The following is a 56422-nucleotide window of genomic DNA, read 5'->3' as shown; positions in this document are numbered from 1 at the left end:
ACCGTTGGTGCTCACGTGATGGTTGGCGGTTGTTCAGGCGTCGCGCAGGATGTGCCGCCTTATGTCATTGCGCAGGGCAACCACGCAACGCCATACGGTATCAACATCGAAGGTCTGAAGCGTCGCGGCTTTAGCAAAGAAGCGCTGCATGCCATTCGCAACGCGTACAAACTGCTGTACCGCAGCGGCAAAACGCTGGATGAAGTGAAACCAGAGATTGAAGAGCTGGCGAAACAACACAGCGAAGTGCAGCCTTTCTATGACTTCTTTGCCCGTTCAACGCGTGGATTGATTCGTTAATCCATGTCAGCGCGTCCCCTCACGATTGCCCTGGTCGCCGGAGAAACCTCCGGCGATATTCTTGGTGCAGGTCTCATCCGTGCGTTAAAAGCGCGCCATCCTGATGCGCGCTTTGTTGGCGTGGCCGGTCCGCTGATGCAGGCCGAAGGCTGCGAAGCCTGGTATGAGATGGAAGAGCTGGCGGTGATGGGCATCGTCGAAGTGCTGGGACGCCTGCGGCGTCTGCTGAAAATTCGTCGTGACCTGACGCAGCGCTTCACCGAACTCAAGCCGGATGTGTTCGTGGGCATTGATGCGCCGGATTTCAACATCACGCTGGAAGGTCGCCTCAAGCGCGCGGACATTCGCACCATTCATTACGTCAGCCCTTCGGTTTGGGCATGGCGTCAAAAGCGCGTTTTCAAAATCGGCCGCAACACCAATCTGGTGCTGGCATTCCTGCCGTTTGAAAAAGCGTTTTACGATCGCTTTAACGTGCCGTGCCGCTTTATCGGCCACACCATGGCTGATGCGATGCCGCTGCAGCCCGATAAGCTGGCGGCGCGCCGCGAGTTAGGCATTGCTGACGAGGCGATTTGCCTTGGCTTGTTGCCGGGCAGTCGCGGTGCCGAAGTGGAAATGCTCAGCGCCGATTTCCTGCGCGCCGCGCAGCTGCTGCGTCAGCGCTATCCCACGCTGGAAATCGTGGTGCCGCTGGTGAACGCCAAACGCCGCGCGCAGTTTGAGCAGATCAAAGCGCAAGTTGCGCCAGAACTGCCGATGCATTTGCTGGATGGCAAAGGCCGTCAGGCGATGCTGGCCAGCGATGCCGCTATTCTTGCGTCTGGCACCGCTGCGCTGGAGTGCATGCTGGCGAAATGCCCGATGGTGGTGGGATATCGCATGAAGCCGTCGACCTTCTGGCTGGCAAAACGTCTGGTAAAAACGCCGTACGTTTCTCTGCCAAATCTGCTGGCCGGTCGCGAGCTGGTGAAAGAGTTGCTGCAGGACGAATGCCAGCCCGACGCGTTAGCTGCGGCGCTGGAGCCGTTGCTGCACGCGGGCCCGGAGCGCGAAGCGCTACTGAAAACCTTCACCGAACTGCATCAACAGATTCGCTGGAATGCCGATGAGCAGGCGGCGGATGCGGTACTGGAGATTATCAATGGCTGAATTTATCTATCCCAACGCGCAGCGGATTGCTGGCGTTGATGAAGTAGGGCGCGGCCCGCTGGTTGGCGCCGTGGTCACGGCGGCGGTGATCCTCGATCCCGCCAACCCGATTGCCGGACTGGCCGACTCGAAAAAACTCTCCGAGAAGCGTCGTCTGGCGCTGTATGACGAGATCACAGAGAAGGCGCTGGCCTGGAGCCTTGGTCGTGCCGAGCCAGAGGAGATCGATCAGCTCAATATTCTGCACGCCACCATGCTGGCGATGCAGCGCGCGGTCGCGGGTTTGCACATTGCACCGGACTTCGTACTGATCGATGGTAACCGTTGCCCGGCGCTGCCGATGCCCTCGCAGGCGGTGGTGAAGGGCGATAGCCTGGTGCAAGCGATCAGTGCCGCCTCGATCATCGCCAAAGTCACGCGCGATCGTGAAATGGCCGAACTGGATCTGCTGTTCCCGCAATATGGCTTTGCGCAACACAAAGGCTATCCAACCGCGCTGCACATGGAAAAGCTGACGCAGCACGGCGCCACACCTCATCATCGTCGCAGCTTTGCGCCGGTGCGTAACGCCTTGATTGATGCCGATGTGCTGGCAGCCCGCCAGCCAACTACGCTTTAATAGCCTGACGCTGTTTTAACCGGAAACTGATATGGCTGAACCTCGTTTTATACATCTGCGCGTCCACAGTGATTACTCCATGGTTGATGGTCTGGCGAAAACCGGACCCTTAGTCAAGAAGGCGGCTGCGCTGGGCATGCCGGCGATTGCTATTACCGATTACATCAACCTGTGCGGGCTGGTGCGTTTTTACGGTAGCGCACACGGCGCGGGGATCAAGCCGATTATTGGTGCTGACTTCCAGGTTGCCAGCGAATTGATGGGCGATGAGCTGACACAGTTAACGCTGCTGGCGGCCAATAACACCGGTTATCAAAACCTGACCTTGCTGATTTCACGTGCATATCAGCGCGGTTACGGCATTGCGGGCCCAATCATCGATCGCGACTGGCTGCTGGAGCTGGGCGAAGGCCTGATTCTGCTGTCTGGCGGACGTCGCGGCGACGTGGGCCGCAGTCTGCTGCGCGGCAATAGCGCGATGGTAGCGCAGTGTTTGAGCTTTTATCAGGAACACTTCCCGAATCGTTATTACCTGGAATTGATGCGCACCGGTCGCGCCGATGAAGAAGCGTATCTGCATGCCGCCGTCGAGCTGGCGGTGGCCGAAGGCATTCCCGTCGTTGCCACCAACGAAGTGTGCTTCCTGAATGAAGAAGATTTTGATGCGCATGAAATCCGCGTCGCAATTCATGACGGCTATACGCTGGACGATCCCAAGCGTCCACGCAACTACAGTCCTCAGCAATATATGCGTAGTGAAGAGGAGATGTGCGAGCTGTTCTCGGACATTCCGGAAGCGCTGGAAAATAGCGTAGAGATTGCTAAGCGCTGTAACGTGACGGTGCGCCTCGGCGAATATTTCCTGCCGCAGTTCCCCACCGGTGACATGAGCACTGAAGACTTCCTCGTGGCGAAGTCACGTGAAGGCCTGGAAGAGCGTATGGAATTCCTCTTCCCGGATCCGGCGGTGCGCGCAGAAAAACGCGTGGAATATGATGAACGTCTGGAGATTGAACTCACTGTTATCAACCAGATGGGCTTCCCGGGCTACTTCCTGATCGTGATGGAGTTTATTCAGTGGTCGAAGGACAACGGCATTCCCGTCGGCCCAGGCCGCGGTTCGGGTGCCGGTTCATTGGTGGCGTATGCGCTGAAAATCACCGATATCGATCCGCTGGAGTTTGACCTGCTGTTCGAACGTTTCCTGAACCCGGAACGTGTGTCGATGCCTGACTTTGACGTTGACTTCTGCATGGAGAAGCGCGATCAGGTGATCGATCACGTGGCCGATATGTATGGACGCGATGCGGTATCGCAGATCATCACCTTCGGTACCATGGCGGCGAAAGCGGTCATCCGCGATGTGGGACGCGTACTCGGTCATCCGTACGGTTTTGTTGATCGTATCTCGAAACTGATCCCGCCGGATCCGGGCATGACGCTGGAGAAAGCCTTCCTGGCTGAACCGCAGCTACCGGAGATCTACGAGGCTGATGAAGAGGTGAAAGCGCTGATCGACATGGCGCGCAAACTGGAAGGTGTCACGCGTAACGCCGGTAAACACGCCGGTGGTGTGGTGATTTCGCCGACCAAAATCACCGATTTTGCGCCGCTGTACTGCGATGAAAACGGGCAATTCCCGGTTACCCAGTTTGATAAGAATGACGTGGAATATGCCGGGCTGGTGAAGTTTGACTTCCTTGGCCTGCGTACGCTTACCATCATCGACTGGGCGCTGAAGATGATTAACCCGCGCCGTGAAAAGCAGGGTTTGCCACCGATTGATATCGCCGCCATTCCGCTGGATGACAAGAAAAGCTTTGATATGCTGCAGCGCTCGGAAACCACGGCGGTGTTCCAGCTTGAATCGCGCGGCATGAAAGATCTGATCAAACGTCTGAAGCCTGACTGCTTCGAAGATATGATCGCACTGGTGGCGCTGTTCCGTCCGGGACCGCTGCAATCGGGCATGGTAGATAACTTCATTGACCGTAAGCACGGTCGCGAAGAGATCTCTTATCCGGATATTCAGTGGCAGCACGAAACCCTGAAGCCGGTGCTGGAGCCGACCTACGGCATCATTCTGTATCAGGAACAGGTGATGCAGATTGCGCAGGTGCTGTCTGGCTATACGCTGGGCGGCGCGGACATGCTGCGTCGTGCGATGGGTAAAAAGAAACCCGAAGAGATGGCGAAGCAGCGTTCGGTGTTCCGGGACGGTGCGGAGAAGATGGGCGTCGACGGTGAGCTGTCGATGAAAATCTTCGATCTGGTAGAAAAATTTGCCGGTTATGGCTTTAACAAGTCGCACTCCGCCGCTTACGCGCTGGTTTCTTATCAAACGCTGTGGCTGAAAGCGCACTATCCGGCAGAATTTATGGCGGCCGTAATGACCGCTGATATGGATAACACCGAGAAAGTGGTTGGCCTGGTCGACGAATGCTGGCGCATGGGCCTCAAAGTGCTGCCGCCAGACATCAACTCCGGTTTGTATCCGTTCCACGTCAATGACGAAGGCGAGATCGTTTACGGCATCGGCGCGATCAAAGGCGTGGGTGAGGGCCCGATCGAAGCGATCATTGATGCGCGTAATGAAGGCGGCTACTTCAAAGAGTTGTTTGATCTCTGTGCGCGCACCGACACCAAAAAGATCAACCGTCGCGTAATGGAAAAACTGATCATGTCGGGCGCATTCGATCGTCTCGGCCCGCATCGCGCGGCTTTGATGAGTGCACTCGGCGATGCATTAAAAGCGGCCGATCAGCATGCTAAAGCCGAAGCCATCGGCCAGGCCGATATGTTTGGCGTGCTGGCCGAAGAGCCAGAGCAGGTAGAGAAATCCTACGCCAGCATCACGCCGTGGCCGGAACAAATTCAACTGGATGGCGAACGAGAGACTTTGGGTCTCTATCTTACCGGACATCCGATTAACCAGTATTTGAAAGAAATTGAGCGTTACGTCGGCGGCATGCGGCTGAAAGACATGCATCCGACAGATCGTGGTAAAGTAACCGTCGCGGCGGGGCTGGTGATTGCCGCCCGTGTGATGGTCACTAAACGCGGCAACCGAATTGGTATTTGTACCATTGACGATCGTTCTGGTCGTCTTGAAGTGATGTTATTTACCGATGCGTTAGATAAATACCAGCAGTTGCTGGAGAAGGACCGTATCCTGATCGTCAGTGGACAGGTCAGCTTTGATGACTTTAGCGGTGGCCTTAAAATGACCGCTCGAGAAGTGATGGACATCGACGAAGCGCGGGAAAAATACGCGCGCGGACTTGCTATCTCGCTGACGGACAGGCAAATTGATGACCAGCTTTTAAACCGTCTCCGCCAGTCTCTGGAGCCTCATCGTTCCGGGACCATTCCGGTGCATCTCTACTATCAGAGAGCCGATGCGCGAGCGAAGCTACGCTTTGGTGCAGCGTGGCGTATTTCGCCCAGCGATCGTTTACTCAACGATTTGCGGTCGTTAGTAGGATCGGAGCAGGTGGAACTGGAGTTTGACTAAAACAGGAACATTATGAGTCTTAATTACCTGGATTTTGAACAGCCAATCGCAGAGCTTGAAGCGAAAATCGACTCGTTAAAATCGATTGGCCGTTCGGATGAGAAACACGATATTAATTTGGATGAGGAAGTGCAACGTTTACGCGAAAAAAGCGTTGAGCTGACCCGTAAAATCTTCTCCGATTTAGGCGCATGGCAAGTGGCGCAACTCGCGCGTCATCCGCTGCGTCCTTATACACTGGACTATATCCGCAACGCGTTTGATGATTTCGACGAACTGGCTGGCGATCGTGCTTATGCCGATGATAAAGCGATTGTCGGCGGTATTGCCCGTCTTGACGATCGTCCAGTGATGATCATTGGTCATCAGAAAGGTCGCGAGACCAAAGAGAAAATTCGTCGTAACTTCGGTATGCCGGCACCAGAAGGCTATCGCAAAGCGCTGCGTCTGATGGAAATGGCTGAACGCTTTAAGATGCCGCTGATCACCTTCATCGATACGCCGGGAGCTTATCCGGGCGTGGGTGCAGAAGAGCGCGGTCAGTCAGAAGCGATCGCACGCAACCTGCGTGAAATGTCTGGCCTGAAAATTCCGGTGATTTGTACCGTAATCGGCGAAGGCGGTTCCGGTGGTGCGCTGGCAATCGGCGTGGGCGACAAAGTCAATATGCTGCAATACAGCACCTATTCGGTGATTTCACCGGAAGGTTGTGCGTCGATCCTGTGGAAAAGCGCCGATAAAGCTCCGCTGGCTGCGGAAGCGATGGGTATCACAGCTGAGCGTCTGAAAGAGCTGAAGCTGATCGATTCCATCATTCCTGAGCCGCTGGGCGGCGCGCATCGTCAACCGGTAGATATGGCGGCTTCGCTTAAGCAGCAACTGCTGGCCGATCTGGCCGATCTCGATGTTCTGAGCACCGAAGAGTTGCTCAACCGTCGCTATCAGCGCCTGATGAACTACGGCTACGCTTGATACATCAGAGCTAAGCAAGAAGCGGACCCCGGTCCGCTTTTTTTATGTCGAACGAATACCATTCTGATCAGCCATCCGTAGGGTAGCCATCCATGGCTACCTGGTTCGACGATTTCGCTGTGACTTCGGTGCAAGGTCCAGAAAAGACCAGCCCGATCGCAAAGAATCACTGCATCCATGCAGATCGGCCTCGCCATCCATGGCTCGGATGCTTTGCTCTTCGGGCTGATCTTTCCTGTCCCCTTTGGCTTGATCGTGGCTTTTCTGGTGCATTAGCATTCGGTTGCAATCACTCAACAGCAGAGCATTCCAGGTTTATCCGCGCGCGGTTTTCGCTATCCTTATTCAGTGCCACAACACCACAGGAGGTGAGCATTGAATATTATTGCGATCATGGGACCGCACGGCGCTTTCTACAAAGATGAGCCTATTCGCGAACTGGATGCTGCCCTCAAGCTGCAAGGCTTCCAAACCGTTTACCCCAATAATGCCAGCGACCTGCTGAAGTTGATTGAACACAATCCGCGTATCTGCGGTGTGATTTTTGACTGGGACGATTACAGTCTGGCGCTGTGTAGCGACATCAATCAGCTTAATGAATATCTGCCGCTCTATGCCTTCATCAACACCCATTCGCAGATGGATGTCAGCATCAACGAGATGCGCATGGCGCTGCACTTCTTCGAGTATGCCCTGAGCGCTGCCGATGACATCGCGCTGCATATTCGTCAGTACACCGATGAGTACATCGATAACATCACGCCGCCGCTAACTAAAGCGTTGTTCACCTACGTCAAAGAGGGCAAATACACCTTCTGCACGCCGGGTCACATGGGCGGCAGCGCCTTCCAGAAAAGCCCGGTGGGCAGCCTGTTTTATGACTTCTTTGGCTCGAACACCTTAAAAGCGGATGTCTCGATCTCGGTCACGGAATTGGGTTCATTGCTCGATCACACCGGCCCGCATCTGGAAGCGGAGGAGTACGTTGCGCGCACCTTTGGCGCTGAGCAAAGCTACATGGTGACCAACGGCACCTCGACCTCGAATAAAATCGTCGGCATGTATGCGGCGCCTGTGGGTAGCACGGTGCTGATTGACCGCAACTGCCATAAATCGCTGACCCATTTGCTGATGATGAGCGACATCATCCCAATCTGGCTCAAACCGACGCGCAACGCGCTGGGCATTCTGGGCGGCATTCCGCAGCGCGAGTTTACGCGTGACAACATCCAGCAAAAGGTCAACGCCACGCCGCGCGCTAGCTGGCCGGTGCATGCGGTGATCACCAACTCAACCTACGATGGCCTGCTGTACAACACGCAGTTCATCAAACAGACGCTGGATGTGCCATCGATCCACTTTGATTCTGCGTGGGTGCCGTACACCAATTTCCATCCGATCTATGCCGGTAAAAGCGGCATGAGCGGCGATCGTATTCCCGGCAAAGTGATTTATGAAACGCAATCGACGCACAAACTGTTAGCGGCGTTCTCGCAGGCTTCGCTGATTCACATCAAAGGCGATTACGACGAGCACACCTTCAACGAAGCCTACATGATGCACACCACCACCTCGCCGAGCTACGCGATTGTCTCGTCGATTGAAACCGCGGCGGCGATGCTGCGCGGCAATCCGGGTAAGCGACTGATCAACCGCTCGGTTGAACGTGCGCTGCATTTCCGTCGTGAGATTCAACGCTTGCGCGAAGAGTCTGACGGCTGGTTCTTTGATATCTGGCAGCCGGAGCAGGTCGATCAAGCCGAATGCTGGCCGATCCAGCCGGGCGAGGAGGATTGGCACGGTTTCACCCATGCCGATCGCGATCATATGTATCTCGATCCGATCAAAGTCACCATTCTGACGCCGGGCATGAGCGAGCTGGGTAACATGGCGGAAGAGGGCATTCCAGCCGCGCTGGTGGCGAAGTTCCTCGATCAGCGCGGCATCGTGGTGGAGAAAACCGGGCCGTACAATCTGCTGTTCCTGTTCAGCATCGGCATCGATAAAACCAAAGCGATGAGCGTGCTGCGTGGGCTGACGGAGTTTAAGCGTGCATACGATCTCAACCTGCGCGTGAAAAACATGCTGCCGGATCTCTACGCTGAAGATCCCGACTTCTACCGCAACATGCGCATTCAAACGCTGGCGCAGGGCATTCATCAATTGATCCTGCAACATGATCTGCCGCGCCTGATGTTGAAAGCGTTCGACGTGCTGCCGGAGATGAAAATGACGCCGCATCAGGCGTTTCAGCGCCAGGTAAAAGGTCAGGTGGAAACGGTGGATATTCGCGAGCTGGTGGGGGGCATTTCCGCCAACATGATTCTGCCGTATCCGCCTGGCGTGCCGGTGGTGATGCCGGGCGAGATGATCACCGAAGAGAGCCGTTCCGTACTCGATTTTCTGCTGATGCTATGCACCATCGGCCGACACTATCCCGGTTTCGAGACCGATATTCACGGTGCGACGTTGACGGACGATGGGCGTTATCTGGTGCGCGTATTGCGTGAAGATGATGAAGGCTAACTTAGGACAATCACCTCTTTTCATCGTCGCATTTGCCACGTAGGGTAAGCGGCTTATGTGAAAACCGGAGTCGCTATGCTGCAGATTAAACAGATCCATCACATCGCCATTATTGCCACCGATTATCAGTGCAGTAAGGCGTTTTATTGTGATGTGCTGGGCTTTGAATTGTTGGGTGAATATTACCGCGCCGATCGTGACTCGTGGAAAGGCGATCTTGGCCTGAACGGGGTTTATACCATCGAACTGTTCTCTTTCCCCTCGCCGCCGCCACGCGTTAGTGGACCGGAAGCCTGCGGCCTGCGTCATCTGGCGTTTTGCGTTGAGGATGTTGAACAGTCCATAGCGGCGCTGGCGGAGAAGGGCGTGACGTGCGAGCCGATTCGTATCGATGCGTTAACCGGTAAAGCCTGCACCTTCTTCCCCGATCCGGATGGTTTGCCGCTGGAGCTGTATCAGGCGTAAACTAGCGTCCGCCGCGAGCCGCAATTCGGTGGCTCGCCCGGACGGAACGCGCTCATGTCTTTATCTCATCTTGCTTCGCTGCTGACACCCGACGCTGGCTATGTGCTGGCGTTCAGCGGCGGACTTGATTCCACCGTGCTGCTGCATCAATTGGTCTGCTGGCAACGTCAGCAGCCAGCGCTACACGTGCGCGCGTTACACGTCCATCATGGTCTCAGCCCGAATGCCGATAGCTGGGCGCTGCATTGCCAGCAAGTTTGCCAGCAGTGGCAGATTCCCTGTGAAGTGCTGCATGTGCAGGTTGATGGCCGCGCCAACGGCATTGAAGCGGCTGCCCGCGAAGCACGCTATCAGGCGCTGTTTCAGCATCTGCAACCCGGTGAACACTTACTTACCGCTCAGCACCTTGACGATCAGGCGGAAACGCTGCTGCTGGCGTTAAAACGCGGCAGCGGACCGGCGGGTTTGGCCGCGATGCCGCTGCAGCGCAGCGTGGGTGAACATCGGCATCTGCGTCCGTTGCTCGACGTTAGCCGTCAGCAGCTGGAAAACTATGCTACCGAGCATCAACTGCGCTGGATTGAAGATGAAAGCAACGCCGATAGCCGCTATGACCGCAACTTCCTGCGTCAGCAGATTCTGCCGCAGCTGCAGGCGCGCTGGCCGCACTTCAGTGCCGCCAGTGCACGCAGCGCCGCGCTCTGTGGCGAGCAGGAGCAACTGCTCGACGAGTTGATGGCGGAACAGCTGGCGCAGCTTAGCGATGCGCAGGGCGCGCTGCACTTCCCGCCGTTAATGAACATGAGCGAAGCGCGGCGTCATGCGCTGTTACGCCGCTGGATTGCTCAACAGGGCGGCGCGATGCCTTCGCGCGAGGCATTGAAACGCATCACCGATGAAGTCATCAACAGCCGTGAAGATGCCAAACCTTGTTTGCGTTTCGGCGCTTTTGAGCTGCGCCGCTATCGCCAGCAACTCTATTGGTTACCGCCGCAGCCTTCACTTAGTCAGCACTTGCTAACCTGGCAAGACCGCACGCAGCCGCTTAATTTACCCGCTGGTTTAGGTTCGCTGCACGCGAATGCGTGGATTGCCGAGCTGCGCCAGCCTGCAGCGGATGAAGCGATCACGATCCGCTTCCAGGCGCAGGGTTATTATCATATACAGGGGCGCGCAGGTGGCCGCGAGATGAAGAAGCTGTGGCAAGAGCTGGGCGTTGCGCCCTGGCAGCGCGAACGTATTCCGTTGATTTATTTTAACCAGACGTTAATTAGCGCGCCGGGGCTGTTTATTACCCGCGAAGGCGCAGCCAGCAACGAGCAAGGCTGGCAGGCGATCTGGTCACCACAACAATAAAATGGAGAGCAATGATGAAACTTTGGATGGCCGCGGCGTTATTCGCTGCGGCGCTGCCGGCGTTGGCCGACGGCGATGTGAATGCGGGCGCGCAAAAAGCGGCAAGCTGTGTGGCGTGTCACGGTGCGGAGGGCAAAAGCGCCGTGCCGCTTTATCCCAATCTGGCCGGGCAACATGCGCCTTATCTGCTGCATTCACTGCAAGCCTATAAAAAAGGCGAGCGGAGCGGCGGCCAGGCGGAAGTGATGAAAGCGTTTGTCACGGGATTGAGCGATCAGGATATGGCAGATTTATCGGCGTATTACAGTTCGTTAAAACCTTAAGCGAGGTGGGCGGGATGTGATTCCCGCCCGAGAGAGGTTTTACTCGTCTTCGCTGACGACGACGGTGCCCAGCTCAGGATGTGTGAAGCTGGCGATGTGGTCGAGCCGCACTTCGCGGGTCTCGCCTGAGAGATCGACGGCAAGGTACTCGACGTTTTTACGTGAGACCATGTCCACGGCTTTGGCCTTGAGCTGATCGCCGTTTTTTAACTCTAACGACAGCGTCCAGTGTTTTTGGCAGGCGAGTTCAAGGTTGTCGTAATCATCGCAGTTGATGGGTTTGTAGGCTTCATTCGTCAACATAGTCGCTCACCAATAAGTTTGCAGCGGCATACGCTGCTTGTTCCCTGAGAGAAGAGTTTAGCGCAGAATCAGCGGCAATATCGTTGAGAGCCTTCAACGCACAACCTATGGCGTCTGGCACATACCCAAGGTCGCCGCTACCAATTTCGGCATACTTCTGGCGAACTAACTCACAATACTTTTGCACATACACCTCCTCAGCAGAGTTGATACTCTGGATGATAGGCGACTATATCACAGGAATTTCATCGAAATCAGCCCGGTCGTCACGGGAATGATGCAAGCAAATGGGCAAAAGTGACATTTCGCGCTGGTCTTATGCATTCAGCGTGCGCACAAAAGGTTAAGTTGATGAACAGGTTATTACGCGACGCAACGTCGAGCCAAACGGTAGGTGACAGATGATTGTGCTGTCTCGATCGCTTTCACTTGCAGATAATGAAGTGGAACTCAGTGCCATCCGTGCGCAAGGTGCCGGTGGCCAGCATGTGAATAAAACGTCGACGGCGATTCACCTGCGATTTGATATTCATGCCTCATCGCTGCCGCCGTTTTACAAAGAGCGACTGCTGGCGGCGAGCCATCATTTGATTACCGCGGAAGGCGTGGTGATCATCAAAGCACAGGAACATCGCAGCCAGGAAATGAATCGGGAAGCGGCCGTGCAGCGGCTGATAAATCTGATTCGGGAGTTAACCACGGTGGAAAAAGTGCGGCGTGCGACCAAACCGACGCACGGCTCTAAAGTGAGGCGGCTGGAAGGTAAAACGCGGCGCAGTAACGTGAAGGCGATGCGCGGAAAGGTGCAATAAAAAACGCCTCCGGCTGGAGGCGTTTAAGCGTTACTTGTTGAGTGCTTTCACCAGGAAGTCGACGATGTCATGTTGCTTAATCATCTGCTTCTCGCTGGCGGTACGCGCCTTGTACTCAATCTCTTCGTTATCGAGATTACGATCGCCAATTACGATGGTGTGCGGCACGCCAATCAGCTCCATATCCGCGAACATCACGCCTGGACGCTCTTTACGGTCATCCAGAATCACGTCAATGCCTTTGGCACGCAGCGTGTTGTACAGCTCTTCAGCCAACTGCTGCACACGGAAAGATTTGTGCATATTCATTGGCAGAATGGCCACTTCAAACGGTGCCAATGCCGCAGGCCAGATGATGCCACGTTCGTCGTTGTTCTGCTCAATTGCCGCCGCCACAACGCGCGTAATACCGATGCCGTAACAGCCCATGGTCATCACCTGGTTACGACCATCTTCGCCCTGAACCGCTGCTTTCATCGCTTCGGAGTACTTGGTACCCAGCTGGAAGATGTGGCCCACTTCGATACCGCGTTTAATCAGCAGCGTACCTTTGCCGTCTGGGCTTGGATCGCCTTCCACCACGTTACGGATATCTTCCACGCGCGGTTCTGGCAGATCGCGGCCCCAGTTGATGCCGCTCAGGTGTTTGCCATCAATGTTGGCACCCGCGCAGAAGTCAGCTGTTTTTGCCACGGTACGATCGGCGATCACTGGCATGGTCAAACCGACCGGGCCGAGCGAGCCTGGACCGGCACCCAGCAGCGCGCGAATCTGTTCTTCGCTCGCCATCTCCAGCGGTTCAGCGACGATATCCAGCTTCTCCGCTTTAATTTCGTTCAGCTGATGATCGCCGCGCAGCAGCAGGGCAACCAGCGTGTGGCCGCTCTCTTCGGTGGCTTTGACGAACAGCGTCTTAACGGTTTTCTCAATCGGCAACTGATGTTGCTCAACCAGCTCGGCGATAGTCTTGGCGTTTGGCGTATCGAACTGCGTCATGGCTTCTGTGGCGTGCGGACGCTCGCCAGCCGGCGCTAAGGCTTCGGCTTTCTCAATGTTGGCCGCGTAATCGGATTCGCTGGAGAAGATCACGTCATCTTCACCGCTCAGTGCCAGCACCTGGAATTCATGTGATGCGCTGCCGCCGATAGAACCGGTGTCAGCTTGTACGGCGCGGAAATCAAGGCCCATACGGCTGAAGCTCTGGCTGTAGGCGCGGTACATCGCGTCGTAGGTTTCCTGCAGCGATTCCTGCGTGGTGTGGAACGAGTAAGCATCTTTCATGATGAACTCGCGTGAACGCATCACACCAAAACGCGGGCGCACTTCATCGCGGAATTTGGTCTGGATCTGATACAGATTGAGCGGCAGCTGCTTATAAGAGCTCAGCTCGTTGCGGATCAAATCGGTGACCACTTCTTCGTGGGTTGGACCCAGCACGAAGGGACGTTCGTGACGATCTTTAATGCGCAGCAGTTCCGGGCCGTATTGCTCCCAACGGCCGCTCTCTTCCCACAGATCGGCAGGCTGAACCACCGGCATGGAGATCTCAATCGCACCGGCGTTGTTCATCTCTTCACGCACGATGTTTTCAACTTTTCGCAGCACGCGAATCCCGGTCGGCAACCAGGTGTAGAGACCGGAAGCCAGTTTGCGGATCATGCCGGCGCGCAGCATCAGCTGGTGGCTGATCACTTCTGCATCGGAAGGTGTCTCCTTCAGAGTGGAGAGCAGATATTGAGTAGTACGCATTGATTACGATTCCAGTTATACGGAAGGAAACTGACAAAATTTTTCTGGCGGCTAGTGTACCAGCGAGATCAATCACTCAAAAGCGGGTTTTAACGGGGATCGAGGGCGATCACCTCGGTTCCTGCCTCATCAATGCGCCAGCGCACGTTAAAGTCGAGTAGCCAGGCGGCATATTCACGATCTTCCGTCTCACCTTTACGGTAAGCCGGGCGCGGATCCTGTGCCAGCACTTCGCTAATGAAACGCGCTAGCTGCGGATGGGTTTTCTGCTGCAGCTGAAGCTGGCTCTGCGCCAGCGGCGAAAAGCGCACCGGCATGGTGGCATCAGGCGCCGCCTGCGCAAACCCGGCGCGCGCATCAGGCAGCGCTTCGGCAAACGGCAGATAAGGTTTGATATCCACCACAGGCGTGCCATCGACTAAATCGAGGCTGCCGAGCTGCAAGATCACCTGCTGCTTCTCGCAGCGAATGCCTTTTAACTCAACCAGCGACATGCCGATAGGATTGGGGCGGAAGGTTGAACGGGTGGCGAACACGCCCATACGCGCATTGCCACCGAGGCGCGGGGGACGCACGGTCGGACGCCAGCCTCCTTCAATGGTTTGATGGAATACAAACAGCACCCACAAATGACTAAACGCTTCCAGCCCGCGCACGGCTTCCGGCTGATTGTAAGGTGGTAGCAGATGCAGCTCGCCGCAGCCATCCTGCACCAGACCGGGCTGGCGCGGGACGGCAAACTTCTCTTTCCACGGCGAACGAATCACGCCGATTTGCGCAAAGGCAAACTCACTCATTGATTTGATACTTTCAGTGCGGAGCCCTGGCAAATGGCCTGGCGATAGCATCCCGGCGTGCTGGTGACAATTTCGCACTTATGCAGCAGGACGGCGTTGGCTTTCATGCCGGCTGCGCGAATCTGCAGGCGCTTGCGCGCGGTGTTGATGTTAGGAGGCGAATCCTGGCTGCTGCTCTGGCAATCTTCAGCAGAGACTTCGCCCAAATCGCGGAACGGGTTGCTGACCAGATCGGTCGCATCGGTGTAGATCTTCACCGGCGCGGGACGTGGAGTCGGTTTACGTTGTGGTTCGCTGGATGCTTGTTGCGGACGAGAAGGAGCACTGCTTATCGGGTGATATTCACGCACACACCCGGTCAGCATCAATGCTAACAAGCAGAGCGGTAAAAAACGCATGGCAACATCCTCAAGTAATAAAAAAGTGGCGTTATTGAAACAAGGACGACAATAAATAACAAGTCAGGTGCAATTTATGGCAAAAGAAAGGGCGGCCGAAGCCGCCCTGCAAGGCATGAAAGGTGAACATTACCAGCCTTTCACTGCGCCACCGTTAAAGATCTTGTTGGCCGCTTCAGACACTTCGTCTGATTGGTAAGCCTGCACAAACTTCTTCACGTTCTCCGCGTCTTTATTATCTTCACGGCTAACAATCAGGTTCACGTAAGGTGAATCTTTGTCTTCCACGAAGATGCCATCTTTCGCTGGCGTCAGACCAATCTGGCTGGCGTACGTGGTGTTGATCACCGCCAGTGCGATCTGCTGATCGTCAAGTGAACGTGGCAGCTGCGGCGCTTCCAGCTCAACAATCTTCAGCTTTTTCGGGTTCTCAGTGATATCCAGTGAGGTTGGCAGCAGGCCAACGCCATCTTTCAGTTTGATCAGGCCGACTTTCTGCAGCAGCAGCAGTGAACGTCCCAGGTTGGTTGGATCGTTCGGGATAGCAACCTGTGAACCGTCCTGCAGTTCATCCAGTGATTTGATTTTCTTCGAGTATCCGGCGATTGGGTAAACGAAGGTGTTCGCTACGAAGGCCAGCTTGTAACCGCGATCTTTGATCTGCTGATCCAGGTACGGCTTGTGCTGGAAGGCGTTAACGTCAATATCACCTTTGCTCAGTGCTTCGTTTGGCAGCACGTAATCGTTAAAGGTCACTAGCTCAACATCGAGGCCATATTTCTCTTTCGCCACTTTAACTGCAGTTTCAGCAACCTGCTGTTCAGCGCCGACAATCACACCCACTTTAATGTGGTTTGGATCTTTTGCTTTCTGATCGCATCCTGCCAGCGCAATTGCGCCAATCAGAGCACCCACAGCGGCAATCTTTTTAAATGTAAAAGACATATCCTTTCCTTAATAGAGGACTATTGATGTTGCTTGCTTACTTATGGGACACAGCACGTACAATGCGGTCGCCACAGAATTGGATTAAATAGACCAGCACAACCAGCAAAACCAGCACGGTGTTCATTACGGTGGCGTTATAGCCAATGTAACCGTATTGATAGCCAATCTGGCCCAAACCGCCTGCGCCAACCGCTCCGCCCATTGCGGAGTAGCCAACCAGCGTAATCAGGGTAATTGTAGCGGCATTCACCAGACCTGGCAGCGCTTCTGGCAGCAGGACTTTACGCACGATCTGCAGCGGGGTGGCGCCCATGGCGCGAGACGCTTCGATCAATCCGGTTGGCAGTTCCAGCAGGGCGTTTTCCACCATACGTGCAATAAACGGCGCGGCGCCGACGGTTAGTGGCACAATCGCGGCTTGCAGGCCAATCGAGGTGCCGACTATGGCGCGGGTGAACGGAATCATCCATACCAGCAGGATAATGAACGGAATAGAACGGAAGATATTCACCAGCGCGGACAGCACGCGATAAAGCGCGTTGTTGGCCAGAATCTGGCCGGGACGCGTCACATACAGCAGCACGCCAATCGGAAGACCGAGGACAAAACCAAAGAAACCAGAGACGAAGGTCATCATCAGCGTTTCCCAGACGCCACGCGTCAGTAACCACATCATCGCTTCAGACATAACCCAACACCTCTACTTTCACATGATTTTCTTTCAGCCAGGCAATCGCGGCTTGTGTATCTGTTTCACTGCCATCCATCTCAGCCAGCATGATGCCGAACTTCACGCCGCCGGCGTAATCCATCTGCGCACTGATGATGTTGTTATTAACGTTAAAGCGGCGAGCCGATTCTGACAGTAGCGGAGCATCCACCGATTTGCCGGTGAACTCGAGACGCAGCAGCGGCACGCTATCAGCTGTTGGCTGTGGCGCCATGCGTTGCTGGTAGTCGTCGGGGATATCCAGATGCAGCGTCGATTGAATGAATTGTTGCGCCAGCGGCGTTTTCGGATGCGAAAACACTTCGCTCACGCTGTCTTTTTCAATTAACTCACCATTGCTGATCACCGCAACCTGATCGCAGATGCGTTTCACCACATCCATTTCATGGGTGATCAATAGAATGGTAATGCCTAGACGACGGTTAATGTCCTTAAGCAGCTCCAGAATCGAACGCGTGGTTGCAGGATCCAGTGCGCTGGTGGCTTCATCACACAGCAGCACCTTAGGATTGCTCGCCAGTGCGCGGGCAATCGCAACACGCTGCTTTTGTCCGCCAGAGAGATTCGCTGGCCAGCTATCATGCTTGTCTGATAATCCCACCAGATCGAGTAATTCGCTAACGCGCTTCTTTATCTGTTCGCGCGAAAGATTGCCTAACTCTAATGGCAGCGCCACGTTACCGGAGACGGTGCGGGAGTTCATCAGATTGAAGTGCTGGAAAATCATGCCAATCTGGCGGCGCGCCAGCGTCAATTGACCAGAAGAAAGGGTGGTTAATTCCTGGCCATCAACCAGCACGCGTCCGGAGGTTGGGCGCTCCAGCAGATTGACGCAGCGAATCAGGGTACTTTTACCGGCACCAGAGGAACCGATGACGCCATAGATCTGTCCAGCAGGCACGTGCAGGCTGACGTTGGACAGCGCCTGAATGGTGCGTGAGCCTTGCTGGAACACTTTGGTGATATTTTCGAGTTTAATCATTAGTTTATTTATTATCGTGTTGCATAGTCCGTGGTGTATCGGGCTTCACTCAGCAGGGCTGTGCGAAATTTGGATGGATGTTAAGGCATCCAGACGGCTAAATCAATGGAAGTCATTCAAACTGCCATTCTCTCGCTATACGCAATCATGCGATACTTAGCGACACATTTTCAGCAGGAGTTTCTACGTGGCGAACAAAGTCCCGGCTATTTTTCTTGATCGTGATGGCACATTGAATGTTGATCACGGCTATGTTCATGAAATCGATAATTTCGAATTCATTGATGGCACCATCGAAGCGCTACAGGCGTTAAAGAAGATGGGCTATGCGCTGGTACTGGTGACTAACCAGTCGGGCATTGCGCGTGGCATGTTTACCGAAGACCAGTTTATGCAACTCACAGAATGGATGGATTGGTCGCTGGCCGATCGTGATGTTGATTTGGATGGCATCTATTTCTGTCCGCATTTGCCAGATGCAACGGTAGAAGCGTATCGCCAGCAGTGTGATTGCCGTAAGCCGCAGCCGGGCATGTTGCTCTCCGCGCAGCAGCATCTGGATATCGATATGGCTTCTTCTTATATGGTAGGCGACAAAATAGAAGATATGCAGGCGGCGTTAGCAGCGGGTGTGGGTACCAAAGTGCTGGTGCGTAGTGGCAAGCCGGTAACGGCAGAAGGGGAAGCAGTGGCGGATTGGGTGATTAATAGTCTGGCAGAGCTGCCAGCACGTATCAAAAAGGCTTGAAAACGGGCCTTTTGCGCAAATTTCAAGCGAACAGCAAAAAACTTGAAATTTGCACTTGTCAGCTCCGAATAACTCCCTATAATGCGCCACCACTGAGACGGCAAAGCGGCAACGCAGACGGCTCGGCAGGGAGTGAAGAAATTCATCCCGCCGGATGAAGACGCTGAAAAAAGTGTTTGACTCCGAAGGAGAGTAGCGTAGTATACGCCACCTCGCGACAGGCGGTTCAGCCGCTGTTCGCAACGCTCTTTAACAATTTATCAGACAATCTGTGTGGGCACTCGCAGGATTGATATCCGCGTCTCCGGACGCAAAAAAATATCAAAGCCTCACGAGTGAACACATAATGAAATTCATTATGACGTTTTACAGATGAGCACCGCTGAACTGGTTTCAGCAAATCAAACTTAAATTGAAGAGTTTGATCATGGCTCAGATTGAACGCTGGCGGCAGGCCTAACACATGCAAGTCGAACGGTAGCACAGAGAGCTTGCTCTCGGGTGACGAGTGGCGGACGGGTGAGTAATGTCTGGGAAACTGCCCGATGGAGGGGGATAACTACTGGAAACGGTAGCTAATACCGCATAACGTCGCAAGACCAAAGTGGGGGACCTTCGGGCCTCACACCATCGGATGTGCCCAGATGGGATTAGCTAGTAGGTGGGGTAATGGCTCACCTAGGCGACGATCCCTAGCTGGTCTGAGAGGATGACCAGCCACACTGGAACTGAGACACGGTCCAGACTCCTACGGGAGGCAGCAGTGGGGAATATTGCACAATGGGCGCAAGCCTGATGCAGCCATGCCGCGTGTATGAAGAAGGCCTTCGGGTTGTAAAGTACTTTCAGCGGGGAGGAAGGCGGTGGAGTTAATAACTTCACCGATTGACGTTACCCGCAGAAGAAGCACCGGCTAACTCCGTGCCAGCAGCCGCGGTAATACGGAGGGTGCAAGCGTTAATCGGAATTACTGGGCGTAAAGCGCACGCAGGCGGTCTGTCAAGTCGGATGTGAAATCCCCGGGCTTAACCTGGGAACTGCATTCGAAACTGGCAGGCTGGAGTCTTGTAGAGGGGGGTAGAATTCCAGGTGTAGCGGTGAAATGCGTAGAGATCTGGAGGAATACCGGTGGCGAAGGCGGCCCCCTGGACAAAGACTGACGCTCAGGTGCGAAAGCGTGGGGAGCAAACAGGATTAGATACCCTGGTAGTCCACGCCGTAAACGATGTCGACTTGGAGGTTGTTCCCTTGAGGAGTGGCTTCCGGAGCTAACGCGTTAAGTCGACCGCCTGGGGAGTACGGCCGCAAGGTTAAAACTCAAATGAATTGACGGGGGCCCGCACAAGCGGTGGAGCATGTGGTTTAATTCGATGCAACGCGAAGAACCTTACCTACTCTTGACATCCAGAGAACTTAGCAGAGATGCTTTGGTGCCTTCGGGAACTCTGAGACAGGTGCTGCATGGCTGTCGTCAGCTCGTGTTGTGAAATGTTGGGTTAAGTCCCGCAACGAGCGCAACCCTTATCCTTTGTTGCCAGCGGTTCGGCCGGGAACTCAAAGGAGACTGCCAGTGATAAACTGGAGGAAGGTGGGGATGACGTCAAGTCATCATGGCCCTTACGAGTAGGGCTACACACGTGCTACAATGGCGCATACAAAGAGAAGCGACCTCGCGAGAGCAAGCGGACCTCATAAAGTGCGTCGTAGTCCGGATCGGAGTCTGCAACTCGACTCCGTGAAGTCGGAATCGCTAGTAATCGTAGATCAGAATGCTACGGTGAATACGTTCCCGGGCCTTGTACACACCGCCCGTCACACCATGGGAGTGGGTTGCAAAAGAAGTAGGTAGCTTAACCTTCGGGAGGGCGCTTACCACTTTGTGATTCATGACTGGGGTGAAGTCGTAACAAGGTAACCGTAGGGGAACCTGCGGTTGGATCACCTCCTTACCTGAAGATACCTTCCCGCGAAGTGCTCACACAGATTGTCTGATAGAAAGTAATGAGCAAGACGGCTGCGAAGTCGTGACACTATCGTGTCCCCTTCGTCTAGCGGTTAGGACTCCGCCCTTTCACGGCGGCAACAGGGGTTCGAATCCCCTAGGGGACGCCACTTGCTTGGTGACAGGTGAAAGGTGTCTCCACGACGTATCTCAAACGAAGCTTACGAGCTGCGTCTGAGATACTGCTCTTTAACAATCCGGAACAAGCTGAAAATTGAAACGACGTATCGTCTTCATTCTCCGTAATAAGAATGAAGCGGCGATATGTTCGAGTCTCTCAAATGCTTGCAGTCTGCGCGCGTTGCAAAACGCCTGTGGGTTGTGAGGTTAAGCGACTAAGCGTACACGGTGGATGCCCTGGCAGTCAGAGGCGATGAAGGACGTGCTAATCTGCGTAAAGCGTCGGTAAGGTGATATGAACCGCTACAGCCGACGATGTCCGAATGGGGAAACCCGGTGCACCCAGTGCATCATCGCAACATGAATACATAGTGTTGCGAGGCGAACCCGGGGAACTGAAACATCTAAGTACCCGGAGGAAAAGAAATCAACCGAGATTCCCCCAGTAGCGGCGAGCGAACGGGGAACAGCCCAGAACCTGAATCAGTTTGTGCGTTAGTGGAAGCGTCTGGAAAGTCGCACGATACCGGGTGATAGTCCCGTACACGAAAGTGCACATTCTGTGAGTTCGAAGAGTAGGGCGGGACACGTGGTATCCTGTCTGAATATGGGGGGACCATCCTCCAAGGCTAAATACTCCTGACTGACCGATAGTGAACCAGTACCGTGAGGGAAAGGCGAAAAGAACCCCGGCGAGGGGAGTGAAACAGAACCTGAAACCGTGTACGTACAAGCAGTGGGAGCCTCTTTAATGGGGTGACTGCGTACCTTTTGTATAATGGGTCAGCGACTTATATTCTGTAGCAAGGTTAACCGTATAGGGGAGCCGCAGGGAAACCGAGTCTTAACTGGGCGTTAAGTTGCAGGGTATAGACCCGAAACCCGGTGATCTAGCCATGGGCAGGTTGAAGGTTGGGTAACACTAACTGGAGGACCGAACCGACTAATGTTGAAAAATTAGCGGATGACTTGTGGCTGGGGGTGAAAGGCCAATCAAACCGGGAGATAGCTGGTTCTCCCCGAAAGCTATTTAGGTAGCGCCTCGTGAACTCATCTCCGGGGGTAGAGCACTGTTTCGGCTAGGGGGCCATCCCGGCTTACCAACCCGATGCAAACTGCGAATACCGGAGAATGTTATCACGGGAGACACACGGCGGGTGCTAACGTCCGTCGTGAAGAGGGAAACAACCCAGACCGCCAGCTAAGGTCCCAAAGTCATGGTTAAGTGGGAAACGATGTGGGAAGGCACAGACAGCCAGGATGTTGGCTTAGAAGCAGCCATCATTTAAAGAAAGCGTAATAGCTCACTGGTCGAGTCGGCCTGCGCGGAAGATGTAACGGGGCTAAACCATGCACCGAAGCTGCGGCAGCGACACTATGTGTTGTTGGGTAGGGGAGCGTTCTGTAAGCCGTTGAAGGTGTGCTGTGAGGCATGCTGGAGGTATCAGAAGTGCGAATGCTGACATAAGTAACGATAAAGCGGGTGAAAAGCCCGCTCGCCGGAAGACCAAGGGTTCCTGTTCAACGTTAATCGGAGCAGGGTGAGTCGACCCCTAAGGCGAGGCTGAAAAGCGTAGTCGATGGGAAGCAGGTTAATATTCCTGCACTTGGTGTTACTGCGAAGGGGGGACGGAGAAGGCTAGGTTATCCGGGCGACGGTTGTCCCGGTTTAAGCGTGTAGGCTGATACCTTTGGTAAATCCGGGGTATCTTAAGGCTGAGGCGTGACGACGAGCCACCACGGTGGTGAAGTAACTGATGCCCTGCTTCCAGGAAAAGCCTCTAAGCTCCAGGTAACACGAAATCGTACCCCAAACCGACACAGGTGGTCAGGTAGAGAATACCAAGGCGCTTGAGAGAACTCGGGTGAAGGAACTAGGCAAAATGGTGCCGTAACTTCGGGAGAAGGCACGCTGTCATCAGGTGAAGTCCCTCGCGGATGGAGCTGAAGGCAGTCGAAGATACCAGCTGGCTGCAACTGTTTATTAAAAACACAGCACTGTGCAAACACGAAAGTGGACGTATACGGTGTGACGCCTGCCCGGTGCCGGAAGGTTAATTGATGGGGTTATCCGCAAGGAGAAGCTCTTGATCGAAGCCCCGGTAAACGGCGGCCGTAACTATAACGGTCCTAAGGTAGCGAAATTCCTTGTCGGGTAAGTTCCGACCTGCACGAATGGCGTAATGATGGCCAGGCTGTCTCCACCCGAGACTCAGTGAAATTGAAATCGCTGTGAAGATGCAGTGTACCCGCGGCAAGACGGAAAGACCCCGTGAACCTTTACTATAGCTTGACACTGAACATTGAGCCTTGATGTGTAGGATAGGTGGGAGGCTTTGAAGCGTGGACGCCAGTCTGCGTGGAGCCAACCTTGAAATACCACCCTTTAATGTTTGATGTTCTAACGTAGGCCCGTAATCCGGGCTGCGGACAGTGTCTGGTGGGTAGTTTGACTGGGGCGGTCTCCTCCCAAAGAGTAACGGAGGAGCACGAAGGTTGGCTAATCCTGGTCGGACATCAGGAGGTTAGTGCAATGGCATAAGCCAGCTTGACTGCGAGAGTGACGGCTCGAGCAGGTGCGAAAGCAGGTCATAGTGATCCGGTGGTTCTGAATGGAAGGGCCATCGCTCAACGGATAAAAGGTACTCCGGGGATAACAGGCTGATACCGCCCAAGAGTTCATATCGACGGCGGTGTTTGGCACCTCGATGTCGGCTCATCACATCCTGGGGCTGAAGTAGGTCCCAAGGGTACGGCTGTTCGCCGTTTAAAGTGGTACGCGAGCTGGGTTTAGAACGTCGTGAGACAGTTCGGTCCCTATCTGCCGTGGGCGCTGGAGAATTGAGGGGGGTTGCTCCTAGTACGAGAGGACCGGAGTGAACGCACCACTGGTGTTCGGGTTGTCATGCCAATGGCACTGCCCGGTAGCTAAGTGCGGAAAAGATAAGTGCTGAAAGCATCTAAGCACGAAACTTGCCCCGAGATGAGTTCTCCCTGACTCCTTGAGAGTCCTGAAGGGACGTTGAAGACTACGACGTTGATAGGCCGGATGTGTAAGCGCAGCGATGCGTTGAGCTAACCGGTACTAATGACCCGTGAGGCTTAACCTTACAACGCCAGAGGCGTTTTGGTCTGAGAGACCGATATTTTCAGCTTGTTTTACCGGATAAAGAATTAGCGGAAGCGAAGATTTTACGCTGAGGCGAGGCGCCGACCGAGACGGAGCGAGGGAGCATACTGAAGTATGTGACTGAGTTACGCGAGGGAGAGCAACGCGGCATCAGTGAAAAATATTCGTTTCGTGCAGCAAGAATTTGCCTGGCGGCTTTAGCGCGGTGGTCCCACCTGACCCCATGCCGAACTCAGAAGTGAAACGCCGTAGCGCCGATGGTAGTGTGGGGCCTCCCCATGCGAGAGTAGGGAACTGCCAGGCATCAATTTAAGACCCGTCACCGGGTCGTGACCTTCCCCGTGACGCGGGAAGGGCGAAACACCTGAAATCAGAACGATTGTCTGATATCAGTACAGAATCGGTGGAGCGGTAGTTCAGTTGGTTAGAATACCTGCCTGTCACGCAGGGGGTCGCGGGTTCGAGCCCCGTCCGTTCCGCCACTTAATTGATAAGCCCTGACTGAAAAGTCAGGGCTTTTTCATATCTGCAATTTCGTCATTATTGTTGATAAAAAATCAAAATTTTTTTGCTTATAAACGGATTTTTCAGCAACAATAAACTTGCCACAATAGTTCCCATCGAAACATAACGCTATACGATGAGGAAATCATGACGATCCCCGCCTTTGGTTTAGGTACTTTCCGCCTGCAAGATGACGTTGTAATCCATTCAGTTAAAACTGCGTTGGAACTTGGCTATCGCACAATTGATACTGCGCAAATCTATGAAAATGAAGCGGCTGTGGGGCAGGCGATCGCTGAGAGTGGTGTAGTACGCGGCGACTTGTTTATTACCACCAAAATCTGGATTGAGAATCTTTCGGCTGAGAAGTTGATTCCCAGCTTGAAAGAAAGTCTGGCGAAACTGCGCACCGATTATGTCGATCTCACTTTAATCCACTGGCCTTCTCCCGGATCGGCGGTATCGGTAAAAGAGAGCATGTTGGCATTGATGGCAGCAAAAGAAGCAGGCCTGACGCGGCAAATTGGTATCTCAAACTTCCCAATTGCTTTGATGAAAGAGGCGATTGACGCGGTTGGCGTGGAAAATATAGCGACTAACCAGATTGAGCTGCATCCCTTTCTGCAGAATCGGCAGGTGGTTGATTTTGCTAAAAAGAATGGTCTTCACATCACTTCTTACATGACGTTAGCTTATGGAGAAGCGCTGAAGGATGAGGTAATTAATACCATTGCACAGAAGCACAAAGCTACTCCGGCACAGGTTGTTTTGGCATGGGCGATGAAGTTAGGTTACGCGGTGATCCCGTCATCAACCAAACGTGAAAACCTGGCGAGCAACATGACAGCGGTTGATCTGCAGCTAGACGATCAAGATATGGCAAATATTGCCGCGCTGGATCGTCATCAGCGCTTAGTGGGTCCAGAAGGTTTGGCGCCAGACTGGGATTAATCGCTGCATCCCTTTTCAGCCCTGCACTCGCCAGGGCTGAGCTTTAACCCATTCACTCAGAAAATCGATAAACGCCCTAACGCGTTGGCTAACTCCTAAGTCACTGTAATAGACTGCATTAAAAGGCATCTCAACTGGGATACGCTGTTCAGCAAGCAGTTCAATAAAAGTACCATCGGCTATCTCTTTATCTACCATAAAATCTGATAAACACGCGATACCTTGGTCGCCTAGCACTAGCTGTTTAAGCGTTTCGCCGCTGTTAGATGACATTCCTGGCGTGATGTCATAAAGATCGCCACCTTCATCTGCGACTGGCCAGCGATTTAAGCGTGGCGTTTCAACGAAGCCAAGGCATTCATGCTGAGCCAAATCAGCTGTTGATGCAGGGACACCATATTTCGCCAGATAAGCCGGCGTCGCCACTAATTTGCGATAGCTTATAAAGAGCAAACGAGCGCGCAGTGTAGAATCCGTCAAATTGCCAGCGCGAATCGCCACATCGACTTTACGTTCGATGAGGTTAATAAAGCTCTCTGAAGATATGAGCGATAGTGTGACATTGGGATAGCGCTCACGAAAGGGTTTAATCATCGGTAGCAACAGATGCAGAATTACGGGTGTAGCAGCATCAATACGCAGTACGCCCTGAGGCGCCATCTGACGCTCAATCAACTCGCTCTCGGCGGTTGACATCTCGTGCATCAACTTTTGCACGCGGCGAAAATAATGCTCGCCCTCATGAGTGAGCGCTAGCTGACGCGTAGTACGCGTTAAGAGCGCGACACCCAGCTTATTCTCCAGTTTTTTAACCGTGCGACTCACCGCTGAATTGGCCATCTGCAACTGTTCTGCAGCGCGACTAAAGCTGCCGCTCTCCACTACAGCGATAAACACCTTAAGCTCATCTGACGATGCTTTCATTATCCCTCCAAAAGCAAAAGTCTATTCGCACTTTGCATCTTTTTGTCATTAAAGCATGCGGCAACACTAATGCCCATTAAAACCTTAATGGGAGTTAATCATGCCAATTGCACTTTGGGCGCTGACGATCAGTGCCTGTGCGATCGGAACGACAGAATTTGTTATCGTCGTTCTGAGCCCAACCATCGCTGAACAACTCCGTATTACTCTGCCTGCCGCAGTGAGCGTGATTCTGCATTGTTGAACATTATGGATTGGCGTAAACCCCGTGGATCGGCACCGTAATTGTACCTGGCGCGCTGCTGCTAGGGCGATTGAGTGGCCAACCCGATAAAACTCAGACTGCGATAGCGATGGAATGACATGCACAAAAGCCTGCCAGCTGGCAGGCTTTTACATTGGTAAGCTGTGAGGCGAATTCCGACAATCAAGAACACCAATTGAAACCCCGCGCTAAAATCCCTATAACAGTCAGGTGAAGTACGAGTCGTAAACCAGTTGGGCGGGAAAGTGCGGAAAAAAACTTATTCAATGCGTTATGTAGCCGGTCAACCAGCAGAACGGATTTTTCCGCCGGGGGCAATGCTGCATCTTGGGCAGGCATTACCGCCTGGCGCACCTTTGCCAGCTGATCCCACACTGCGAGTTTTAGTCTGGAATATCTTTAAGCAACAGCGTGCAGACTGGATGTCTGTGCTCCAGGGTTTTGGCAAAGATGCCCACCTTGTTCTGCTGCAGGAGGCGCAGGCCACGCCTGAACTGGTCAAATTCGCCACCAGTAACTATCTTGCGGCCGATCAGGTGCCGGCCTTTGTCTTACCGCAACATCCTTCCGGCGTCATGACGTTGGCGTCTGCGCACCCTGTGTACTGTTGCCCACTAAGGGAACGTGAGCCGCTGCTGCGTTTGGCCAAATCTGCGCTGGTCACGGCGTATCCATTACCCACGGGCGAAATGCTGATGGTGGTGAATATCCACGCGGTCAATTTCAGTCTCGGTGTCGATGTCTACAGCAAACAGTTGGGGCCGATTGGCGAACAGATTCAACATCATCGTGGGCCGGTGATCATGGCGGGAGATTTTAACGCCTGGAGCCGCCAGCGCATGAATGCGCTATATCGCTTTGCGCGGGAGATGTCTTTGCGTGAGGTGAACTTCACCGATGACCATCGCCGAAAAGCCTTTGGGCGCCCACTGGATTTCGTCTTCTACCGCGATATGAAGGTCAGTGAAGCTTCTGTGCTGGTGACGCGCGCATCAGATCACAATCCGCTGCTGGTTGAGTTCAACTCTCTCTACGGTATCGAGCGTTAAGCTAATACGCTCGAACTCACGCCTCGCAACAGTTAATGTTCAGCTGAAATAATGCAGGGAAGGGCGAGTCAGAGCCTGAACAGGCGATATGCAGAATTTAGCAGAAGCAGAAAATGAAAAAGGCTGACAAAAGCCAGCCTTTTCGGGGCATTAGGTATCAGGTGTTGCGCTATTATTCACAAACAGCGTGAGCTTGTCGCCCGGCTGAATGTCTTTAGCGTCACTGTTCCAGCGCATAACGTCTTTGGTGTTCACACCGTGGCGTTTAGCAATACTGGCAAAAGAATCACCCTTACGTACACGGTAGGTGATGCTGTTGCCGTTATCAGCCAATTGCGTGCTCGCTTTGCCGTTCACGGTCAGAGTCTGACCGGTACGAACTGAAGCGCTGCGCAGATTGTTCTGCTGTTTCAGTGCACTGACGCTTACGCCAAGCTTGTTGGCAATGCCAGACAAGGTGTCACCTTTGCGTACCGTATAGCTGTTTCCTGCCGCACTGACTTTCGCCATCTCGGTAGGCTGCACGGAAGCGATATCACCGGAAGCCAGTGAATCGCGCAACTTAGCAACGTTGGACTTAGGCACCATAATGTAGTGCGGTCCATTTGGCGCAGTGGCACCGTTTTTATAACCGGCATTAAATGTCTTCAGCTTGCTGAGAGACATACCGGCCATATCGGCGGCCTGCGTCAGTTCAATCTGCTGTCCCACCTCTACGCGAGCTAAAGCACGGCTCTCGTTCGGGGTCGGCAGTTTGATACCGTAACGCTTGTTGTTCTTGAGAATCTCACTCAAGGCCAACATTTTAGGTACGTAAACCGTGGTCTCGCGGGGCAGCGATAAACTCCAGAAGTCAGTCGGCTTACCGCGCGCCTTATTCTGTTTCATCGCCTTCAGCACACGTCCTTCACCGCTGTTATAGGCGGCGATGGTCAGTAACCAGTCGCCGTCAAACATACCGTTCAGACGCTGCATCATATCCAGCGCTACTTTGGTCGAGGCCACCACATCGCGGCGTCCGTCGTACCATTGGTTCTGTTTCAAACCATAGTTTTTGCCCGTTTGTGCAACAATCTGCCAGATGCCGGCGGCATTCGCAGAAGATGTTGCGTGTGGGTCAAAAGCGCTCTCCACTATGGGTAGCAGTACCAGTTCCATCGGCATTTTACGTTTCTGTATCTGCTCGACAATCCAGTACATGTACGGCTCTGCCCGTAATGTTACATCGTGGAGATAGCTCTTATTTTTTAAAAATTTTGTTTTTTGTTCGCGGATCCGGCTGTTTTCCGGAATCCCCATCTTCAACTCGTCACTAATGTGATTCCAGAGATCAGTATCTTCTGCGAGGCTTGTTCCATCATCCTGCCATCGCGGCGACAACAATCGATCTCCGTACTTTCCATTTTCACCTTGACCAGCTGAAGACAGACTCTGGGCATGCTGTACGGGGATATTGGCGTCATTCCTTGATGCCTGACATCCTACCAGCAAGACCGAGGCGAGTAAGATCGCTTTAGCCTTCATGTGTGTGTCAATAGTTCGCTTAAAAGACGAGCAACTATACGTGACGGTCCACCACAACACAACCTCAAATATCAAAAGCGGTCTTTCTTCTCGCGTAGATCGGCGAAAGTTTGCCATAACGCTGATGATGAGACATTAGTGCCTAAAGCCTGTTGTAAATCAGCCTCTTGCGTGCGTAAAAATAAATTTATTTCCCGCTCTAAGGCCAGTTTTGTTGGTAAAGTGATGCGGTTTTCTGCGCGTAAGTCCTTAATTTGCTGATACCTTGCCAAAATTTTAGGGTCGTGGGGCAGAATAGCCGCAGCAAACTTCATATTGGATAAAGTGTACTCATGCGCGCAGCAAACGAGAGTATCTTCAGGGAGCTGATTAAGTTTTTGAAATGATTCGAACATTTGCTCTGCAGTGCCTTCAAATAATCGCCCGCAGCCGCCAGAAAACATCGTGTCACCACAGAAAAGATAAGGGGAGCTGAAATATGAGATATGTCCTAAAGTGTGACCGGGTGTTGCGATGACACGGAAATTCAGCCCAAGCAGGGTAAATTCATCACCTTCGGCCACAATACGCTTCGCCCCTTTATCTGCCGTTTCCTGTGGACCGAAAACCGCCACATCGGGATAGTGCTGCAACAGCTCATCCACACCGCCGACGTGATCGTGATGATGATGTGTCAGCAAAATCGCCACGGGTTGCCAATGATTGGCCCTGATTTTATCCAGCACCGGCTGTGCTTCGCCGGGATCGACTATCAAACACCTGTTGTCATCGTCCGTCAGTGTCCAGATGTAGTTATCCTGCAATGCGGGAATGCTGGTAAGATTCATAAACACCTCTCAGGTCGTAGAAAAAGGAAAATGGTAGAGCATGAAGCCGGCTAAAACACGCCAAATCCTGACTGCACCGCGCTCCTGGCGCGATATGCCAATGGGAGACTATTTTCGCGACGCGCTCACTCAGCAACTGCAGCCTTATCTCGGCAAGCTATATGGCTTTCATATGCTTAAAATTGGCAGCCTCAGCGCAGAAATCAACACCAGCCAGTGTGCCATATCGCATCAGGTGAATGTGGGCATTGAGGGCGATGAATTACAGGTTATCGCCAATAACACGCAATTACCCTTTGAATCTAAATCCGTTGATGCCTGTTTACTTGCGCACACGTTGGCGTGGAGTCAGGATCCGCACCGCGTACTGCGTGAAGTGGATCGGGTATTGATCGATGATGGATGGATGATCATCAGCGGCTTCAACCCTTTCAGTTTATTAGGGATTAGCAAAGGCATTCCGGGTTTGCACTCGCGCGCGCCGTGGAGTGGACGGATGTTCAGCCAGGTACGATTGCTCGACTGGCTGGGCCTGCTGAATTATGAGGTGGTTTACCGCACCCGTTTCCAGGTGGTGCCGTGGCATCGGCAGGGCGGCAGGGTGATCAGCGCGCATTTACCGGCGCTCGGTTGTTTGAACATTGTGGTGGCACGTAAACGTACGTTCCCGCTAACGCCCACCAAAATGAAGAAGAATCTGAGTCAAAGCCAGCTACGGCAAACGGTTAATGTCACGCGCCAGTTTCGTGAAGTGAAGGATCAGGATTCAACCTGATAACCGATATCATCCTGAGTGGGCTTTCCCGCCGCGCTGCGTGCCAGTTCGTCGCAGCGTTCGTTCTCCGGATGCCCCGCGTGGCCTTTTACCCATTCCCACTTAATTTCATGGTTGCTGAGCGCCACATCGAGGCGTTTCCACAGATCGACATTTTTCACCGGTTTTTTATCGGCGGTTTTCCAGCCGCGCTTCTTCCAGTTGTGGATCCAGCTGGTGATACCCTGACGAACATATTGGCTGTCGGTGCTGATCACCACCTCACACGGCTGTTTCAACGCTTCGAGCGCCACGATAGCCGCCATCATTTCCATGCGATTGTTAGTGGTGAGGCGATAACCTGTACTGAACTCTTTTTCATGCGCGCCATAACGTAAAATGGCGCCATAACCGCCGGGACCGGGATTGCCCAGGCAAGATCCATCGGTGAATATTTCTACCTGTTTGCGCATCTCTGGTAGACTTCCTTCTGACAAAACGCCAAGTCTGACATAAAACGAGTCCTATGAGCACTGCAAATAACCGCCAGATCGTCCTCGATACTGAAACCACCGGCATGAACATGATCGGTGTACATTATGAAGGACATCGCATCATTGAAATTGGTGCGGTTGAGGTGATCAACCGTCGCCTGACCGGCAACAACTTCCATATGTATCTGAAGCCCGATCGGCTGGTGGATCCGGAAGCGTTCGGCGTTCACGGTATCGCCGATGAATTCCTCGCTGATAAGCCGATGTTTGCGGATATCGCCGACGAATTCCTTGATTACATCCGTGGCGCAGAGCTGGTGATCCATAACGCATCGTTCGATATCGGCTTTATGGATTATGAATTCGGCATGCTGAAGCGGGATATCGGCAAAACCGAAACCTTCTGCCAGATCACCGATAGCCTGGCGATGGCGCGTAAGATGTATCCCGGCAAGCGCAACAGCCTCGATGCATTGTGCAACCGTTATGAAATCGACAACAGCAAGCGTACGCTGCACGGCGCACTGCTCGATGCCGAGATTCTGGCCGAAGTATTCCTGATGATGACCGGCGGTCAAACCTCGCTGGCATTTTCTCTGGACGGTGAGCAGAACAATCAGGGCGGCGCGGAGAACATTCAGCGCATTGTGCGTCCGAGTTCAGGTCTGCGCGTGGTCAGCGCCAGCGATGAAGAGATTGCTGCGCACGAAGGTCGTCTGGATTTGGTGCAGAAGAAGGGTGGTAGCTGCTTGTGGCGCGTGTAAAACGGCTGATTTTGCGTGCAAAATCGACGTTAAGCTGAAAAAAACGTCAAACGAAACATTCCCACAGAAAAAGCGTTGACGGGTGTGAAAGCTGCTATTAATATGCGCCTCGTTCTCGACGGGGAACAAAGCGCGGAGCGGTAGTTCAGTTGGTTAGAATACCTGCCTGTCACGCAGGGGGTCGCGGGTTCGAGCCCCGTCCGTTCCGCCAATCTATTTAAAGAAGCCGATGCAGAAATGCATCGGCTTTTTGCTTTTTCTAAATGGTGTCATTTTCCCTAATCCCCCGCCTTCTCACGCAACTGGGCGAAGGCGCTGATCGCGCTCGATGTTAACCCTCGCAGCGAGCTGCCCCTTCTCCCGCTAGCGGGAGAAGGTTGGGATGAGGGCCAGCGCGCACGCAACTTAATCCTTCTGTACCGCCACCGTCGCGCGATACGCCGCCACCGACTCTTCGCGGTCAGCGCGCGCCAGCCAGCGATAGCAGCCCGCACCCAACGCCACGCCGATAAACCAGCTAAAGTTCGCCACCGCATGCAGTGAAGGAATAAAGCTGATCACCAGACAAATGCCCACCGACGGCAGCAGCGCGGCAATCGCTTTCGGGTTGAAGCCGCCGCGATACCAGTAACGTCCTTTCGGCGTGTCATCAAACAGGTCATCCACGTAGACTTTGCTGCGTTTGATCAGATAGAAATCGGCCACCAGGATGCCAAACAGCGGCCCAATAAACGAGCCCAGCACATCCAGCGTGTAGTGAATCAGTTCTGGCGACTGGAACAGGTTCCACGGCGTCAGTAACACCGAACCGACTGCGGCAATCATGCCACCGGTGCGGAAGCTGATTTTCTGCGGTGAGCAGTTCGAGAAGTCGAATGCCGGCGAAACAAAGTTCGCCACGATATTAATGCCGATGGTAGCGATAATCATGGTCAGCAGGCCAATCGCCACCGCCACGTCGTTACCCACCATGCTGACAGTTTCAATCGGATCGGTGATCATTCTGCCGAACAGCGATTGCGTACCGGAGACAATCACCACGGTGACAATCGAGAACAGCAGGAAGTTGAACGGTAAGCCCCAGCGGTTGCCGCGACGAATTTCGCCCATGCTTTTGCCGTAACGCGAGAAGTCACCAAAATTCAGCAGCGGACCGGAGAAGTAGGAGACCACCAGCGCGGTGGCGGTAATCATCTGCCAGGTTTGCTCGCCGGTGCTCAACTGCTTGCTGGCCAGCGTAAAGGAGATACCATCGAAACCGGTTTTGTATACAATCCAGCCCGCCAGCGCCACCATCACCACGTACACCGCCGGACCGGCGACATCAATAAAGCGTTTAATCGCGTTCATGCCGTGCCAGAACACCATCGCCTGCAGTAACCACATCACACCGAAACAACACCAGCCCAGCTGAGATAAGCCGAGCCAGCTACTTTGCGTCATGCTGCTCAGGGTGGGGAAGAACTTCAGCAGCACCAGCATTAGCGCGTTAGCCGCCAGATAAGTCTGGATGCCGTACCACGCAAAAGCGATCAGCCCGCGAATAATCGCCGGGATGTTAGCGCCGAACACGCCAAACGCCTGACGCGAAATCACCGCGTACGGTACGCCTGCCATCTGGCTCGGTTTGGCCACCAGATTGGCGCACAGCTGCACAATGCAGATGCCCACTAACAAGCACAGCAGCACCTGCCAGCTCGCCAGCCCGAGGGTAAAGAAGCTGGCGGCCACCACGTAGCCGCCCATGCTGTGCACGTCCGACATCCAGAACGAAAAGATGTTGTACCACGACCAGTTCTGGTCGCGCGTCGGCGCCAGATCGTCATTACACAGACGTGGACTGTATTGTGCGTTGGCTTCAGAGGCCACCCGCGAGGTCACTTCAGAATGATTTGGCATGAAACCTGCTCCTCTCAACATCATGGAAAAATAATCACAGCGTGAAACGGTATTGCAGGATCCAGGCCAGAAATGATTTCTTGTATACAAAAAATTAATTTCACGTATACGATGTGCAGCACACAGTCACTTACCGGAGCAGGTAATGAAAAGTGAAACAGGCCAGAAAACGGCTGCCGATCTGAACGATCGCGATGAACCTATCTATCAGGCGCTGCTTACCGCCATCGTTGAGCATCAACTGCCGCCGGGCAGTAAATTGCCGGAAGAAGCCTTATCGGATGTCTTCGGCGTGAGTCGCACCGGCATTCGTAAGGTGCTGCAACGCCTCGCCGCGGTGCAAATGATCACTTTGTCGCCCAGGCGTGGTGCACAGGTGGCGACGCCGGGCGTGGATGAAGCCCGCGACATCTTCGCCACCCGCAGTTTATTAGAGTGCGCCAATCTGCCGGCGGTGCTGAGCCACGTGCAGGCACCGCACTTAGCGGCACTCGGCGTGCTGATTGAAGAAGAGCAGCAGGCACATGATCAGCATGATGGTGCCGCGGCGATTCGTCTCTCCGCCGCGTTCCATATTCAGCTGCAGGCGATCTCCGGTAACGCAGTGCTCACCGATATGGTGACGCGCCTGACGCAGCGTTCGTCGCTGGTGATTGCCGCTTACGGTGCACCGTGGCAGCGCGGCTGCCGATGCGATCATCACGATCGGCTGGTGGATCTGCTGCGGCAAAAAGATCTGCCGGGGTTGACGGCGGCGCTGCAGCATCACTTCGAACACATTGTTGCCAGCCTGCACTTTGAGCGCAGCGGCGAAACCTTGCCTGATTTCACCCGGTTATTTGCCGGTAACAAAGGAGCGGCATCATGAGCCTGATTCAGGTCATCAATCCCAACACCAGCTTAGCGATGACGGAAACCATGGGTACTGCCGCGCGCGCCGTCGCCGCGCCGGGCACCGAGATTCTGGCGGTGTGCCCGACTCACGGCGTCGAGTCGATTGAAGGTCATTTTGATGAAGCCATCGCGGCGATTGGTGTGCTGGAGCAGGTGAAACGCGGCAAAGAGCAGGGCGTGAGCGGCCATATCATTGCCTGCTTCGGCGATCCGGGATTGCTGGCGGCGCGTGAACTGGCAAGCGGCCCGGTAATTGGCATTGCGGAAGCGGCCATGCACACCGCCACGCTGGTGGCGACGCGCTTTTCGATTGTCACCACCTTGCCGCGCACGCTGGTGATTGCGCGCCATCTGCTGCAGCAATATGGCTTCACACACCATTGTGCCGCGCTGCACGCCATCGATCTGCCGGTGCTGGCGCTGGAAGACGGCAGCGGCGTGGCGCAGGAGAAAGTGCGTCAGCGCTGCATGCAGGCCAAACGCGAAGATGGCAGCGGCGCGATTGTGCTGGGCTGTGGCGGTATGGCTACGCTGGCGCAGGATCTCACCAAAGAACTGGGCATGCCGGTAATCGACGGGGTCAGCGCTGCGGTAAAAATGGTGGAGTCGCTGGTGGCGCTAGGCTTTGGTACCAGCAAGCACGGCGATCTCGATTATCCACTCGAAAAACCGCTCAGCGGAGCCTTTCAGCACCTAAACTAACCACTGGTTGAGCGACAGGAACTTACAGAATGAATGATGTATCTGGCAAGAAAGAGTACAGCTTCAACAAAAACTATCCCCGCGATCTGATCGGCTACGCTGGCAACCCGCCGCATGCGCAGTGGCCGGGCAAAGCGCGCGTCGCGGTGCAGTTTGTCCTTAATTACGAAGAGGGCGCCGAGAACAACGTGTTGCATGGCGACGCCGGTTCCGAGCAGTTTCTTTCCGATATCATCGGCGCGGCCAGCTACGCCGATCGCCATATGTCGATGGATTCGCTGTATGAATACGGATCGCGCGCCGGTTTCTGGCGCATCCACAATGAGTTTCAAAAGCGCGGTTTGCCGCTGACGGTGTTTGGCGTGGCGATGGCGCTGGCGCGTCATCCGGACATCGTTGAGGCGATCAAAGCGGCGGATTACGACGTGGTGAGCCACGGCTGGCGCTGGATTCACTACCAGGCGATGGATGCCAAGACCGAGCGCCAGCACATGCAGCAGGCGGTGGACGTGTTAACCGACCTGTTTGGCAAAGCGCCAACCGGCTGGTACACCGGCCGCGACAGCCCCAACACCCGACGTTTGGTGGTCGAGCAGGGCGGCTTTAGCTATGACAGCGACTATTACGGCGACGATTTACCGTTCTGGACGCAGGTCACCTGTCAGGACGGCACGGTTAAACCGCATCTGGTCATCCCTTACACGCTGGAGTGCAACGATATGCGCTTCGCCTCGCCGCAGGGCTTCAACACGGCGGAGCAGTTCTTTACCTATTTGCGCGACACCTTTGATGTGCTGTACGAAGAGGGCGAAACGGCACCGAAGATGATGTCGATTGGCATGCACTGTCGTTTATTGGGACGTCCGGGGAAATTCCGTGGCTTGCAGCGCTTCCTCGATCATATTCAGCAGCATGAAGATGTGTGGGTGTGTACGCGGCAGCAAATCGCCGATCACTGGATCGTGACGCATCCGGCACCGAGCGCTTAGCCCCTCATCCCAACCTTCTCCCGCCAGCGGGAGAAGGCGCCGATCCGGCCCCGGTTTAGCAAATCACTCCACCCAATCATTCCCTCTCTCGCGTGCGGTAGCCCAATCATTCCCTCTCCCGCGTGCGGGAGAGGGTTAGGGTGAGGGGAAAAACAACTCAACTCATCAAACTCACCTGCGCCGCGACAATCCGCCAGCCGCATGGCAATCGCACCCACGTCTGCTGCTGGCGTCCGATCCTCTCTACACCTTCACGCGTAAACTCCGTACTGCACACCGCATAGTTATCGCCAAAAGTGGTGATCACCGTATTACGTAACTCGCGTTCCAACCCTTTTGACGGACGCGCCGCGCGAAAAGCGCGGATCTCATCAATGCCATACAAATTCTCACCCGCGCCCAAACGCACGGTACGTTTGTCGTGCCAGAAAAGCTCATCCAGCACCTCAACATCATTGCCGATCAGCGCTTGCTCATAGCGGTAAAAGGCGGCGGTGACTTCGGCGAGAATTGCCGGGCGATCGATATGTTCAGGTGTCATTTTCAGGCGTCCATTAAGGTGGTTTGTGGCAGCGTCAGCCCTTGCTGTTGCAGCGCCCAGGCGGCGCGCAGTGCCAGATGTTCTTTAAACGGCGCAGCGATCAGCTGCAAGCCTATCGGCAAGCCGCTGGCGGTTTGCAGCGGCACGGTACAGACCGGTAAGCCGAGGAACGAAATCGGCTGGGTTAGCATGCCCATGCTGGCGCGCGTCGGCAAATGCTGGCCGTTGATATGAATGGTTTCCTGGCCGATGGTGGTGGCGGTGCAGGGCGTGGCGGGCGCAATCAGCACGTCAAACTGCTCAAACAGCGGCAGCACCTGCTGCTGGAAGTGGCGGCGGAAACGCTGGGCCTGCACGTACCACGCCGAAGGCAGCATCGCACCGGCCAGCAGGCGCTCACGCGAGTTGGGCTCGAACTGCTCCGGCTGCGTGCGCAGCATCGGCAGGTAGTGATTGCCGCCTTCTGCGGCGGTCATGATAAAGGCCGCCGAGCGTGCGATCTCCGCATTCGGCAAGGTCACTTCGTCGATTGCCTGCAGCGCTTTAGCTGCCACCGCCACGGCGGCACGCGCTTCATCGCTGCACCAGGTTGAGAAGAACCCGCCGAGTACCGCGCTGCGCACGCCTTCTGCGCCCTTGCTGAGCCCTGCGCTAGCTGGCGAGACGGGCTGCGCGGCCTGGAAGGCATCGCTGGCATCGGCACCTTGCAAGGTGTCGTACACCAGGCTCAAATCTTCAACCGAACGGGCAAACGGGCCGATGTGATCGAGGCTGGCGACAAACGGATGGCTGCCGCTGCGCGACAGGCGGCCGAAGGTCGGCTTCAGGCCAAAGATGCCGCACAGTGAAGCGGGCACGCGGATCGAGCCGTTAGTGTCGGTACCGAGCGAGAAGTGCACCAAACCCGCAGCCACCGCCGCCGCTGAACCGCCGGACGATCCGCCCGCCACGCGGGTTAAATCGCGCGGGTTGCGCGTTGCGCCGTAATGGGTGTTTTCCGTGGTAAAACCATAAGCATAGGCATCCATATTCAGCATGCCGGAGAGCAGCGCGCCAGACTGGCGCAGTTTGCTCACCGCCCACGCATCCTCGCGCGCCGCCGCGCGTGCGCTGAACAGGCTGGCACCGGCTAAGGTGCTGTGTCCGGCGACATCAAACAGGTTTTTCACCGCGTAAGGAATGCCGGCTAGCGGCGGCAAAGCTTCACCGCGCTGGCGCTGCAGATCGATCTGATCGGCTTCGCGCAGCATGCGCTGGCTGGTGACTTCGGTCCAGGCGTTGATCGCCTTATGCTGTTCAATCGCCGCCAGCGTGTTTTGCGCGATATCGCGGGCGCTGATCTCGCCCTGACTCAGCGCCTGCTGCAGGGCATTAATTGATAATGACGACAGTTTCATGGATGAAACACTCCCGCCACTTCCAGGCGATCGTCGAGCGGCAGCGCCATCAGCGGCTCGGCCATGGCGGCGATGCGGTTGAACTGCGTCAGCAGCTCGGCGCGGCGCGCATCATCCAGCTCCAGCGCCAGAATCTGCTCCATTTGGGCGATATAGGTGGCCCAGTCCGGTTGTGAACTCATCAATAATCTCCGTTAGAAACCGGCGGCGCTGCCGTTGCTGCGCGGATCGAACGCGCCTTCCAGCATGCCGTTGTTGTGTCTGACGATCGCGCCCGCATGGCCGACCACTTCACTGAAATCGGGTAGCAGTTCAACCTCATGGCCGAGCGCACGCAGCTGCTGCACCGTTTCCGGTGCGATGCGCGCTTCGAGCTTGAGCGAATCGGATGATTGTCCCCACGTACGACCCAGCAGCCAGCGCGGCGCGCTCACCGCCTGCTGTAGCGGATGTCCCTGAATCACGTGACGGGTGAAAATCGCCGCCTGGGTTTGCGGTTGGCCGTCGCCGCCCATCGAACCGTATACCATGGTGCGGCCATCTTTGAGACGCGCGGCGGCGGGATTCAGGGTGTGGAACGGCTGTTTGCCCGGCTGCAGCGCCAGCAGATGTTCGGGTTGCAGGCTGAAGGCGGCACCCCGGTTTTGCCAGGTGATGCCGGTGCCGGGCAGCACCACGCCGCTGCCGAATTCGTGATAGACGCTCTGGATAAACGAAACCGCTAATCCGCTGCTGTCCATCACGCCCATCCACACGGTATCGCCCGGCCCGCGCCCGGTGCCCCACGCAGCGGCTTGTTGATCGTCCACCTGCGCAGCCAGCGTGCTGAGGTGTTCCTCATCCAGCAGACGCTGCACATCAATGTCGATGTGGCGCGGATCGGTGATGTGCTTGTCGCGCAGCGCAAAGGCTTTTTTAGTGGCTTCAACGATGCGGTGCACGGTTTGCGCTTCATCGGCGTCAGCCATATTCAGCCGATCGGTAATGCCGAGGATCGCCAGCGACACCAAACCCTGCGTTGGCGGCGTCATGTTCCAGATATCGCCTTCACTGTGTGCCAGGTGCAGCGGCGTGCAGCGCCGGGCTTGATGCGTCTGCAAATCCTCCAGCGTGATCGGCATCCCCAGCGCAGTCATTTCGCGCGCCAGATGGTGCGCCAGTTCACCGCGATAGAAACTTTCCAGCCCGTGATCGCACAGCATGCTCAGCGTATTCGCCAGCGCCGGCTGGGTGAAGCGACTGCCAGCAAGCGGCACGCTGCCGTCCGGTAAAAAGGTGGCGGCAAAACCGGGTTGATGCTGCAACTCGTGCTGTTTGGCGGCGGTGGCGGCGGCTTGCGAGGCGGTGACCGGAATGCCGTCGGCGGCATAGCGAATTGCATCGCGCAGCAGACGGGTTAACGGCAGCGGCGTCGCGCCAAGTTCCTGCGCCAGCGTTAACGCTTCCTGCCAGCCGCTGACGGTACCCGCCACGGTTAAGGCGGCTTTGGGGCCGCGATGCGGAATCTGCGTTTCGCCATGGTAGAAATCAAGATGTGCCAGCGAACCGGCTGCGCCGCTGGCGTCAATGGCGATGGGATCGCCGTTTGGCGGCACCACCAGCCAGAAGCCGTCGCCGCCCAAACCGTTCATGTGCGGGTAAACCACGGCGATGGTGGCAGCGGCGGCCACCATCGCTTCCAGCGCATTGCCGCCTTCGCGCAGCACCGCTAACGCGCTTTCGCTGGCGAGATGGTGCGGCGTAACGGCCATGCCTAACGGCGCCATGTTGCTCTGTATCATAAAGAACTCTTTTTCTGGGTACGTGGTTAATGGGAAGCAAGAGCTGTTCCAGTTTTGAACGGACATCAATCTGGATCGATTTATGCTAGCTTGTGATGAAACGAAAGTTACAGGACCGATGATGAAACAACTTGATGAACGCCTTCGTAGTCACTATCCGCAACTGTCGCCGCAGGAGCAGCGCATTGCCGACTTCGTGTTTGACCACTTTGATGACCTGATCAGCTACAACAGCGCCGAGCTGGCGCGGCTGAGCGGTGTGTCGAAGGCCACGGTCAGCCGTTTATTCAAGCGTCTCGGTTACGAGAAATATAAGGACATGCGCGACGAGCTGCGCATCCTGCGCCAGAGCGGCATGCCGCTCACCGACAACCGCGATGCGGTGCAGGGCAACACCTTACTGTCACGCCACTATAAGCAGGAGATGGCCAACCTGACGCAGTGGGTCAACAGCATCGATCCGCAGCAGTTTGGCGAGGTGATCAGCGCGCTGGGCGCGGCAAAACGGTTATTTATCATCGGCATGCGTAACGCCTATCCGGTGGCGCTGCACCTGCGTCAGCAACTGATGCAGGCGCGTCCGCAGGTGCATGTGCTGCCGCAGCCGGGCCAGACGTTGGGCGAAGAGCTGGTGGATATCACGCCCGACGATATCGTGGTGGTGATGGCGTTTCGCCGCCGTCCACGCATCATTCGCCCGCTGATGCAGCAGCTGCAGCAGAGCAACATTCCGGTGCTGGCGCTGTGTGAGCCGCAGGCGCAGGGGATTATTACGCTGGCGCGCTGGCAGCTTTGTGCGCCGCTCGACAGCGTTTCCGCTTTTGATAGCTACGCCTCCGCCATGAGCCTGATTAACCTGCTGGCGAATGCGTTACTGCACGAAATGTTGTCGCAGGGCCGTCAGCGCATCCATCAAATTGCCGATCTTTATCAGCATCTCGACGAGCTGGAACACCGTTAACGGGCGCCATTATGGTGCATTGCACTAATTTTGATCGTTAATTCCAACGGGCGCAATGCCCTTTTTTGCTGCCTTCAACGCGGTAATTCCGCGTTTTTTCCCCTTTCTTCTCCCGGCACTGCGGTTGGCACATTAGTTGCAGAATGATTCATCAAGAATCTTTTGTTTCACGTAAACTCACCGGGGTGCATAATGAAAAAAGTATTATTAGCGGTAGCGGGCGCGGCATTGCTGATGGCGCAGGTCGGTAGTGCGATGGCCGATCAGCTGCAGGATATCCAAAAGCGCGGCGTGATCCGCGTAGCGGTTCCGCAAGACTTCCCGCCGTTCGGTTCTGTAGGTACAGATCTGCAACCGCAGGGCTACGATATCGACATGGCGAAGTATCTCGCTAAACAGATGAAACTGAAGTTGCAGCTGGTGCCCGTTTCCAGTGCCAACCGCGTGCCGTATCTGCAGACCGATAAAGTCGATCTGGTGATCTCCAGCATGGGTAAAAACGCCGAGCGTGAAAAAGTGATCGATTTCACCCGCGCTTACGCGCCATTCTTCCTCGGCGTATTTGGTCCGAAAGGCGAAACGCTGAAAGATGCGGCAGCGCTGAGCGGCAAATCGATCGGCGTCACGCGCGGTGCAGTGGAAGATATGGTGTTAAGCGATATCGCCCCGAAAGAGGCGCAGGTGAAGCGTTATGAAGATAACAACACCACGCTGTCGGCCTACCTTTCCGGACAAGTGCAGTACGTTGCGACGGGCAACCTGGTAGTGGCGGCGATTGCGCGCCAGAACGCCGAAAAAGCGCCGGTTGCCCAGTTCATGCTGAAAGATTCACCGTGCTACATCGGCCTGAAAAAAGATGAGCCGGCGCTGAAAGAGAAAGTGAATGCGCTGATTGAGCAGGGCATCAAAGACGGCACGCTGAACAAGCTGTCGGAAGAGTGGCTGAAAGCGCCGCTGCCAGCGAACCTCGGCGCATAAAGTATGGCGCAACTTAACTTCGCCGATCTCTGGCCGCACTGGCCAGAGTTGCTGGCCGGACTGTGGGTCACGATTCAGATCACCGTGCTCGCCACCGTGGGCGGTGTCAGCCTCGGTATTCTCGGCGCGGCGCTGCGCAGCGGCAAACCGAGCTGGGCGAGCCGCATCTGGGGCCTGTACGTCGAGCTGATTCGTAATACGCCGTTTGTGGTGCAGCTGTTTTTCATCGTCTTTGGTTTGCCCAATCTGGGTCTGAAACTCACGGCGGGTGAAGCCGCGCTGCTGGCGATGTTGATTAACCTTGGCGCGTACAGCACCGAAATTATTCGCGCCGGGATTCAGGTGACGCCGCGCGGCCAGTGGGAAGCGGGGCGCGTGCTGGGATTGACCCGCACGCAAACTTTCATCCGCGTGGTGTTGCCGCCGTCGCTGCAGCGTATTTATCCGGCGCTGGTCAGCCAATGCATCATTGTGATGCTCGGTTCATCGGTAGTGTCGCAGGTGTCGTACGAAGAGTTGACCTTTGCCGCCAACCTGATTCAGTCGCGCACCTTTTTGAGTTTTGAAGTCTATTTCGTGACCACGCTGATCTATCTGGCGTTGTCGATTGCCATGCGCCAACTGCTGCTGGCGCTGGGACGTAAATGGTTGGGAGCGCAGCCGGCATGATGACGCAATTTACCGACTGGGACATCCTGCGCAACCTGCTGCTGGCAGCGCGCTGGACAATTTTACTTTCGCTGGTGGCGTTTTTTGGCGGCACGCTGGTGACCTTGCCGCTGCTGTTTATGCGCCTGCTGAAACGTAAATGGCCGATGCGCCTGGTGCGCGCCTACACCGAGCTGTTTCAGGGCACGCCGCTGCTGATGCAGCTGTTCCTCGCCTTCTTCGGCGTCGGCTTGTTCGGCATCGACGTGGCGCCATGGACCGCCGCCTCGCTGGCCTTAACGCTCTACACCAGCGCGTTTCTGGTGGATATCTGGTACGGCAGCATTCGTGCCCTGCCAAAAGGGCAGTGGGAAGCGTCGCGCTGTCTCGGCCTGACCTTTGGTCAAACGCTGTTTCGCGTGGTCGCGCCGCAGGCGATTCGTATCGCCATCGCGCCTACGGTTGGGTTTGCCGTGCAGGTGATTAAAGGCACCGCGCTGGCCTCGATTATCGGTTTCGTCGAGCTGACCAAAGCCGGCACCATTTTGAATAACGTGACGTATGAGCCGTTCAAGGTGTTTGGCCTGGTAGCGCTCGGTTACTTCCTGATGTGTTATCCGCTGTCGCGTTACAGCCAGTACCTGGAGAAAAAATTCAATGCCGCTCATCACCATTAATCAGGTACAGAAGTACTACGGCGACAACCACGTCTTGAAAGGTGTCGATCTCGATGTCGATCACGGCGAAGTGATCTCGATTATCGGCCGCAGCGGATCGGGTAAAAGTACCCTGCTGCGCTGCATGAACGGGCTGGAAGGTTATCAGGAAGGCAGCATCAAACTCGGCGGTATGACAATTACCGACCGCGAATCGCAGGCGCGTGAAATCAGCCGTTCGGTCGGCATGGTGTTCCAGAACTTCAACCTGTTCCCGCACATGACGGCGCTGGAAAACGTGATGCTGGCGCCGCGCCGCGTGCTGAAGAAAAGTGAAGCCGAATGCCGTGCGCTGGCAACGCAGATGCTGGAGAAAGTCGGCCTCGGTGAGCGCATCAATTACTATCCGGCCAATTTGTCGGGCGGTCAGCAGCAGCGCGTGGCGATTGCCCGTGCGCTGGCGATGCAGCCCAAAGTTTTACTCTGTGATGAGATCACCTCCGCGCTCGATCCCGAGCTGGTGGGCGAAGTGCTGAAAGTGCTGGAGCAGCTGGCCGCCGAAGGCATGACGTTGATTCTTGTCACCCATGAAATGAACTTCGCCCGCGACGTGGGCGATCGCGTGGTCTTTATGCATCAGGGGCGCGTCTGGGAGCAGGGCGACAGCAAAACGCTGTTCGCCAATCCGCAAACCGCGGAGCTGAAGCAGTTTATCTCTACCGTGCGCCTCTAAGCTTTCTTTAAGGAATACAACATGGATATCAGCCAATTTTCGCAAATTAATCCGCCACAGCGTCTGTTGATGGGACCGGGCCCGATCAATGCCGATCCGCGCGTGCTGCGCGCCATGTCGAGCCAGCTGATCGGCCAGTACGATCCGGCGATGACGCACTACATGAACGAGGTGATGGCGCTGTACCGTGGCGTATTCCGCACTGAAAACCGCTGGACGATGCTGATCGACGGCACGTCACGCGCCGGTATCGAAGCGATCCTGCTGTCGGCGATCCGTCCGGGCGACAAAGTGCTGGTGCCGGTGTTTGGCCGTTTCGGTCATCTGCTGTGTGAAATTGCCCGCCGTTGCCGCGCGGAAGTGCACACCATTGAAGTGCCGTGGGGCGAAGTGTTCACGCCGGATCAGATCGAAGACGCGATCAAAAAAGTGCAGCCGCGCCTGCTGCTGACGGTGCAGGGCGATACGTCCACCACCATGCTGCAGCCGCTGGAAGCGCTGGGCGCGATTTGCCAGAAATATGGCGTGCTGTTCTACACCGATGCCACCGCGTCGCTCGGCGGTAACGCGCTGGAAACCGATGCGTGGGGCCTGGATGCGGTCTCCGCCGGGATGCAGAAGTGCCTTGGCGGTCCATCCGGTACGTCGCCAATCACGCTGAGCCCGCAGATGGAAGCGGTGATCCGCAAGCGCAAATGCGTGGAAGAGGGCATCCGCACCGCCGATCATCAGGATGGTGACGACGAGATGATCTACTCCAACTATTTTGATCTCGGCATGATCATGGATTACTGGGGCCCGGAACGTCTCAATCACCACACCGAAGCCACCACCGCGCTGTTTGGCGCGCGTGAATGTGCGCGTCTGATAATGGAAGAGGGATTAGATAACGGCATCGCGCGCCACAAGCTACACGGCGATGCGCTGCTGAAAGGCATTCAGGGCATGGGCCTCGAAACCTTTGGCGATTTAAAACACAAAATGAATAACGTGCTCGGCGTGGTGATTCCGCAGGGCGTGAATGGCGATCAGGTGCGCAAGCTGGTGCTGGAAGATTTCGGTATCGAAATCGGCACTTCGTTTGGTCCGCTGCATGGCAAAGTGTGGCGCATCGGCACCATGGGCTACAACGCGCGTAAAGATTGCGTGATGCAAACCCTGAGCGCGCTGGAAGCGGTGCTGAATCATGTTGGCTTCCGCACCACGCAAGGCGCGGGGATGCAGGCGGCGTGGGATCTTTACGGGAGCCGCGCATGAATAAAAGCCTGATGACCGCCAGCGAGGCGCAGATCGCCGCCGCTCGCGTCATGGCGCGCTGTGATGCGCTGGCTGAGATCAGCGAAAGCGAAGATGGCCTGACGCGCGTTTATCTGTCGCCGGAGCAGCAGCGTGCCAACGCGCGCGTCGGTGAATGGATGCAGGCCGCGGGTATGACGACGTGGCAGGATGCGGTAGGCAACATTTGCGGTCGCTACGAAGCGGCGCAGGCGGGCGCGCAGGCGCTGCTGCTCGGTTCACATCTGGATACGGTGCGCAATGCCGGTCGCTACGACGGTATGCTCGGCGTGTTAAGCGCCATTGAAACCGTGCAGTGGCTGCACGATCGGCAGCAGCGTTTGCCGCTGGCGATTGAGATTGTCGGCTTCGGCGACGAAGAGGGCACGCGCTTCGGCATTACGCTGCTCGGCAGCCGTGGTATTACCGGCAGCTGGCCGGAAAGCTGGGTGACGCACCCGGATGGCAACGGCATCACCGTGGCGGAAGCGATGCAGGATGTCGGTTTCGATGCGGCGAAGATTCACGACGCGGCGCGTCAGGTCAATGACATCGCCGCCTATCTGGAACTGCATATCGAGCAAGGTCCGTGTCTTGAGCAGGAAGATTTGGCGCTTGGCGTGGTCACGGCGATCAACGGCGCGCGTCGTCTGAACTGCAGCTTTATCGGTGAAGCGGGTCACGCGGGCACTGTGCCGATGACGCATCGCAAAGATGCGCTGGCCGCTGCCGCTGAATGGATGGTGTTTATTGAGCACACCACGCAAGAGCACGATCCGCAGCTGGTGGCGACCGTCGGCACGCTGAGCTGCTTGCCGGGCGCGGTCAACGTGATTCCGGGTGAAGTGCAGCTGTCGCTTGACGTGCGCGGTCCGCAGGATGAGCCGCTGGAGCGTTTACTCTCTACGCTGCTCACCCAGGCGCAGGCGATTGCGCTGCGTCGCGGCTTAACCTTCAGCGCCAACGAGTATTACCACATTGCCGCTACCGCCTGTGATGCGCGGTTGCAGCAGGCGCTGAGCCACGCGGTAGAAACCGTGCAAGGGCGCAGCCTGTCGCTGCCGAGCGGCGCGGGGCATGATGCAATTGCTATCGCCGAGCGCTGGCCGGTGGGCATGCTGTTTGTGCGCAACCATCGCGGCATCAGCCATCATCCGGCGGAATCGGTACAAACCGCTGATGTGGCGCTGGGCGTGCAGGCTTATCTGCAAGCGGTTTGCGATATTGCGCGCGCTAAGGAATAAAGATGGATTTGGTCAACTTTAATCAGCTTTCACCTCAAGCTGCGCAGGCGGCGATTGCGCACTGCGTGGCGATTCCCGCCTGGCAGCAGGCGCTGGTGGCGGCGCGACCTTTTGCCGACGTTGCGGCTTTACAGGCCGAAGCCGATCGTTTGGCGCAGCGGTGGCAAGCCGCTGATCTTGAGCAGGCGCTGAGTGCCCATCCACGTATTGGCGACAACGTGGCGGGCGCGGACAAAGAGGCCACGCTGTCGCGCAGTGAGCAGTCGGCGATGCAGCAGGCGGACGGCGCGCTGCAATTGGCGATGCTGGCGGGCAATCAAACCTATGAGCAGCGCTTTGGCCGGGTGTTTCTGATTCGTGCCAAAGGGCGCAGCGGCGAAGAGATGTTGGCGGAATTGCAGCGTCGGCTTAACAATGATGCAGCGAGTGAACAGCGTGAAGCGCTGGCGCAGCTGCGTGAAATTACCCTGTTGCGGCTAAAGGAGAGCATCACATGAGCACCATTACGACGCATATTCTCGATACCGCGCTGGGCAAACCGGCGATTGGCGTGGCGGTTTCGCTCGAGCAAAATAGCCCGGAAGGCTGGCTGCCGCTGGTGGAAGGCAACACCGACAGCGACGGACGCATTAAAGATCTGACGCCCGAACCGCTGGCGCCAGGTCATTACCGTTTGACGGCGGAGATTGGCGACTACTTTGCTGCCGAAGGGCGCGATGCGCTCTACGTGAGTGCGCAGATTGATTTCGTGATTGGCGCCACAGGCAGCCATTATCATCTGCCGTTTCTCATCTCGCCGTGGTCGTGGTCGACTTATCGCGGCAGCTGATAATGTGCGCCACTTCACGCGCTGCGCTTGAAAGCCAGTAACTATCAAAACCTTCGGTTCATCCAAATATATTCCTGGCGAAAGTGCGGCTAATCTTAGTCGCATAGTAGAAAGCAATATGAAGCCAATGGAGCCGATAAACATGAGCACGCACGACAATAACGATAATGCAGCAGCCGCAGGCAAGTGCCCCTTTCATCACGGGGCGTCTGAAGAGAAGAGTGTTCTGGCGCGCGGCGCCGGTGGCGGGACATCCAACCGCGACTGGTGGCCCAATATGTTACGCGTCGATCTGTTAAACCAACATTCCAACCGTTCCAACCCGCTTAGTGACACCTTCAACTACCGCGACGAATTCAGCAAACTGGATTACTCCGCGTTAAAAGCCGATATCCGCGCACTTCTCACCGATTCGCAATCCTGGTGGCCAGCCGACTGGGGCAGCTATATTGGGCTGTTCATTCGCATGGCGTGGCACAGCGCGGGTACTTATCGCACCATTGATGGTCGTGGCGGTTCAGGTCGCGGTCAGCAACGTTTTGCGCCGCTGAACTCATGGCCGGACAACGTCAGCCTCGATAAAGCGCGTCGCCTGTTGTGGCCGGTAAAACAGAAATATGGTCAAAAAATTTCCTGGGCCGATCTCTACATTCTGGCGGGTAACGTCTCGCTGGAAAACGCCGGCTTCCGCACCTTCGGCTTTGGTGCCGGTCGTGAAGACGTGTGGGAACCGGATATGGATGTGGATTGGGGCCACGAAACCGAATGGCTGGCGCATCGCCATCCAGAAGCGCTGGCCAATGCACCGCTGGGCGCTACCGAAATGGGCCTGATCTACGTCAACCCGGAAGGACCGGAAGCCAGCGGCGATCCAAAATCAGCGGCGCCGGCGATTCGTGCCACCTTCGGCAACATGGGCATGAACGATGAAGAGATCGTGGCGCTGATTGCTGGCGGTCATACTTTGGGTAAAACCCACGGCGCGGCAGAAGCCAGCCATGTTGGCGTTGATCCTGAAGAGTCACCGATTGAAGCGCAGGGCCTTGGCTGGACCAGCAGCTATGGCAGCGGCGTGGGTAAAGATGCCATCACTTCAGGTCTGGAAGTGGTGTGGACGCAAACTCCCACGCAGTGGAGCAACTACTTCTTCGAGAACCTGTTCAAATACGAATGGGTACAGACACGCAGCCCAGCGGGCGCCATCCAGTTCGAAGCGGTTGATGCTGAAGCGATTATCCCGGATCCGTTTGATCCGGAGAAAAAACGTAAACCGACCATGCTGGTAACCGATCTGACGCTGCGTTTCGATGAAGAGTTCGGCAAGATTTCGCGCCGCTTCCTCAACGATCCGCAGGCGTTCAACGAAGCCTTTGCCCGCGCCTGGTTCAAACTGACGCACCGCGATATGGGACCAAAAGCGCGTTACATCGGCCCGGAAGTGCCGAAGGAAGATCTGCTGTGGCAGGATCCGTTACCGCAGGCGATTCATCAGCCAACGCCGGCTGATATCAGCGAGATTAAAGCGCGCATTGCGGCTTCAGGTCTGAGCGTCAGCCAGCTGGTTTCAGTGGCCTGGGCTTCAGCCTCCACCTTCCGTGGCGGTGACAAACGTGGCGGAGCCAACGGTGCGCGTCTGGCGTTAGCGCCGCAGAAAGATTGGGCGGTGAATGCCAGCGTAATCAATGATGTGCTGCCAATCCTGCAAAAGATTCAGCAGGAATCAGGCAAAGCATCGTTGGCCGATGTCATTGTGCTGGCAGGTAGCGTGGGTATCGAACTGGCCGCTTCAGCCGCTGGCGTGGCAACGCAAGTGCCGTTTACGCCGGGCCGGGTGGATGCGCGTCAGGATCAAACCGACGTTGAGTCGTTCAACTTCCTGCAGCCGTTGGCCGATGGTTTCCGTAACTATCGCCGCAGCGCCAAAGGTTCTTCAACCGAAACGCTGCTGCTGGATAAAGCCCAACAGCTGACGCTGAGCGCGCCAGAATTGACGGTGTTGCTCGGTGGCCTGCGCGTATTGGGCACCAACTTCGACGGCGGCCAGCACGGCGTATTTACCGATCGCGTTGGTGTGCTGAGCAATGATTTCTTTGTTAATCTGCTCGACATGCGTACCGCGTGGAAAGCCACCGATGAGAGCGAAGAGCTGTTTGAAGGTCGCGATCGTCTGAGCGGCGAAGTGAAGTTTACTGCGACACGTGCCGACTTAGTGTTTGGATCGAACGCTATCTTGCGCGCGCTGGCCGAGGTTTACGCCAGCAGCGATGCGAAGCAGAAGTTCGTGACCGACTTCGTTGCCGCCTGGACCAAAGTGATGAATCTGGATCGCTTCGAGCTGTAAGCTTAAAAAGCCGCAGCGGATTTCTCTGCTGCGGCTTCCTCTTATTAATCTTCGCGAAACGCTTCGAAAGGCAGGTTAAAACGTTTAGCCAGCGCGGCTTTGTGTTTGTCTGTCAACGAACGTTCTCCTTTCAAAATTCGGTTTACATAAGAACGCTGACCAATTTCATTCACGAAGGATGACTGATTGAGATTATGTTGATCCATCAACACCCGCAGTAACGCGACACCGCCAGGTAATGCAGTGACACGCGCGTTGAACGCAGCAAATTCCGGCGCACTATCTTCATATTTCGCCACTTTATCGGTGAGCATTTCAATCAGCGGATGATCAGGTTGATGTTCAATCAGATACTCCACCAGTTCTAACGCCTGCTCATAATCAGCTTTGGCGTTACTTCCGCCCAGCAGCGGGACGGCTTTAATCAGATTGTTGCTGGCCTGGATGGCTTCGGCAATCATTCTTTGTTCTCCCGATAATGCTTTACCCATTTGTCATACTCGGCATGCGTTACAACGTGTTTAATGAAGATTCGTTGGGCTATAAAATCAGCAAAAAACATCACTCTGAGATTATTTCCGCCTACGTTAATCACCCACCATTTCGCCCGGTATTTCATTCGGTCAAGACTTGGAAAAAAGGCTCTGAGCGCATCTGGATCGGCAAAATCGTTGCCATTTAAAGTTCGATAAGTGGCATCCAATGCTGCTGCATCATTTGGAAAACTCCGTGTCGCTTCTGTAAACACTTTCCTTGAGATAACGTGCATCATTCCCTCGACATGTTCCAACATGGAAACATGGTAGCGCAACAATGCCATGTTTCCAAGCAGGAAACAAAATTTTAGCGGGTTTTTAAGAGAGGGGAAAATGTGCTGCGCAGCGTCCACGCGGCAAAGAGGCTACTTCAGCGTATACCCATCCGCATCGCGCCAAGCCGGGAAGCGTTCGCGGTAGGCTTGCAGCTCCTCCAGCGAAAGCTCCGCATCAAGACGCGCACGCGCAAAGGGCTCTCCACTCGCCAGAATCTCACCCAGCGGTGAAATGATTCGACTGTCGCCACTGTATTGATGCTGATTGCCATCGCTGCCGACGCGGTTACAACCGGCGACATAAGCCTGGTTTTCAATTGCACGGGCTAACAGCAGCGATTGCCAGTGCAGCGCACGCGGTGCCGGCCAGTTGGCGACATACAGCGCCAAATCGTAATCGTTGTGGTTACGCGAAAAAACCGGGAAGCGCAGGTCGTAGCAAATTTGCGGCAGAATCCGCCAGCCGCGCCACTCAAATACTTCACGTGTTTCGCCCGCCACATAGTGCTGATGTTCATTGGCCATGCGGAACAAGTGACGTTTGTCGTACTGATGCAACGTGCCGTCTGGCTCGACCAGCAAGAAGCGGTTCACCGCGCCTTTTTCCGTCTGGATTGCGGCGCTGCCGCCGACTAACGCATTGCTGGTTTGCGCGTGCGCGTGCAGCCACGCCACGACGTCATCCTGCGGCAGCGAACTTTCGGCAGCTTCCATAGCAAAACCGGTAGTGAACATTTCCGGCAGCAGAATGATGTCGCGGCCTGTAATGCCTTTCAGCACACCGTCGAAATGACGCAGGTTAGCCGCGCCATCCATCCAGCTCAGGGTTTCCTGCAGAACGGTAATTTTCAAAGCTGACATAAGCGCTCCGCAGCGGCGTCGAGCGTCGCTTCCTGTTTGGCAAAGCACAGGCGAATCAGCTTGTGCGGGAAAGGTTCGGCGCAGAACACCGACAGCGGAATCGCCGCCACGCCGACTTCTTTGGTCAGCAGCTGGCAGAAGCTCACGTCATCCAGATCGGAAATGGCGCTGTAATCGACCAGCAGGAAGTAAGTGCCTTCGCACGGCAGCAGCTTGAAACGGCTGGCGGAGAGCGCCTGGATAAAGCGATCGCGGCGCGCGCGGTAGAACTCTGGCAGTTCGCGATAGTGCTCAGGCGCCTGACGCAGCATGTCGGCAATCGCCAGCTGTGCTGGCGTATTCACCGAGAAGGTCAGATATTGATGCACCTTACGGATTTCAGCGCTGATCGCCGCCGGGGCAATGCAGTAACCCACTTTCCAGCCGGTCATGTGGAAGGTTTTACCAAAGGATGACACCGCGATGGATCGCTGACGTAGTTCAGCATGCGCTAACACGCTGGCGTGGCCCTCTTCAGTGAAACAGATGTGCTCATACACTTCGTCGCTCAGCACATAGATTTCCTGCTCCGCAATCGCCTGCCACAGCTCGGCATAATCGCTTTTGCGCCACACGGTGGCGGACGGATTATGCGGCGTGTTCAGGATCACTAAGCGGGTTTTGCTGCTCAGCAGGCCGCGAAATTCGCGCCAGTCAACGCGGAAACCCGGCGGCTGCAGGGCGATGCGTTTTAACACGCCGCCCGCCAGTTGCACCGCAGGCGCGTAGCTGTCGTAGCTTGGGTCAAAGCAGATCACTTCATCACCTTGACGCACCAGCGCGGTGATCGCTGCGTACAACGCTTCGGTCGCGCCCGTCGTCACGGTGATATCGCTGTTGACGTCAGGCGTGTGGCCGTAAAGCGCAGCGGTTTTCTCAACAATCGCCTCACGCAGTGGCAGTACGCCGATCATCGGTGCATATTGGTTGGCGCCCTGACTCACGTGATGCGCCAGGCGCTCCTGCAAATAGCGCGGACCGTCAAAATCGGGGAAGCCTTGCGACAGGTTGATGGCGTTGTGCTGCTGCGCTAACGCACTCATTTGCGTAAAGATGGTGGTGCCGAGCGCCGGTAATTTGCTCTCGGGGATCAGGTTGTGCTGCGTCATTGTTTTGTGGCCTTAAGCGCGAATGTCGTTGCGGAGAAACCCTGTGTTGCTGCCACTATAAACAGGATGTTAACATTTGGCAATCGAGACGCTTAGACGTCTAAACTAATCTGCGGAGTCGGTATATCGCTATGACGGATTTTCTTCCACTGGAACATTTAGTGGCCGCCTGCCACTGGATTGGTGGCAAAGGCTGGGCACCTGCGACCGGCGGTAATATGTCGGTGCGGCAGGACGCGGAGTATTGTCTGCTGAGTGCGTCCGGCAAAGATAAAGGCAGCTTGACGCGCGATGATTTTATCCAGGTTGAAATCGCTACCAACGCCGTGCCATCGGGCCGCACGCCTTCGGCGGAGACCGGTCTGCATACCTTGATTTATCGCCTGTTTCCGCAGGCGGGTGCGGTGCTGCATACGCACACGGTCAACTCGACGGTGCTGTCGCGGGTGGAGAAGGGCGATGCGCTGCTGCTCAGTGGTTATGAGATGCAGAAAACGCTGGCCGGGCAGCAGACGCATCTGAACACCATCGCCATTCCCTTGTTCGATAACGATCAAGACATGACGGCGCTGGCGCAGCGCATTGAAGCTTTTGCCGCCGCTACGCCGCTGCAATATGGTTTTCTGCTGCGCGGCCACGGTTTGACCTGCTGGGGCAAGGACGTGAACGAAGCGCGTCGCCATCTGGAAGGTCTGGAATTTCTGTTTGAATGTGAACTGCAACGTCGCCTGCTGGAGGCCAAATGATCCGCGCCATTGTTACCGATATTGAAGGCACCACCAGCGATATCCAGTTTGTGCATCAGGTATTGTTCCCTTATGCGCGTCAGCATTTAGCGGCGTACGTGCGGGAAAATCATACCGATGAAAACGTCGCCGCCGCACTCAACGCGGTGCGTGCAGAGTCCGCTGCGCCTCAGGCCACGCTGGAGGAGCTGATTACCACACTCACGAATTATATCGATGAGGATCGCAAATCACCGGGCCTCAAAGCCCTGCAGGGCATGATTTGGCGCGCCGGCTACGTTGAAGGCCAGTTCACCGGCCACCTCTATCCCGACGTGCTGCCGGCTTTTGCGCGCTGGCAGCAGCAGGGGATTGGCCTGTATGTTTATTCCTCGGGATCGGTCGCCGCGCAAAAACTGTTATTTGGCTACAGCGATGAAGGTGATTTAACCTCGCTGGTCAGCGGCTATTTTGATACCGGCGTCGGCGCGAAACGTGAAGCGCAATCGTATCGCAATATCGCCGAAAAAATCGGCCTTGCGCCTGCGTCATTGCTGTTCCTGTCGGATATTCATCAGGAGCTGGATGCGGCAGCGGATGCGGGCTGGCATACCGTGCAGTTAATTCGTGGCGCGGCGGATAACGCCAGTCGTCATTACCAGGTCAACGATTTTTCCCAGATTAAACCGGAGTCGATTTAACATGAGTGCATTGACCATTTTTACCGATACCGAAGCCCAGCAACCGGTGTGGCACAGCACCGATGCCGAGGCGATTCGCGAGCGTCTTAACGCGAAAAACGTGCGCTTTGAACGCTGGGAAGCCGATCGCGATTTGGGTGCGGATCCTGATGCAGAGACGGTTATCAACGCCTATCAACATGCGATTGATCGTCTGGTGGCCGAGAAGGGCTATCAGAGCTGGGATGTGCTGAGCATGCGTGCGGATAATCCGCAGAAAGAGGTGCTGCGCACCAAGTTCCTTAACGAACATACGCATAGCGAAGATGAAGTACGCTTCTTTGTTGAAGGTTCAGGGCTGTTCTGTCTGCATCTGGAGGGCGAGGTGTATCAGATTTTGTGTGAGAAGAATGATCTGATCTCGGTGCCCGCTGGCACGGCGCACTGGTTTGATATGGGTTCTGAGCCGCACTTTACCGCGATCCGCATTTTCGATAATCAGGAAGGCTGGGTCGCGAATTTCACCGGCGATAAGATTGCTGATGCGTATCCGCGTTTGGCGTGATTTTATGCCCTCATCCTAACCCTCTCCCACAAGTGGGAGAGGGAACCGATCGTGCAAACAGGCAAGTATGGTTTTCCCCCTCGCCCGCTTGCGGGAGAGGGCCGGGGTGAGGGGAAAATTGCGCCTATTTACGGCAAAAATATCCCTTCCTCTACCTGCGCAGGCGTTACCACACCGGTATCCAGCACCCAACCGCTAATCAACGCCGCTGGCGTCACATCAAAGGCCGGGTTATAGACTGCCGCACTTTCCGGTGCCCACTGCACGCTACCAAAACTGCCTGCAACGCCGGTCACTTCGCTGGCGGCGCGCTGCTCGATAGGGATGGCGTCGCCGTTTGGACATTGACTATCCAGCGTGGTGTGCGGTGCGGCGACGTAGAACGGAATACCGTGATAGTGCGCCAGCACGGCCAGGCTATAGGTGCCAATCTTGTTAGCGACATCACCATTCGCTGCGATACGATCCGCGCCGACCCAAATAGCATCGACCACGCCGCGCGCCATTAGACTGGCGGCCATTGAGTCGGTAATCAGCTGATAAGGAATGTTTAGCTCACCCAGCTCCCACGCGGTTAAACGGCCACCTTGCAGCAGCGGCCGCGTCTCATCCACCCAGACATTTTTCACCAAACCTTGCTGGTGGGCATAAGCGATAACGCCGAGCGCCGTGCCGACGCCGGCCGTCGCCAGCCCACCGGTATTGCAGTGCGTCAGCAGCTGGCTGCCCGGTTTTACCAGCGTGCTGCCGGCGCGGGCGATGTTGTCACACAGTTGCTTATCTTCGGCCACCAGACGCAGTGCTTCGCGGCTCAGCGCCGTGACGAAATCACTTTCGGCCAACGCAGTTTTCATGCGATCAAGGTTATTCATCAGGTTCACCGCCGTTGGGCGCGCCGCGCGCAGCACCTCAAGCGCCGTCACTAATTCTGCGCGCGCTGCGCCTTGCTCACCCAGCAGCGCCAGCAGCAAGCTGGCTGAGAGGCCAATCAGCGGCGCACCGCGCACGCGCAAGGCATGAATGTGTTCGACCAACTGCGCGACGCTGTGCGCGGGCAGCCAGTTCTGTTGTTGTGGCAGCGCCTGCTGGTCAAGGATCCACAGTTGATTATCGCGAACCTCAAGGCTGGTGGTACGAAGTGTTTGCATGGTGTGAAATCCCTGTTGCGTTAATGCTGGCTATTGTGCCAACATGCGTAGCGGATGTATAGACGTCTGAACGGCTTATTACTATCGATAATCGAGGAACAGGCAATGTCGCAATACCGTACGTTCAATGCTGCCGATGCTGTGGAATATGCTCAACAATTTGGCGGCGTGGACGATCCGTCAGCGCTGGTGAGCGCCGAGGAGATCGGGGATGGCAATCTCAACCTGGTGTTTAAAATTTTCGATAATCAAGGCCGCAGCCGCGTGGTGGTAAAACAGGCGCTGCCCTATGTACGTTGTGTCGGTGAATCCTGGCCACTCACGCTGGATCGTGCGCGTCTCGAAGCGCAGACGTTGATTGAGCACTACAAACATTGCCCGCAGCACACCGTCAACGTCACTCATTACGATGCCGAATTGGCGGTGATGGTGATGGAGGATCTCTCCAGTCATCGTATCTGGCGGAGCGAATTGGTGAAGGGTGCGTATTATCCGCAGGCCGGTCGTCAGGTTGGCGAATATCTGGCGCAGACGCTGTTCCATACCTCCGATTTCTTCCTGCATCCGCATAAGAAAAAAGCCGAAGTGGCGCGTTTCATTAATCCGGAAATGTG

The 56422-nt window shown here is 55.6% G+C and carries 53 protein-coding genes, 3 tRNA genes, 3 rRNA genes and 2 pseudogenes (2 of these 61 running past the window's edge); 39 read left to right on the top strand and 22 right to left on the bottom strand.

The window, feature by feature from the left end; all coding sequences use genetic code 11:
- The 9 genes from lpxA to Q3H59_RS16310 all read left to right on the top strand — a co-directional run.
- A protein-coding gene (gene lpxA / locus Q3H59_RS16350; RefSeq protein WP_309835856.1) for an acyl-ACP--UDP-N-acetylglucosamine O-acyltransferase crosses the window boundary here: on the top strand, positions 1-300 show its 3' portion. The gene continues 489 nt to the left of window position 1, outside the view; the window shows 300 of its 789 coding nt (coding positions 490-789); its start codon lies beyond the left edge, outside the window; its stop codon occupies positions 298-300.
- 3 nt (positions 301-303) lie between these two features.
- On the top strand, positions 304-1452 hold the full coding sequence (lpxB, locus tag Q3H59_RS16345; protein ID WP_309835854.1) for a lipid-A-disaccharide synthase: 1149 nt from the start codon (positions 304-306) through the stop codon (positions 1450-1452).
- Positions 1445-2071: a ribonuclease HII gene (rnhB, locus tag Q3H59_RS16340; RefSeq protein WP_309835852.1), complete on the top strand. Its 627-nt coding sequence runs from the start codon at positions 1445-1447 to the stop codon at positions 2069-2071. The genes lpxB and rnhB overlap by 8 nt, the downstream gene beginning before the upstream one ends.
- A gap of 31 nt (positions 2072-2102) precedes the next feature.
- Positions 2103-5585, top strand: coding sequence for a DNA polymerase III subunit alpha (gene dnaE, locus Q3H59_RS16335; RefSeq protein WP_101762039.1), 3483 nt, complete (start codon positions 2103-2105; stop codon positions 5583-5585).
- Between the two features lie 12 nt (positions 5586-5597).
- Positions 5598-6557: an acetyl-CoA carboxylase carboxyl transferase subunit alpha gene (gene accA, locus Q3H59_RS16330; RefSeq protein ID WP_280172481.1), complete on the top strand. Its 960-nt coding sequence runs from the start codon at positions 5598-5600 to the stop codon at positions 6555-6557.
- 375 nt (positions 6558-6932) lie between these two features.
- The gene (locus Q3H59_RS16325) at positions 6933-9083 is read left to right on the top strand and encodes a lysine decarboxylase LdcC (RefSeq protein ID WP_309835848.1); all 2151 of its coding nucleotides are present in this window, start codon (positions 6933-6935) and stop codon (positions 9081-9083) included.
- A gap of 75 nt (positions 9084-9158) precedes the next feature.
- Positions 9159-9548 (top strand): VOC family protein, encoded by a 390-nt coding sequence (locus Q3H59_RS16320; protein WP_309835846.1) that lies wholly within the window; start codon positions 9159-9161, stop codon positions 9546-9548.
- 54 nt (positions 9549-9602) lie between these two features.
- On the top strand, positions 9603-10904 hold the full coding sequence (gene tilS / locus Q3H59_RS16315) for a tRNA lysidine(34) synthetase TilS (protein ID WP_309835844.1): 1302 nt from the start codon (positions 9603-9605) through the stop codon (positions 10902-10904).
- Positions 10905-10918: 14 nt separating this feature from the next.
- Complete coding sequence (locus tag Q3H59_RS16310; protein ID WP_309836736.1) at positions 10919-11227, top strand: cytochrome c; 309 nt, start codon at positions 10919-10921, stop codon at positions 11225-11227.
- A gap of 39 nt (positions 11228-11266) precedes the next feature.
- Here Q3H59_RS16310 and rof read toward each other — a convergent pair whose 3' ends face one another.
- The gene (gene rof / locus Q3H59_RS16305) at positions 11267-11530 is read right to left on the bottom strand and encodes a Rho-binding antiterminator (protein ID WP_101762034.1); all 264 of its coding nucleotides are present in this window, start codon (positions 11528-11530) and stop codon (positions 11267-11269) included.
- Positions 11517-11717, bottom strand: coding sequence for a YaeP family protein (locus tag Q3H59_RS16300; protein WP_036622231.1), 201 nt, complete (start codon positions 11715-11717; stop codon positions 11517-11519). The genes rof and Q3H59_RS16300 overlap by 14 nt, the downstream gene beginning before the upstream one ends.
- Positions 11718-11931: 214 nt before the next feature.
- Here Q3H59_RS16300 and arfB point away from each other — a divergent pair, with 214 nt between their 5' ends.
- Positions 11932-12342 (top strand): alternative ribosome rescue aminoacyl-tRNA hydrolase ArfB, encoded by a 411-nt coding sequence (gene arfB / locus Q3H59_RS16295; protein WP_101762033.1) that lies wholly within the window; start codon positions 11932-11934, stop codon positions 12340-12342.
- Positions 12343-12372: 30 nt separating this feature from the next.
- On the opposite strand, the gene proS is transcribed toward arfB, so the two are convergent.
- The 6 genes from proS to metN form a co-directional block, all read right to left on the bottom strand.
- Positions 12373-14091: a proline--tRNA ligase gene (gene proS / locus Q3H59_RS16290; protein ID WP_277974552.1), complete on the bottom strand. Its 1719-nt coding sequence runs from the start codon at positions 14089-14091 to the stop codon at positions 12373-12375.
- A gap of 89 nt (positions 14092-14180) precedes the next feature.
- Positions 14181-14888 (bottom strand): tRNA (N6-threonylcarbamoyladenosine(37)-N6)-methyltransferase TrmO, encoded by a 708-nt coding sequence (tsaA, locus tag Q3H59_RS16285; RefSeq protein WP_277974553.1) that lies wholly within the window; start codon positions 14886-14888, stop codon positions 14181-14183.
- Entirely contained in the window at positions 14885-15286 is a 402-nt protein-coding gene (gene rcsF, locus Q3H59_RS16280; RefSeq protein ID WP_101762030.1) for an Rcs stress response system protein RcsF, read from the bottom strand. Before rcsF ends, tsaA begins: the two co-directional genes overlap by 4 nt.
- Before the next feature lie 129 nt (positions 15287-15415).
- Positions 15416-16231: a MetQ/NlpA family lipoprotein gene (locus Q3H59_RS16275; protein WP_277974554.1), complete on the bottom strand. Its 816-nt coding sequence runs from the start codon at positions 16229-16231 to the stop codon at positions 15416-15418.
- A 37-nt stretch (positions 16232-16268) separates the two neighbouring features.
- Positions 16269-16922: a methionine ABC transporter permease MetI gene (locus Q3H59_RS16270; protein ID WP_101762028.1), complete on the bottom strand. Its 654-nt coding sequence runs from the start codon at positions 16920-16922 to the stop codon at positions 16269-16271.
- Entirely contained in the window at positions 16915-17946 is a 1032-nt protein-coding gene (gene metN / locus Q3H59_RS16265; RefSeq protein WP_101762027.1) for a methionine ABC transporter ATP-binding protein MetN, read from the bottom strand. The genes Q3H59_RS16270 and metN overlap by 8 nt, the downstream gene beginning before the upstream one ends.
- A gap of 187 nt (positions 17947-18133) precedes the next feature.
- Here metN and gmhB point away from each other — a divergent pair, with 187 nt between their 5' ends.
- The 7 genes from gmhB (at position 18134) to dkgB (ending at position 25401) form a co-directional block, all read left to right on the top strand.
- On the top strand, positions 18134-18694 hold the full coding sequence (gene gmhB, locus Q3H59_RS16260; protein WP_192412323.1) for a D-glycero-beta-D-manno-heptose 1,7-bisphosphate 7-phosphatase: 561 nt from the start codon (positions 18134-18136) through the stop codon (positions 18692-18694).
- Positions 18695-19103: 409 nt separating this feature from the next.
- Positions 19104-20643 (top strand): 16S ribosomal RNA (locus tag Q3H59_RS16255).
- Positions 20644-20731: 88 nt separating this feature from the next.
- Positions 20732-20806: transfer RNA gene (locus Q3H59_RS16250), tRNA-Glu, on the top strand.
- A gap of 215 nt (positions 20807-21021) precedes the next feature.
- Positions 21022-23926 (top strand): 23S ribosomal RNA (locus Q3H59_RS16245).
- A 207-nt stretch (positions 23927-24133) separates the two neighbouring features.
- A 5S ribosomal RNA gene (rrf, locus tag Q3H59_RS16240) occupies positions 24134-24249 on the top strand.
- Together the 16S, 23S and 5S rRNA genes with 2 tRNA genes alongside form the textbook arrangement of a ribosomal RNA operon.
- Before the next feature lie 102 nt (positions 24250-24351).
- A tRNA-Asp gene (locus tag Q3H59_RS16235) sits at positions 24352-24428 on the top strand.
- 169 nt (positions 24429-24597) lie between these two features.
- Positions 24598-25401, top strand: coding sequence for a 2,5-didehydrogluconate reductase DkgB (gene dkgB / locus Q3H59_RS16230; RefSeq protein ID WP_277974555.1), 804 nt, complete (start codon positions 24598-24600; stop codon positions 25399-25401).
- Between the two features lie 15 nt (positions 25402-25416).
- Here the strand turns inward: dkgB and yafC are convergent, their stop codons facing one another.
- Positions 25417-26325 (bottom strand): DNA-binding transcriptional regulator YafC, encoded by a 909-nt coding sequence (yafC, locus tag Q3H59_RS16225; RefSeq protein ID WP_277974556.1) that lies wholly within the window; start codon positions 26323-26325, stop codon positions 25417-25419.
- A 100-nt stretch (positions 26326-26425) separates the two neighbouring features.
- On the opposite strand from yafC, the pseudogene Q3H59_RS16220 reads away from it, so the two are divergent.
- Positions 26426-26545: pseudogene (locus Q3H59_RS16220) on the top strand (MFS sugar transporter); the annotation flags it as partial.
- Between the two features lie 290 nt (positions 26546-26835).
- Entirely contained in the window at positions 26836-27639 is an 804-nt protein-coding gene (locus tag Q3H59_RS16215) for an endonuclease/exonuclease/phosphatase family protein (protein ID WP_008105211.1), read from the top strand.
- 150 nt (positions 27640-27789) lie between these two features.
- On the opposite strand, the gene mltD is transcribed toward Q3H59_RS16215, so the two are convergent.
- Positions 27790-29163 (bottom strand): murein transglycosylase D, encoded by a 1374-nt coding sequence (gene mltD, locus Q3H59_RS16210; protein ID WP_192415429.1) that lies wholly within the window; start codon positions 29161-29163, stop codon positions 27790-27792.
- Positions 29164-29234: 71 nt separating this feature from the next.
- Entirely contained in the window at positions 29235-29990 is a 756-nt protein-coding gene (gene gloB / locus Q3H59_RS16205; protein ID WP_277974557.1) for a hydroxyacylglutathione hydrolase, read from the bottom strand.
- Between the two features lie 40 nt (positions 29991-30030).
- Between gloB and Q3H59_RS16200 the strand changes: the two genes are divergently transcribed.
- Positions 30031-30765 carry a class I SAM-dependent methyltransferase gene (locus tag Q3H59_RS16200; protein WP_061723590.1) on the top strand — a complete coding sequence of 245 codons (735 nt, stop codon included), beginning with the start codon at positions 30031-30033 and terminating at the stop codon, positions 30763-30765.
- Here Q3H59_RS16200 and rnhA read toward each other — a convergent pair.
- Positions 30750-31317, bottom strand: a pseudogene (gene rnhA, locus Q3H59_RS16195) (ribonuclease HI). The gene Q3H59_RS16200 and the pseudogene rnhA sit on opposite strands and share 16 nt — an antisense overlap.
- Here rnhA and dnaQ point away from each other — a divergent pair.
- Together dnaQ and Q3H59_RS16185 are read left to right on the top strand one after the other, a co-directional pair.
- A complete protein-coding gene (gene dnaQ, locus Q3H59_RS16190) occupies positions 31271-32002 on the top strand; it encodes a DNA polymerase III subunit epsilon (RefSeq protein WP_110867826.1) in 732 nt (243 codons plus the stop codon). The pseudogene rnhA and the gene dnaQ overlap by 47 nt on opposite strands.
- A 134-nt stretch (positions 32003-32136) precedes the next feature.
- Positions 32137-32213: transfer RNA gene (locus Q3H59_RS16185), tRNA-Asp, on the top strand.
- Positions 32214-32407: 194 nt separating this feature from the next.
- On the opposite strand, the gene Q3H59_RS16180 is transcribed toward Q3H59_RS16185, so the two are convergent.
- A complete protein-coding gene (locus tag Q3H59_RS16180; protein WP_192236769.1) occupies positions 32408-33901 on the bottom strand; it encodes an NCS1 family nucleobase:cation symporter-1 in 1494 nt (497 codons plus the stop codon).
- A 145-nt stretch (positions 33902-34046) separates the two neighbouring features.
- On the opposite strand from Q3H59_RS16180, the gene Q3H59_RS16175 reads away from it, so the two are divergent.
- Genes Q3H59_RS16175 through puuE form a run of 3 tightly spaced genes read left to right on the top strand, consistent with a single transcriptional unit; the run spans position 34047 to position 36486 of the window.
- Positions 34047-34769: a GntR family transcriptional regulator gene (locus Q3H59_RS16175; RefSeq protein ID WP_101762549.1), complete on the top strand. Its 723-nt coding sequence runs from the start codon at positions 34047-34049 to the stop codon at positions 34767-34769.
- A complete protein-coding gene (gene hpxA, locus Q3H59_RS16170) occupies positions 34766-35497 on the top strand; it encodes an allantoin racemase (protein ID WP_110867823.1) in 732 nt (243 codons plus the stop codon). The genes Q3H59_RS16175 and hpxA overlap by 4 nt, the downstream gene beginning before the upstream one ends.
- Before the next feature lie 29 nt (positions 35498-35526).
- Positions 35527-36486, top strand: a complete 960-nt coding sequence (gene puuE / locus Q3H59_RS16165; RefSeq protein ID WP_271460156.1) for an allantoinase PuuE — start codon at positions 35527-35529, stop codon at positions 36484-36486.
- A gap of 157 nt (positions 36487-36643) precedes the next feature.
- On the opposite strand, the gene hpxZ is transcribed toward puuE, so the two are convergent.
- Genes hpxZ through Q3H59_RS16145 form a run of 4 tightly spaced genes read right to left on the bottom strand, consistent with a single transcriptional unit; the run spans position 36644 to position 40205 of the window.
- A complete protein-coding gene (gene hpxZ, locus Q3H59_RS16160) occupies positions 36644-37027 on the bottom strand; it encodes an oxalurate catabolism protein HpxZ (protein ID WP_309835831.1) in 384 nt (127 codons plus the stop codon).
- 2 nt (positions 37028-37029) lie between these two features.
- Positions 37030-38424 carry an AtzE family amidohydrolase gene (locus Q3H59_RS16155; protein ID WP_309835830.1) on the bottom strand — a complete coding sequence of 465 codons (1395 nt, stop codon included), beginning with the start codon at positions 38422-38424 and terminating at the stop codon, positions 37030-37032.
- The gene (hpxX, locus tag Q3H59_RS16150) at positions 38421-38606 is read right to left on the bottom strand and encodes an oxalurate catabolism protein HpxX (protein ID WP_061723592.1); all 186 of its coding nucleotides are present in this window, start codon (positions 38604-38606) and stop codon (positions 38421-38423) included. Before hpxX ends, Q3H59_RS16155 begins: the two co-directional genes overlap by 4 nt.
- 12 nt (positions 38607-38618) lie before the next feature.
- On the bottom strand, positions 38619-40205 hold the full coding sequence (locus tag Q3H59_RS16145) for a gamma-glutamyltransferase family protein (protein WP_309835827.1): 1587 nt from the start codon (positions 40203-40205) through the stop codon (positions 38619-38621).
- Positions 40206-40326: 121 nt separating this feature from the next.
- Here Q3H59_RS16145 and hpxU point away from each other — a divergent pair, with 121 nt between their 5' ends.
- From hpxU to katG, 10 genes are all read left to right on the top strand, one after another.
- Positions 40327-41166 carry a MurR/RpiR family transcriptional regulator HpxU gene (gene hpxU, locus Q3H59_RS16140; protein ID WP_309836734.1) on the top strand — a complete coding sequence of 280 codons (840 nt, stop codon included), beginning with the start codon at positions 40327-40329 and terminating at the stop codon, positions 41164-41166.
- A gap of 192 nt (positions 41167-41358) precedes the next feature.
- Positions 41359-42144, top strand: a complete 786-nt coding sequence (locus tag Q3H59_RS16135; RefSeq protein WP_097094836.1) for a transporter substrate-binding domain-containing protein — start codon at positions 41359-41361, stop codon at positions 42142-42144.
- Between the two features lie 3 nt (positions 42145-42147).
- The gene (locus Q3H59_RS16130; protein ID WP_061717544.1) at positions 42148-42813 is read left to right on the top strand and encodes an amino acid ABC transporter permease; all 666 of its coding nucleotides are present in this window, start codon (positions 42148-42150) and stop codon (positions 42811-42813) included.
- A complete protein-coding gene (locus Q3H59_RS16125) occupies positions 42813-43469 on the top strand; it encodes an amino acid ABC transporter permease (protein WP_097097590.1) in 657 nt (218 codons plus the stop codon). The genes Q3H59_RS16130 and Q3H59_RS16125 overlap by 1 nt, the downstream gene beginning before the upstream one ends.
- Positions 43450-44181 carry an amino acid ABC transporter ATP-binding protein gene (locus tag Q3H59_RS16120; protein WP_101762541.1) on the top strand — a complete coding sequence of 244 codons (732 nt, stop codon included), beginning with the start codon at positions 43450-43452 and terminating at the stop codon, positions 44179-44181. Before Q3H59_RS16125 ends, Q3H59_RS16120 begins: the two co-directional genes overlap by 20 nt.
- A 21-nt stretch (positions 44182-44202) precedes the next feature.
- Positions 44203-45438, top strand: a complete 1236-nt coding sequence (locus Q3H59_RS16115; protein ID WP_222233039.1) for an alanine--glyoxylate aminotransferase family protein — start codon at positions 44203-44205, stop codon at positions 45436-45438.
- On the top strand, positions 45435-46700 hold the full coding sequence (gene hpxK / locus Q3H59_RS16110) for an allantoate amidohydrolase (RefSeq protein ID WP_277974560.1): 1266 nt from the start codon (positions 45435-45437) through the stop codon (positions 46698-46700). Before Q3H59_RS16115 ends, hpxK begins: the two co-directional genes overlap by 4 nt.
- Positions 46701-46702: 2 nt before the next feature.
- Positions 46703-47197, top strand: a complete 495-nt coding sequence (gene uraD, locus Q3H59_RS16105) for a 2-oxo-4-hydroxy-4-carboxy-5-ureidoimidazoline decarboxylase (protein WP_192415414.1) — start codon at positions 46703-46705, stop codon at positions 47195-47197.
- On the top strand, positions 47194-47529 hold the full coding sequence (gene uraH, locus Q3H59_RS16100) for a hydroxyisourate hydrolase (RefSeq protein WP_101762537.1): 336 nt from the start codon (positions 47194-47196) through the stop codon (positions 47527-47529). Before uraD ends, uraH begins: the two co-directional genes overlap by 4 nt.
- Positions 47530-47671: 142 nt before the next feature.
- Positions 47672-49870, top strand: a complete 2199-nt coding sequence (katG, locus tag Q3H59_RS16095) for a catalase/peroxidase HPI (protein ID WP_110867814.1) — start codon at positions 47672-47674, stop codon at positions 49868-49870.
- A 44-nt stretch (positions 49871-49914) separates the two neighbouring features.
- Here katG and Q3H59_RS16090 read toward each other — a convergent pair whose 3' ends face one another.
- The 4 genes from Q3H59_RS16090 to Q3H59_RS16075 all read right to left on the bottom strand — a co-directional run bounded on the left by Q3H59_RS16090 (position 49915) and on the right by Q3H59_RS16075 (position 52690).
- Entirely contained in the window at positions 49915-50331 is a 417-nt protein-coding gene (locus tag Q3H59_RS16090) for a type II toxin-antitoxin system HigA family antitoxin (RefSeq protein ID WP_137386846.1), read from the bottom strand.
- A complete protein-coding gene (locus Q3H59_RS16085) occupies positions 50328-50639 on the bottom strand; it encodes a type II toxin-antitoxin system HigB family toxin (RefSeq protein ID WP_101762563.1) in 312 nt (103 codons plus the stop codon). The genes Q3H59_RS16090 and Q3H59_RS16085 overlap by 4 nt, the downstream gene beginning before the upstream one ends.
- A 132-nt stretch (positions 50640-50771) precedes the next feature.
- A complete protein-coding gene (locus Q3H59_RS16080; protein WP_271460150.1) occupies positions 50772-51542 on the bottom strand; it encodes an amidohydrolase in 771 nt (256 codons plus the stop codon).
- Positions 51530-52690: a pyridoxal phosphate-dependent aminotransferase gene (locus Q3H59_RS16075; protein ID WP_101762533.1), complete on the bottom strand. Its 1161-nt coding sequence runs from the start codon at positions 52688-52690 to the stop codon at positions 51530-51532. Before Q3H59_RS16075 ends, Q3H59_RS16080 begins: the two co-directional genes overlap by 13 nt.
- Before the next feature lie 131 nt (positions 52691-52821).
- On the opposite strand from Q3H59_RS16075, the gene Q3H59_RS16070 reads away from it, so the two are divergent.
- The 3 genes from Q3H59_RS16070 to Q3H59_RS16060 are packed head-to-tail and all read left to right on the top strand — an operon-like array spanning position 52822 to position 54660.
- Complete coding sequence (locus Q3H59_RS16070; RefSeq protein WP_101762532.1) at positions 52822-53436, top strand: methylthioribulose 1-phosphate dehydratase; 615 nt, start codon at positions 52822-52824, stop codon at positions 53434-53436.
- Complete coding sequence (gene mtnC, locus Q3H59_RS16065) at positions 53433-54116, top strand: acireductone synthase (protein WP_277974561.1); 684 nt, start codon at positions 53433-53435, stop codon at positions 54114-54116. The genes Q3H59_RS16070 and mtnC overlap by 4 nt, the downstream gene beginning before the upstream one ends.
- 1 nt (position 54117) lies before the next feature.
- On the top strand, positions 54118-54660 hold the full coding sequence (locus Q3H59_RS16060; protein ID WP_101762530.1) for an acireductone dioxygenase: 543 nt from the start codon (positions 54118-54120) through the stop codon (positions 54658-54660).
- A 128-nt stretch (positions 54661-54788) separates the two neighbouring features.
- On the opposite strand, the gene mtnA is transcribed toward Q3H59_RS16060, so the two are convergent.
- A complete protein-coding gene (gene mtnA, locus Q3H59_RS16055; RefSeq protein ID WP_277974562.1) occupies positions 54789-55808 on the bottom strand; it encodes an S-methyl-5-thioribose-1-phosphate isomerase in 1020 nt (339 codons plus the stop codon).
- A 105-nt stretch (positions 55809-55913) separates the two neighbouring features.
- Here mtnA and mtnK point away from each other — a divergent pair, with 105 nt between their 5' ends.
- Positions 55914-56422, top strand: partial view of an S-methyl-5-thioribose kinase gene (mtnK, locus tag Q3H59_RS16050; protein ID WP_137385220.1) — the 5' end (the start) only. Its footprint extends 691 nt past the window's final position; the window shows 509 of its 1200 coding nt (coding positions 1-509); its start codon is at positions 55914-55916; its stop codon lies off the right edge, out of view.

The organism is Pantoea sp. SORGH_AS_0659 (assembly GCF_031453915.1).
Lineage (GTDB): Bacteria > Pseudomonadota > Gammaproteobacteria > Enterobacterales > Enterobacteriaceae > Pantoea > Pantoea leporis.
Note: the sequence above shows the minus strand (reverse complement) of the source record. Positions and strands in the feature narration are given on the sequence as shown.

What these genes read in the sequence shown, in the direction of transcription:
- lpxB (WP_309835854.1), top strand. Translation starts at nt 304, where the DNA reads ATGTCAGCGCGTCCCCTCACGATTGCCCTGGTCGCCGGAGAAACCTCC.
- rnhB (WP_309835852.1), top strand. Translation starts at nt 1,445, where the DNA reads ATGGCTGAATTTATCTATCCCAACGCGCAGCGGATTGCTGGCGTTGAT.
- dnaE (WP_101762039.1), top strand. Translation starts at nt 2,103, where the DNA reads ATGGCTGAACCTCGTTTTATACATCTGCGCGTCCACAGTGATTACTCC.
- accA (WP_280172481.1), top strand. Translation starts at nt 5,598, where the DNA reads ATGAGTCTTAATTACCTGGATTTTGAACAGCCAATCGCAGAGCTTGAA.
- Q3H59_RS16320 (WP_309835846.1), top strand. Translation starts at nt 9,159, where the DNA reads ATGCTGCAGATTAAACAGATCCATCACATCGCCATTATTGCCACCGAT.
- tilS (WP_309835844.1), top strand. Translation starts at nt 9,603, where the DNA reads ATGTCTTTATCTCATCTTGCTTCGCTGCTGACACCCGACGCTGGCTAT.
- Q3H59_RS16310 (WP_309836736.1), top strand. Translation starts at nt 10,919, where the DNA reads ATGAAACTTTGGATGGCCGCGGCGTTATTCGCTGCGGCGCTGCCGGCG.
- rof (WP_101762034.1), bottom strand. Translation starts at nt 11,530, where the DNA reads ATGTTGACGAATGAAGCCTACAAACCCATCAACTGCGATGATTACGAC.
- arfB (WP_101762033.1), top strand. Translation starts at nt 11,932, where the DNA reads ATGATTGTGCTGTCTCGATCGCTTTCACTTGCAGATAATGAAGTGGAA.
- proS (WP_277974552.1), bottom strand. Translation starts at nt 14,091, where the DNA reads ATGCGTACTACTCAATATCTGCTCTCCACTCTGAAGGAGACACCTTCC.
- tsaA (WP_277974553.1), bottom strand. Translation starts at nt 14,888, where the DNA reads ATGAGTGAGTTTGCCTTTGCGCAAATCGGCGTGATTCGTTCGCCGTGG.
- rcsF (WP_101762030.1), bottom strand. Translation starts at nt 15,286, where the DNA reads ATGCGTTTTTTACCGCTCTGCTTGTTAGCATTGATGCTGACCGGGTGT.
- Q3H59_RS16275 (WP_277974554.1), bottom strand. Translation starts at nt 16,231, where the DNA reads ATGTCTTTTACATTTAAAAAGATTGCCGCTGTGGGTGCTCTGATTGGC.
- Q3H59_RS16270 (WP_101762028.1), bottom strand. Translation starts at nt 16,922, where the DNA reads ATGTCTGAAGCGATGATGTGGTTACTGACGCGTGGCGTCTGGGAAACG.
- metN (WP_101762027.1), bottom strand. Translation starts at nt 17,946, where the DNA reads ATGATTAAACTCGAAAATATCACCAAAGTGTTCCAGCAAGGCTCACGC.
- dkgB (WP_277974555.1), top strand. Translation starts at nt 24,598, where the DNA reads ATGACGATCCCCGCCTTTGGTTTAGGTACTTTCCGCCTGCAAGATGAC.
- yafC (WP_277974556.1), bottom strand. Translation starts at nt 26,325, where the DNA reads ATGAAAGCATCGTCAGATGAGCTTAAGGTGTTTATCGCTGTAGTGGAG.
- mltD (WP_192415429.1), bottom strand. Translation starts at nt 29,163, where the DNA reads ATGAAGGCTAAAGCGATCTTACTCGCCTCGGTCTTGCTGGTAGGATGT.
- gloB (WP_277974557.1), bottom strand. Translation starts at nt 29,990, where the DNA reads ATGAATCTTACCAGCATTCCCGCATTGCAGGATAACTACATCTGGACA.
- Q3H59_RS16200 (WP_061723590.1), top strand. Translation starts at nt 30,031, where the DNA reads ATGAAGCCGGCTAAAACACGCCAAATCCTGACTGCACCGCGCTCCTGG.
- dnaQ (WP_110867826.1), top strand. Translation starts at nt 31,271, where the DNA reads ATGAGCACTGCAAATAACCGCCAGATCGTCCTCGATACTGAAACCACC.
- Q3H59_RS16180 (WP_192236769.1), bottom strand. Translation starts at nt 33,901, where the DNA reads ATGCCAAATCATTCTGAAGTGACCTCGCGGGTGGCCTCTGAAGCCAAC.
- Q3H59_RS16175 (WP_101762549.1), top strand. Translation starts at nt 34,047, where the DNA reads ATGAAAAGTGAAACAGGCCAGAAAACGGCTGCCGATCTGAACGATCGC.
- hpxA (WP_110867823.1), top strand. Translation starts at nt 34,766, where the DNA reads ATGAGCCTGATTCAGGTCATCAATCCCAACACCAGCTTAGCGATGACG.
- puuE (WP_271460156.1), top strand. Translation starts at nt 35,527, where the DNA reads ATGAATGATGTATCTGGCAAGAAAGAGTACAGCTTCAACAAAAACTAT.
- hpxZ (WP_309835831.1), bottom strand. Translation starts at nt 37,027, where the DNA reads ATGACACCTGAACATATCGATCGCCCGGCAATTCTCGCCGAAGTCACC.
- Q3H59_RS16155 (WP_309835830.1), bottom strand. Translation starts at nt 38,424, where the DNA reads ATGAAACTGTCGTCATTATCAATTAATGCCCTGCAGCAGGCGCTGAGT.
- hpxX (WP_061723592.1), bottom strand. Translation starts at nt 38,606, where the DNA reads ATGAGTTCACAACCGGACTGGGCCACCTATATCGCCCAAATGGAGCAG.
- Q3H59_RS16145 (WP_309835827.1), bottom strand. Translation starts at nt 40,205, where the DNA reads ATGATACAGAGCAACATGGCGCCGTTAGGCATGGCCGTTACGCCGCAC.
- hpxU (WP_309836734.1), top strand. Translation starts at nt 40,327, where the DNA reads ATGAAACAACTTGATGAACGCCTTCGTAGTCACTATCCGCAACTGTCG.
- Q3H59_RS16135 (WP_097094836.1), top strand. Translation starts at nt 41,359, where the DNA reads ATGAAAAAAGTATTATTAGCGGTAGCGGGCGCGGCATTGCTGATGGCG.
- Q3H59_RS16130 (WP_061717544.1), top strand. Translation starts at nt 42,148, where the DNA reads ATGGCGCAACTTAACTTCGCCGATCTCTGGCCGCACTGGCCAGAGTTG.
- Q3H59_RS16125 (WP_097097590.1), top strand. Translation starts at nt 42,813, where the DNA reads ATGACGCAATTTACCGACTGGGACATCCTGCGCAACCTGCTGCTGGCA.
- Q3H59_RS16120 (WP_101762541.1), top strand. Translation starts at nt 43,450, where the DNA reads ATGCCGCTCATCACCATTAATCAGGTACAGAAGTACTACGGCGACAAC.
- Q3H59_RS16115 (WP_222233039.1), top strand. Translation starts at nt 44,203, where the DNA reads ATGGATATCAGCCAATTTTCGCAAATTAATCCGCCACAGCGTCTGTTG.
- hpxK (WP_277974560.1), top strand. Translation starts at nt 45,435, where the DNA reads ATGAATAAAAGCCTGATGACCGCCAGCGAGGCGCAGATCGCCGCCGCT.
- uraD (WP_192415414.1), top strand. Translation starts at nt 46,703, where the DNA reads ATGGATTTGGTCAACTTTAATCAGCTTTCACCTCAAGCTGCGCAGGCG.
- uraH (WP_101762537.1), top strand. Translation starts at nt 47,194, where the DNA reads ATGAGCACCATTACGACGCATATTCTCGATACCGCGCTGGGCAAACCG.
- katG (WP_110867814.1), top strand. Translation starts at nt 47,672, where the DNA reads ATGAGCACGCACGACAATAACGATAATGCAGCAGCCGCAGGCAAGTGC.
- Q3H59_RS16090 (WP_137386846.1), bottom strand. Translation starts at nt 50,331, where the DNA reads ATGATTGCCGAAGCCATCCAGGCCAGCAACAATCTGATTAAAGCCGTC.
- Q3H59_RS16085 (WP_101762563.1), bottom strand. Translation starts at nt 50,639, where the DNA reads ATGCACGTTATCTCAAGGAAAGTGTTTACAGAAGCGACACGGAGTTTT.
- Q3H59_RS16080 (WP_271460150.1), bottom strand. Translation starts at nt 51,542, where the DNA reads ATGTCAGCTTTGAAAATTACCGTTCTGCAGGAAACCCTGAGCTGGATG.
- Q3H59_RS16075 (WP_101762533.1), bottom strand. Translation starts at nt 52,690, where the DNA reads ATGACGCAGCACAACCTGATCCCCGAGAGCAAATTACCGGCGCTCGGC.
- Q3H59_RS16070 (WP_101762532.1), top strand. Translation starts at nt 52,822, where the DNA reads ATGACGGATTTTCTTCCACTGGAACATTTAGTGGCCGCCTGCCACTGG.
- mtnC (WP_277974561.1), top strand. Translation starts at nt 53,433, where the DNA reads ATGATCCGCGCCATTGTTACCGATATTGAAGGCACCACCAGCGATATC.
- Q3H59_RS16060 (WP_101762530.1), top strand. Translation starts at nt 54,118, where the DNA reads ATGAGTGCATTGACCATTTTTACCGATACCGAAGCCCAGCAACCGGTG.
- mtnA (WP_277974562.1), bottom strand. Translation starts at nt 55,808, where the DNA reads ATGCAAACACTTCGTACCACCAGCCTTGAGGTTCGCGATAATCAACTG.